The sequence below is a fragment of the Sporanaerobacter acetigenes DSM 13106 genome (genome assembly GCF_900130025.1).
Classification (GTDB): Bacteria; Bacillota; Clostridia; order Tissierellales; family Sporanaerobacteraceae; genus Sporanaerobacter; species Sporanaerobacter acetigenes.
The window spans coordinates 115343-173013 of sequence record NZ_FQXR01000006.1 but is presented as its reverse complement, the minus strand read 5'-3'; the positions used below and the strand labels follow the sequence as shown (position 1 = coordinate 173013).

The window sequence follows — 57671 nt, the reverse complement described above, 5'->3', positions numbered from 1 at the left end:
TCATGGTATATTTGATTTTATACTCATGGCCAATATTCCCCAATTGACCATAATATTTTTGCCTTATGTTGTATATTTATGGTGGCTAAATGAAAGAAGGCTTAGCAAGTATTTATATGATTCTAAATCTAGATTTAGAGGAGAAAAAAGAGAAAGAGAATAGATGTTGAAGAAAATGTATTTTAAGTGTAAAATATTAGTATGAAACATTTTAAGGAGAACTTTATGAAAAATAAAAAAATATATATTATATTTGCTTTATTGTTGATATTGCTTTTCTCTTCTCTTTACTATTCTTTTTATATGAACTCTGTTCCTAAAGATGAGACAAGCAATGATATGATTTCCCATGAAGAAGAAAAAAAAATTGAAAAAGAAAAGCCAATTGAAGATAGAAAGACCACTGCGACTATATTGGCAGCAGGGGATGTTATGTTTCATGCTCCTCAAATAAAGGGAGCTTATGATTCAAGTACACATGCTTATGATTTCAAAGATAATTTTAAATATGTAAAAAAATATGTAGAAGCTGCAGATTTAGCATTGGTAAATTTTGAAACAGTTACAGCTGGGGAAAATATAGGATTTAAGGGATATCCAAATTTCAATTCACCTATGGAATCTTTAGAAGCATTATCTTATGCAGGATTTGATATATTGTCTACGGCGAATAACCATGCATTAGATCAAGGAAAAAATGGCCTTTTATCAACCATAGATAATATTGAAACAATTGGACTTAAAAATATTGGAACTTATCGTGAAAAAAACGAACCATTACTCATTGAAAAAGTTAATGATATAAATATAGGTTTACTTTCTTATACTTATGGTTGCAATGGAATGGAATGTACATTGTCACAAGAAGAATTGAGTTATATGATAAATATCATAGATGAGGACAAGATAAAAAAGGATATATATAAATTGAAGGAAATGGGTTCAGATATAGTAGTTGTGTTTATTCATTGGGGAAACGAATATCAAATGGAGCCTTCAGAAGAGCAAATGAAATTGGGAAGAAAAATGGTAGAATGGGGTGCAAATATAGTATTTGGCAGTCATCCTCATGTTATTCAAAAGACGGAAATTGTAGAATATGGTGGAAAAGATAATTTTATCATATATTCCCTGGGAAATTTTTTGTCAAATCAGCGAAGAGAAACTATAAAAAACAAGTATACAGAAGATGGAATCATGATAAATATAGAAGTGGAAAAGGATTTTGCCAAAGGCGAGACTATTATTAAAAACGTTAAATATATACCTACATGGGTTAAAAAATATAATATTGATGGGAAAGCTAAATATGAAATAATACCTATTGATGAATTTATAGATAAAGAAACCAATCAGGAAATTTTGACGAAAATTAAGGAATCTTATGAAAATACAATGAAAAAAGTCAGTCAGCAATAATATCTGACTTTTTTAATTAATAAAAATTAATATATATATTATTAATTTTCATCTGTATTTATTTAATTTAACAATTATTTGTTATATAATAGAATTATATTGTGTTATGCTAAAATAGAATATAAGGATGTGTGGGGCCTTGCAATATTTAAAAGAATTGTTTCTAAATATTAGAATTAGAGACATAATAGATATTTTAATAGTTGCCTTTGCTTTTTATAAATTGTTTATGCTTATAAGAGAAACTAGAGCAGAACAATTGACTAAAGGAATCTTAGTTTTATTTGTTGCTACTAAAATAAGCGAATGGCTTGAACTCTATACAGTTTATTGGATATTAGAAAAAACTATGACTGTTGGGGTCCTTGCAATCCTTATTGTGTTTCAACCCGAACTTAGAAGAGCTTTGGAATATTTGGGGAGAAGTAGATTTTTTACTAAATCTTTTATGGAGATAAAAGATGAGAATGTAAATGAGGCTGTAGATGAAATAGTAGATGCTGTTGCTTCACTTTCTAGACAAAAAATTGGAGCACTTATAGTTATGGAAAGGGAAACTGGATTGAATGAAGTTGTAGAAACTGGAACTAGAATAGATGGGAAAATATCTAGTGGCTTACTTATAAATATATTTATACCCAATACACCGCTACATGATGGAGCAGTAGTAATAAAGGAAGATATAGTTAAAGCAGCTGGATGTTTCTTGCCCTTAACGGATAACATGTCTTTGAGTAAGGAGCTAGGTACTAGACATAGAGCGGCTTTGGGAGTTTCGGAAAAATCTGATTGTTTAGCTATTGTTGTTTCAGAAGAAACAGGGGCTATATCTGTAGCTGAAAATGGAAGTTTAGCAAGGTATTTGGATGTGAAGACATTGAAGCAAATACTTTTAGATTTATATAAACCTAAAGAGCAGAGACAAAGTTTTTTAATAAAGTGGAGGCGGAAAGATGAACAAGGAGAAGAAGAGTGATCTGACTGTCAAGATTTTTGCCTTAGTCATAGCTATTATTTTATGGAGCTATGTAATGAATGATGTCAATCCTAGAATAACAAAAGAATATAAAAATGTGGATGTTGCTTTTAGAAATTTAGAGACTTTAGATCGTTCAGGCATAGTTTTAATGGAACCACAAGAAGTAAAAGTGAATGTAAAAGTTTCAGGTAGAAGAAGTGATGTTCTAAAAATCAGAGATAAAGATATTGTGGCAAAAATTGATTTAAGTGGATATTCAGAGGGAACCAAGAAAGTTCCCATTTATTTAGAGGTTCCAAGTAAGGTAGAATTGGTAGATTATAGTCCAAAGGAAGTACCTTTTGTCTTTGAAAAAATTGTATCTGAGGGAAAGAAAGTTACAATAAAAACCAATGGCAAGCTTCCAAATGGCTATAGTATTGGAGAAGCTGAAGTAAAACCTCAATTAGTCTTTTTGAAAGGTCCTAAAAGTTGGGTCAATTCTGTCTCTGAAGTATTGGCAATTGTAGATGTCTCGGAAAGGACCAGCGATATAAATATTACAGTTCCTATTAAGCTAGTAGATGATGGAGGAAATGAAGTAAGAGGCGTGGAAAAAGATCCAAATAGAGTAGATATTTACATTCCTGTATATAGAACAAAATCCGTACCAATTGAAATTCAAACAGAAGGAGAATTTCCAAGTGATGTTGAAATAACTAATCTTGGTGTTTCACCAAGTCGTGTAGATATAAAAGGATATGGAGATTTAATTGGTAGTATTAATTCTATTAAAACGAGTCCCGTTGATGTAAATGAACTTATGGATAAGCGCTCTGTTGATGTAAATTTGATATTGCCTGAAGGAGTAGAACTATTAAATCCAGAGCAAAAAATAAGTGTTAAACTAAATTTAGAAAAAATTGAAACTAAGACTTTTGAATATAATTTTAATGAAATAAATATTAAAAATTTAAGTGTAGATTTAACTGCTGAAGATGCTGACTCCTATGGGAATATAGTTATTACCCTTAAAGGCCCTGAGGCAATCCTAAATGTAATAACTAAAGAATCTATTTCTCCAGAAATAGATTTAAATGGATTGGGTGAAGGGACTTATGATGTAAAAATAAATATAGGAGATTTGCAAGGATCTAAGCTAGAAAGTATTTCACCATCTAGTATAAGAGTTACCTTGAAAAAAGAATAGAAGGAGTGAAAGTATGAATAGAGAGTATGTGCTAGCTATAAATCCAGGTTCTACTTCTACAAAAGTTGCTATTTATAAAGGAAAAGAAATGATTAAGGTGAAAAAAATTGAACACAGTGCTAGGGAATTGGAAAAATACAAGAAAATTCCAGATCAATATGATTATAGATTAAATTTAATATATGAATGGTTACAATCTGAAGGCATAAGTACATCTTCTTTAATAGCAGTAGTAGGTAGAGGAGGATTACTTAGATCTATACCTGGTGGAACTTATGTTGTTACTGAAAAGATGATAGAGGATTTAAAAATAGGGATACAAGGTGAACATGCTTCAAATTTAGGTGGAATTTTAGCAAAAGGTATTGCAGATGGTGAGAAAATTAAATCCTTTATAGTAGATCCAGTGGCTGTCGATGAGTTTGAAGACATAGCTAGGATTTCTGGACTTAAGGAAATAGAAAGAAGATCTTTAGTACATGCTTTAAATATTAAGGCAGTATCTCATAGAAGAGCTGAAGAACTTGGAAAAGATTTAAGTGAATTAAATCTTGTTGTAGCTCATTTAGGTGGAGGAATATCAGTATCTCCAGTTAAACTTGGCAAAATAGTGGATGCAAACAATGCTAGTGAAATGGGACCATTTTCGCCTGAAAGAACAGGAAGTCTTCCGGTAGGAGACTTGGTGCGACTCTGTTATTCAGGAAAATATACTTTTGATGAAATGAAAATAAAAATAAAAGGAAAAGGTGGATTAGTATCTTATCTTGGAACTACAGATGGAAGAGAAATAGAAGAAAGAATAAAAAATGGTGATGAGTATGCACAATTGATTTATAGTGCAATGGCTTATCAAATAGGAAAAGAAATAGGAGCTATGGCAACAGCTCTAGAAGGTAAAGTAGATAATATCATACTTACAGGTGGACTAGCTTATTCAGAGTATTTAGTAGATATAATAAAGAATATGGTAGGATTTATTGCAGAAGTAGTGGTTTATCCAGGAGAAGATGAAATGAAAGCACTGAATGAGGGAGTTTTAAGAGTTCTTAAAGGAGAAGAAAATGAAAAAATTTATGAAAATGAGGTGTTATACTAATGGCAAAAGGCTTTGATGACTTATTGGAATTGGCAAAAAAGAAGGGGCCAAAGAAATTAGCAGTTGCAGTGGCTCAGGACAGAGAAGTACTTTTGGCTGTAAAAAAAGCAAAAGAACTAGGAATTGCAGATGCAATATTGGTAGGAGACAAGAAAGAAATTGAGAAAGTTGCAAAGGAGGTAGGATTAGATTTAGCACAATTTGAAGTTATAGATGAAGTGGATAATGTTTTAGCTTGTAGAAAAGCTGTAAGTCTTGTCAGCTCAGGAAGTGCTGATGTAGTCATGAAAGGCATTATAGATACAGCTATTATCATGAAGCAAGTTCTAGATAGTGAAATTGGGCTTAGAACTGGAAAAGTTATAAGTCATGTGGCTGTATTTAGTGTACCAACATATGAAAAAATACTTACTATAACTGATGCTGCTATGAATATACATCCTGATTTAAATCAAAAGAAAGAAATAGTAGAAAATGCTGTATCTTTTGCACATAGTTTAGATATAGATAATCCAAAAGTTGCTATAGTATGTGCAAGGGAAAAGGTTTCCCCTAAGATGGAAGCAACTGTCCATGCCAAAGAATTGGAAGATATGAATAAAAATGGAGAAATAACAGACTGTATAGTTGGTGGACCTTTGGCATTAGACAATGCAATATCAAAAGAGGCAGCAAAACACAAAGGAATAGACAGTCCTGTAGCTGGAGATGCAGATATATTGGTTGTACCTAATATAGAAGCTGGAAATGTATTGTACAAATCATTAACATTTTTTGCAGGAGCAAAAAATGCAGGACTTATAGTAGGAACAAGTGCTCCAATAGTTTTGACATCTCGTTCTGATACTGAAGAAGCAAAATTATATTCTATTGCATTAGGTGTTCTAATGGCATCAAAGAATTAGAAAGGAGATATTAAATGGAAATCTATAGACTTTTAGTTATAAATCCAGGTAGTACTTCTACTAAAATTGCTGTATTTGAAAATGAAAATACAATATTTGAAGAAACTCTTAGACATTCTACTGAAGAATTATCTAAATATGAAAAGATATATGATCAGTATGAATTTAGAAAAAATATAATAGTTGAGTCTTTAAAGAAGAATGGAATAGAAATTGAATCTTTAAGCGCAGTAGTAGGTAGAGGAGGAATGTTAAAACCTATAGAAGGTGGAACATATAGTGTTAATGAAAAAATGTTGGAGGATTTAAGGATTGGTGTACAAGGACAACATGCTTCAAATCTTGGAGGCATAATTGCACATGAAATTGCTGCAACAATAGGCAAACCTTCTTATATAGTAGATCCAACAGTTGTTGATGAAATGGAAGATATAGCAAGAATTTCAGGAATGGCTGATATAAAGAGAAAAAGTGTAGTACATGCTCTAAATCAAAAGGCCATAGCAAGAAAACATGCATCTAAACAAGAGAAAAAATATGAAGAAATGAATCTTATAGTAGCTCACTTGGGTGGAGGAATATCTGTAGGTGCTCATAGAAAAGGTAGAATAATAGATGTAAGCAATGCTCTTGATGGGGAAGGACCATTTTCACCAGAGCGTTCAGGCGGTCTTCCAGTTGGAGATTTAATTAGGCTTTGTTATTCAGGAAAATACACTCTTGATGAAATGATGAAAAAGGTAAAAGGAAATGGTGGATTGGTTTCTTATCTTGGAACAAATGATGCAAGAGAAGTAGATAAAATGATTGAAAATGGAAATGAAGAAGCAAAATTAGTTTATGAAGCAATGGCTTATCAAGTCGCTAAAGAAATTGGCAGTTGTGCAGCAGTGCTTAAAGGCGATGTAGATGGAATACTTATCACAGGTGGAATAGCTTATGACAAGATGTTTATTGATTGGATAAAAGATAGAGTAGAGTTTATCTCTAATGTATATATTTATCCTGGAGAAGATGAATTGACAGCTTTGGCAGAAGGAGGACTTAGAGTTCTAAGGGGAGAAGAAAGTCCAAAAGAATACTTATAGAATAAGGTGAAAATATGTCAAAGGAAAATAGAATCAGAATCATAATTGGTCACTATGGTAGTGGCAAAACTGAATTTAGTATAAACTATGCTGTGAAATTGGCCAAAGAAGGCAAAAAAGTTGCATTGGTTGATTTAGATGTGGTAAATTTGTATTTTAGAAGTAGAGAAAAAGAAGAGATATTGAATGAATTAGGTATCAAAGTTATTTCTAGTTCCATAAAAGCTTCTGCAGTAGACATTCCTGCTATTTCAGCAGAAGCTTATGGTCCATTGGAAGATAGTACATTTGATACAATATTAGATGTAGGAGGAGATCCAGCGGGTGCCAGAGTATTAGGACGTTATCATGAATTGCTTAAAGATGGAGAATATGAAATGTACTATGTATTAAATGCAAATAGACCTGAAACTAGTACTGTAGAAAAGGCAGTAGGATACCTAAATGGTATAGAAGGTATTGCAAGAGCTAAAGTTACAGGAATTATCAACAATACCCATATGCTAAAGAGTACAACAGTTGAAGATGTTATGAAGGGCCAGAAATTGGCATCAGAGCTTTCTCAAAAGCTAGATATACCAATTAAATATATAGTTGCATTAGAAGATGTTGCTAAAAAACTTCCAGAAGATTTAGAAGGTGAAATCTTTCCTATTAAATTATACATGAGGGAAGATTGGATGCTTTAAAATTTTATTTAAGGAGGGATATTAAAGTGCCTAAAGCAAGAGGAAAGGTTACATTTGATGAAAACATTTGCAAGGGTTGTGGACTATGTGTTTCAGTATGTCCGATGAAGATCATATCATTAGATCAAGAAAAGATAAATGCAAAAGGGTATCACCCTGCTACAGTGAAAGAAATGGACAAGTGTATAGGTTGTGCTAGTTGTGCTACTATGTGTCCAGATGTAGTCATTACAGTTGAAAGAATTACTGAATAATAAAAAAGAGGAGGGTTTAACTATGGCTAAAGTTCTCATGAAGGGAAATGAAGCTATTGGAGCCGCTGCTATTGAAGCAGGTTGTAAGTACTTTTTTGGTTATCCAATAACACCTCAAAGCGAATTGCCTGAGTATATGTCTAGGGAATTGCCAAAGATAGGTGGATGTTTTTTACAAGCAGAAAGTGAAATTGCTGCTATAAATATGGTTTATGGAGCTGCTGGGTCAGGTGCAAGAGTTATGACATCATCATCAAGCCCAGGAATTTCATTGAAACAAGAAGGGATTTCCTATATCGCAGGAGCAGAATTGCCTTGTCTTATAGTTAATATAATGAGAGGTGGACCAGGTTTAGGAAGTATTCAACCTTCACAAACTGATTATTTCCAAGCAACTAGAGGTGGAGGAAATGGTGATTATAAACTTGTAGTTCTTGCGCCTTCAAATGTACAAGAACTAGTAGATTTGATTATAGAAGGATTTGATATAGCTGATCAATATAGAAATCCAGTTATGATACTTGGAGATGGAATGATTGGTCAAATGATGGAGCCGGTTGAATTTAAAGAACCTAAGAAGAGAAATTTACCTCCAAAAGATTGGGCTACAACAGGTACAGGTGGAAAAAGAAAACCAAATATTATAAACTCACTATATTTAGCTGCAGAAGCTCTAGAAGAGCACAATAAAAAACTTCAAGCTAAATATAAGGAAATTAGAGAAAATGAAGTAAAAGTAGAATCATATAATGTAGAAGATGCAGACGTGGTTATAGCTGCTTATGGAACTACATCAAGAATTGCAAAGACAGCTATTGCACAGTTAGAAAAAGAAGGATATAAGGTAGGACTTATAAGACCTATTTCCTTATGGCCATATCCATATGATGAGTTTAACAAGATAAATGATAAATGTAAGGGAATATTGACTGTAGAAATGAACACAGGACAAATGGTAGACGATGTCAAAATTGCTGTAAATGGAAAATTCCCAGTATATTTCTATGGAAGAACTGGTGGAATGGTTCCTACTCCTAAAGAAATTATTGACAAAGTCAAGGAAATCTATGGAGGTGAAAGATAATGGCAGTAGTATTTGAAAAAACCAAAGGCCTAACAGATGTTCAAACTCACTATTGTCCAGGATGTACTCATGGTATAGTTCACAGACTAGTTGCCGAATCATTGGAAGAATTAGGAGTTCTTGACAATGCAATAGGAGTTGCACCAGTAGGCTGTTCAGTATTAGCATACAATTATTTTAATTGTGATATGCATGAAGCTGCACATGGCAGAGCACCTGCTGTAGCTACAGGTATTAAGAGAGTACAACCAGATAAGTTTGTATTTACTTATCAAGGTGATGGAGACTTGGCTTCTATAGGTACTGCTGAAATAGTTCATGCTGCACATCGTGGTGAAAAAATTTCAACTATATTTATAAACAATGCTATATATGGAATGACAGGTGGACAAATGGCGCCAACTACTCTTGTTGGACAAAAAGCTACTACAGCACCTTATGGTAGAGATGAAGCTCATTGTGGTAGACCTTTAAAAATGGCTGAAATGTTAGCAACTATTCACGGAGCTCAATTTGTTGAAAGGGTAGCAGTTAATAATCCTGCAAATGTTAGAAAAGCAAAACAAGCTATAAAGAAATGTTTCCAAACTCAATTAGAAGGAAAAGGTTTTGGTATAGTAGAAGTTCTTTCAGCTTGTCCAACTAACTGGGGATACACACCAGTAGAAGCATTAAAATGGTTGGAAGATAATATGATACCTTATTATCCTCTAGGAAATTTAAGAAGTCCAGAGGAGGTGGAATAAATGGAGAGCAGAATAGTTTTCGCAGGTTTTGGTGGACAAGGTGTTATGGCTATGGGGCAACTCATAACTTATGCTGGAATGATTGAAGACAAAAATGTGTCTTGGCTTCCATCATATGGGCCAGAAATGCGTGGAGGTACTGCAAACTGTGGTGTTGTAGTAGCTGATGAACCAGTAGGTTCTCCAGTAGTTGTAGATGCTACTTCAGCAGTAGTCATGAATAAGCCATCTTTGGATAAATTTGAAAAAGACATAGTACCAGGTGGAAAACTTTTTATCAACTCGTCACTTATAGATAAAAAAGCTACAAGAGAAGATATTGATGTATACTATATTCCAGTAAATGAAATAGCTATAGAACTAGGAAATGACAAAGTAGCTAATATGGTTATGTTAGGTGCTTATCTAGAAGCTACAAAATTAGTAAAAGTTGAATCCATATTAGAAGCTTTCACTAAAGTATTTGGAGAAAGCAAAGCACGCTTCTTGCCTTTAAATGAAAAAGCAATAAAAAGAGGAGCAGAAGCTATAAAAAGCCAATTATAATTATTAGTTTATAAACAAAAGTCAGCATATGCTGGCTTTTGTTTATAAAAGAAAGGAGGCATGATGATATCATGTGGGGTATTATAGCTACTTGGGCAATGGCCTATGATGGAGTTTTAAAGGGAAGTAAATTACTTATAGATAAACATTCTGCGGTAGATGCTATAGAAGAAACAATTAAATCAGTAGAGGATGAACCAAACTTTAGATCTGTTGGATATGGTGGACTTCCCAATGAAAAAGGAATTGTAGAATTAGATTCTGGATTTATGGATGGAGACAAACTATCAGTTGGTGCGGTTGGAGGAATTACTGGATTTAAAAATCCAATATCTATTGCTATAAAATTAAGTGAGGAATCATATAATAATTTTTTAGTAGGAAGTGGCGCAGAGGAATATGCAAGATTAAATGGATTTGAAGTAAAGAATATGAGTACTGAAAGGTCCTTAGAAATTTGGAGAGAAAAGAAAAAGCGTTTTTCAGAAGAGAACATCAGGGCCTATGATGGACATGATACAGTTGGAGTTATAACACTAGATACATATGGAAAAATGTGTGCGGGAACATCAACTAGTGGTTTATTTATGAAAAGAAAAGGTCGTGTTGGTGACTCGCCACTTTGTGGAGGAGGTTTTTATGTAGATAGCGAAGTAGGTGGTGCAGCAGCTACTGGAGTTGGGGAAGATATAATGAAAGGTTGCTTATCTTATGAAGTTGTTAGGCTTATGAGTGAAGGGCTTAATCCACAAGAAGCGGCTGAACGAGCAGTAGCAGAATTCAGTGAAAAGCTAAAGCGTAAAGCTAATCTTTCAAGAGACATTTCTGTAGTTTGTATGAATAATAAAGGAGAATGGGGAATAGGTACCAATATAGATGAATTTTCATTTGTAGTAGCTAAAGAAGATATGAAACCAGTTATATTTTTGACTAAGAAAATAGATGGGAAAATAAAATACATGGAAGCAAAAGATAAATGGATAGAAGAGTATATGAAAAAGGAAATAAAGTAACTGAAAATGGATAGTGTCGATGTGGTTAGGAGGTGTCAATATGAAATCGTTATTAATGAATAACAAAAAGGAATTGTTCCTTCACATTATAATATGTTTTATCGCGGCATCAATTCAGGTGGCTACTGCTCTCATATACAAGGTAATTATCGATACTGCATTATCAGGCAATTTAAAAAAGTTGGTTTGGGTGTCCATATTTTCTATTTTATATCTTATACTAGATATGTTATTTGACTACTTTCCTAGAGTTACAAAGGCAAAACTGGTGCATTGTGTAATGCACGATATAAGATCAAAACTCGTAGATAAAATAAGCGATATGGATAGTTTTTCTATAGAGAATGCGGATAAAAGTAAAATCATATCAAAGTTGGTGAATGATGCAAATATAGTGGAAAATGAATACTTAAAGCCTCTTGCAGGGCTTATACTTAGTTTATTTATATTTGTTCTATCCATTTTTCTATCCTTTCAACTGGAGGCAAAATTTGCGATTTTGATGATAATTTTATCGGCGGCTCCTCTGTTATCTCCTTATATATCCAAAAAAATTTTAAAAGATAAGAGGAATTTAGTATCTCAAGAACAGGATAATTATTTTTCACTATTTCAGGAATTTGTAAGTTTTATTAATACTTTAAAAATTGGAAACAGCATCCCAAATTATTCCAAAAATTTATCTGAAAAAAGCGAAGATTTAAAAAAGAAAAAAATAGATTTCGAGTCTTTTCAAGGTTTAACTTATGCAGTATCGTTTTTCCTTGGAGGAATTGCTTATTCTGGCACTTGGATAATAGGTGGTTTCTTTGTGGCTCTAAAAAAAATTACAGTAGGCGATTTAATTGCAATGACTACTTTGATGAGTACCATCTCTGGTCCCCTTCAGTATTTGAGTTCTACCTTTACTGAATTGGTATCTAGCAAAAAAATTACCGATGAGCTCTGTGATTATATAAATGAAACCCATAATATAGATACTAACTGCAATAAAATAGCATTAAAAGACCCCATTAAGTTTATCAGACTATCCAACATAAGCTTCTCTTACAATGACAAACCTATATTTTGTAATTTTAGTCATGTTTTTGAGAGGGGAAAGAAATATGCCATAGTAGGTGAAAGTGGTAGTGGTAAATCGACACTTCTCAATATTATTTTAGGACTTTGCGAAGTAGATGAAGGCAAAGTCAATGTAAATGAAATAAATTTAAAAGATATTGATTTTACATCTTATTACGATAAAATATCCCTTGTCAAACAAAAACCGGATATTTTCACGGCTACTATTTCTGAAAATGTAGCTCTTTTCCACTCTTATAATGACGAGGAAATAAAAAATTCACTGATAAAGAGTGGATTGAAAAAACTTATTACTACCCATTCTATAAATAAAGTAATAGGAAATAATTCCTGCATAACTCTCTCTGGAGGAGAGGAAAAACGATTAGAAGTTTCAAGAAGTATACTTAAAAATTCCCAAGCGGTTCTCTTTGATGAGCCGACTTCAGGGCTAGACGCAGAAAACGAAAATAATATAGGCAATTTGATTAAACAGTTGTCGGATAAAATTGTAATTGTAGTAACTCATACTACTAACAAAAGTTTTCTCGATAATTTTGATGAAATTATAAAAATAGAATCCAAAATCTAGGTATTTTTAAAATTTCACACATTAGTTTTATACTATGTTCATAATTATACTAACACCAGTAAATAAGATATTTCACTTAAGTGTAGCAAAGTATATTTTGCTGCACTTTTTGTTTAATGAGAAAAATTTAGGAAATGGATCCTATAAAAGCTTGATTTAAGCATAAATGTTTGGTATAATATATTTTAAGGATAAATTATCGGTTTTTTATGAGTTTTCATTTCGTGAAACTCTTTCTAAGTTAGTATTTCAGTTCATATTTTATCTAATATTTCTTTTCAATAATTCAAAAATATATATAAGAAATCTACTAAAAAACTAATAAAGATGATAAAAAGCTATATAATAGCTTGTTTATATATACAAAAAAACAGATGACAAAATATGTTAAATTTCAGCATATATTTATATCGCTTAATTTTTTCACAAATAATGTGAGAAGAGCGGGGGACCCAGTATTTGGGGTGAATCCTTTTTGTTCTATAAGGTAGGGTATGCCCTTAACCCGAACCCATCAGCTAACCTCGTAAGCGTGGAAGGGGGATTGGTATTCTATTGTCACATGACTATGGTTCCCCATAGTCTTTAATTTTACTGTAAATATTTTAGATATTCAAAGGAGGTAATTTTATGATTTACTCAGTATTAGGTGCAGGTAATGGTGGAATTGCTATGGCTGGCTATCTGGCCAAGAGTGGATTTACAGTGAATTTGTACAATAGAACTCTAGAAAAAATAATGCCACTAATTGAGAATCCGACTATTGTCCTTACTGGAGAAGAAGAAGGTACTGGAGTGTTAAATAAAGTTAGCAGCAATGTGGGAGAAGTGATAAAAGATTCTGATATTATAATGGTGACTATTCCTGCTATGGGTCACAATTATATTGCAAAAGAAATGGCTCCACATTTGAAGGATGGTCAGATAATTGTTTTAAATCCTGGAAGAACAGGGGGAGCTTTGGAGGTATATAGCACTATAAGAAGATGTGGCTGTGATAAAGATATTGTAGTGGCTGAAGCACAAACTTTTATATATGCTTGTCGTGCTACAAGTCCAAATAGTGCTCATATTTTCAAGATAAAAAATGAAGTTTCACTAGCTTGTATACCGGCAATTAGAACAAATGAAGTGATAAGTACGCTTTATAGTGCTTATCCACAATTTAAACCAGCAAGAGATGTTATTGAAACAAGCTTAAACAATTATGGAGCTATATTTCATCCGGCTCCAACACTATTGAATAGTGGGCATATAGAAAGAGGAGCACCATTTGAATATTATAAAGAAGGGATTACTCCATCTATAGGTAAATTTTTAGAAAAGATGGATGAAGAAAGAATGAAAATAGCTAATATCACAAATACAAATACTATATCAGCTAAGGAATGGCTATATGAGTCTTATGGTGCCAGTGGAGAATGCCTTTATGATTCAGTTCAAAACAATCCGGGATACACGGGACTAGTAGCTCCTAAAGGCTTAAATATTAGATATATATATGAAGATGTTCCATGTAGTTTGGTTCCTATGTCCTCAATTGCTAAAATGTTCGAATTGGAAACACCATATATTGATTCCATCATAAGATTAGCAATGCTTATTACAGGGCGAGATTTTTGGAATAATGGAAGGACAGTGGAAAGATTGGGATTAGATGGGCTAAGCATTGATGAAATTCATACATTTGCTCAAACAGGTACTATTTCTAAAAGTAGTGAGGTGGTGGCATAATGAAAAAAATAATTGCAGCGACTATAGGAAATTGCGTTCATGTAGCAGGTACAATGAACTTTCTCAATTTGGCGGAAAAGGAAGGATATGAGACAGATTTCATTGGGATTGCATTGCCAATAGATACTATTATAGAAAAGATAAAAGACCTAAAACCTGATGTAGTCGGCTTAAGTTATAGACTTACTCCAGAACCATTAGAAGAGATACTTGATGAACTAAAGGGAAAAATCGAAGAAGAAAATGTATCAAATATTACTTGGATATTTGGAGGTACAGAACCTACGGCAAAAGTTGCTGAAAAAACAGGAATATTTACTAAAATATTTTATGGAACAGAAGATATAGATGAAGTTATAGGATATCTGAAGGGAAAAGATTATATAGAAGAAGAATATTATCCTAGAGATTTAATTTCAAGAATAGATTCTAAATATCCCTATCCTATATTGAGACATCATTTAGGCCTTCCAACTATAGAAGATACAGTGGAGGCTATTGAAAAAGTTGCAGAAGCCAAGGTATTAGATGTTATATCAATAGCTCCTGATCAAAATGCACAAGAACATTTTTTTGAAATAGATAAAATGGATCATAGATTAGATGGAGCTGGAGGAGTTCCTATTAGATCTGAAGAAGATTTTAGAAAACTTTATAATGCTGCTCAAAGGGGAAATTATCCATTACTTAGATGCTATAGTGGTACAAAGAATTTAATACCATTTGCAAAAGTGCTTAAAAGTACTATTCATAATGCTTGGTGTGCAGTTCCACTATATTGGTATAGTGATTTAGACAAAAGAGGGCCAAGGCATGTATTGGATGCTATAATAGAGAATCAACAAGTCATGAAATGGCATGGAGATAGAAATATACCAGTAGAAGTAAATGAATCTCATCACTGGAGTTTAAGAGATGCTCATGATGCCATAGGAGTAGCTACTGCTTATTTAGCTGCCTACAATGCCAAAAAGATGGGAGTTAAAAATTATATAGCTCAATTCATGTTCAATGTTCCTGCATTTATGGCACCTCAAATGGACTTGGCTAAAATGCTTGCAAAGATAGAATTGATAGAGAGTTTAGAAGATAAAGACTTTAAGGTTTATAGACAGGCAAGAGCAGGACTCGCAAGTTTTCCTGCAGATTTAAATCAAGCAAAAGGTCAACTTGCAAGCTCAGCTTATTTATCTATGGCTATAAAACCACATATCTACCATGTAGTAGGATATTGTGAAGCTCATCATGCTGCAAATGCAGAAGATATAATAGAATCTTGCAAAATAGTAAGGGGTGTAGTAAGAAATGAGTTTCTAGGTACAGTTGATATGACAAAAGATTTAGTAGTGCAAAAGAGAAAAGAAGAACTTATAGAAGATGCTTATATTATATTAGATGCAATAAAATCACTAGATTATAATTCAAAAGATCCACTATCAGATCCAAAAGTATTGGCAAAAGCTGTTGAAGTAGGTATATTAGACACTCCACATTTCAGAGGAAATCCAGCAGCAAAAGGAGAATTGTCTACTCGATTAATTAATGGTGCATTATATCCTTATGATAATATTGAAAGAAGAGTTTTATCAGAAGAAGAAAGAATTGGAAGGATACTTTATAATAATAGAATATATGATAAAAAAACTGCAGTAATATAAAAAATGGCGAGGAAAATATTTTCCTTGCCATTTTTTATTACCGATAGGAAAGTTCCAGTTTTCCTCAATTGTTAAAATACATTTAAGAAAGTCCTTTTTATGCTATAATTGAAGTTGATTTATAAAATATAAGTAAAGGAGAATTTAGATGCTAGAAATTATTGCTACTTGTATAGATGATGCTATAAAGATTGAGAAAAATGGTGGAGACAGAATAGAGCTTGTATCTTCTTTAACAGAGGGAGGTCTTACTCCAAGTTATGGACTTATAGATGAAGTTATGAAAAGGGTGAGTATTCCTGTAAATGTAATGATAAGACCTCATGCTAAATCCTTTATATATTCAGATGAAGATATAAAGATAATGATTGAAGATATAAAAATTGCAAAAAAATTGGGAGCCAATGGAGTAGTTTTAGGGATTCTAGATAGTGAAGGAAATATTGATGAGGAAAATTTAAAGACACTTCTTAAGTATTCAGATTGTTTAGAGGTTACTTTTCATAGAGCTATAGATGAGAGCAAAAATTTGATAGAAAGTGTGAAAATCCTTAAAAAATATCCTGATGTAAAAAGGATTTTAACTTCAGGAGGAAAGGATAATATACAAAAAAATTTAGATATATTAGAAAAGACAATTGAGAACAGTGAAAATAATCCAATAATACTCGTAGGTGGAGGACTTACTTTGAACAATGTAGAGCATATAATTGAATATACAAAAGCAAAGGAAGTCCACTTTGGAACTGCTGTTAGAAAAAACAGTAGTCCTATGGGGGATATTGATGAAGAAAAGTTGAAATTGTTAGTCAAAAAAGTTGAGAAAGTTAGTATTGATTGAAATATTTTTTGCAATAGGTTAAAGATGGTTTGCTCATCTTTAACCTATTGCAAATAAAAATTCACCTTCACAAGCAATTTCATCATCTACATATGCAGCACCTTTTCCTATACCTATAGAACTTTTTATTTTAGTTATTTCAATTTCCATTTTCAAGACATCGCCAGGGACAACTTTCTTTTTAAATCTTATTTTATTTAATCCTGCAAAATATGGGGTTTTTCCCTTGAATCTTTCTTCACTTAATATGACAACGGCTCCTACTTGTGCTATAGCTTCTACTATTAAAACTCCAGGCATAATAGGTTCATCAGGAAAATGGCCTTGGAAAAATGGTTCGTTGATAGTTACATTTTTATATCCTATTCCCAATTTTCCAGGTGAAACTATTTCTACGCTATCTACCATGAGAAAAGGATATCTATGAGGAATTATTTTTTTTACTTCATTTATATTTAATACATTTGTCATAAGATCACCTCACAAAAATATTATTGGAATTAGATGGATAAAGGTTGAAATATTTTGGAGAATATTATATACTATTTTTTAAAGTTCAATAAAAAACTTCATAAAGTTTCCATAAAATTGGGATAAAAAATTTCAATAATAAAAATTTAGCATATTGTATAGACCATCTATGAAGAATGACAATATGACATGTCAATAAATAGATTATACCATATTATTCTTGGTTTATGTACAGGAGGTGCATATTTTTGAATAATTTATATTCTGTAGGCATTACAGGATTAGGTAGTTGTGTACCAGATAATGTAGTGACTAATGATGATTTAAGTAAAATAGTAGATACATCAGATGAATGGATAAAGACAAGAACTGGTATTAGACAAAGAAGAATTGCAGATAAAAATACAGCTACATCAGATTTATGTACAGAGGCTGCTAAAAGAGCTATAAAAGATGCAAAAATTGACTCTAAGGATATAGATTTAATACTTATAGCTACAGTTACACCTGATATGGCTTTTCCATCAACAGCTTGTATAGTACAAAAAAATATAGGTGCAGACAATGCTGCTGCTTTTGACATCTCTGTAGGTTGCTCAGGATTTTTATATGGACTAGCTATAGGATCAAATTTTATAGCTACAGGAGCTTATAAGACTGTGTTAGTTATTGGCTCTGAAGTCTTATCTAAAATACTTGATTGGGAGGATAGAAGTACATGCGTACTATTTGGAGATGGGGCAGGAGCTTGTATTTTGCAAAGATGTGAAAACGGAAGTGGTATTCTTTCGTATGATTTGGGTGCAGATGGAGCTAGTGGACATTTTCTTACTCAACCAGCGGGAGGTTCTAGGATGCCTGCATCCCATGAAACAATAGACGAAAGACTTCACTACGTACATATGGACGGAGGGGAAGTATTTAAATTTGCTGTAAGAGCAATGGAAAGGGCTTCTTTAGAAGCTTTAAAAAAAGCAAATATGAATTTAGAAGATATAGATTTTCTTGTTCCACATCAGGCCAATATAAGAATTATAAATTCTGCAGCTAAAAGGCTCAAAGTACCTAAAGAAAGAGTATATGTGAATTTGGATAAGTATGGCAATGTATCTTCAGCATCAATTCCTATGGCTTTAGATGAAGCTTATCACAAAGATCTTATAAAAAAAGATGATGTAGTTTTATTGGTGGCCTTTGGTGCAGGGCTCACATGGGCTTCAGTACTTTTGAAATGGATTAAATAAAGGATGGTGAAATATGTTTAATACAAGATTGTGTGAAACATTAAATACAAAGTATCCAATTATTCAGGGAGGAATGGCTTGGGTAGCAACTCATGAATTAGCTCAAGCTGTGTCAGAAGCAGGGGGATTAGGAATTATAGCAGCTGGAAATGCACCAAAAGAAGTGATTAAAGAGGAAATAAGAAAATTAAGATTAAATACCGATAAACCCTTTGGGGTAAATATAATGCTTATGTCACCTTTTGCTGAAGATATTATAGATTTAGTATGTGAAGAAAGAGTTCCGGTAGTGACTACAGGGGCTGGAAATCCAGGTAAATATATAGAAAAACTTAAAAATGCTGAAGTAAAAGTTTTGCCAGTAGTTCCTACTGTAGCATTAGCTAGAAGACTTGAAAGAGAAGGTGTTGATGCTTTAATAGTTGAAGGAACAGAAGCTGGTGGACATATTGGAGAATTGACTACTATGTCTTTAGTACCACAAATTGTTGATTCAGTAGATATTCCAGTAGTTGCAGCTGGTGGGATTGCAGATGGCAGAGGGTTTTTAGCAGCATTGTCTTTAGGAGCAGAAGGCGTGCAAATTGGTACTAGATTTGTATGTTCAACTGAGTGTATAGCTCATGAGAATTATAAAAAAATTATTGTGAAAGCTAAAGATAGAGATGCAATAGTTACAGGAAGAAGTACGGGTTATCCTGTGAGAGTTATAAAAAATAAATTTACAAAAGAATACTTAGAACTTGAAGAAAAAGGCACTTCATTTGAAGAGTTAGAAAAATTGGGTTCAGGTAGATTGAGACTTGCTGTTATAGATGGAGATGTAGATAATGGTTCTCTAATGGCGGGACAAATTGCAGGTCTTATAAAAGACATAAAACCATGTAGTAAAATCATAGAAGATATTATGAGGGAAGCAGAAATAGAATTTAATATATTAGATAAATTTAAAAGGAGTGAATAATATGGGGAAAATAGCTTTTATTTTTCCAGGTCAAGGAGCTCAATTTGTAGGCATGGGCAAAGACTTCTACGAGAATTTTTCTACTTCAAAAGAGGTATATGAAGAAGCAAATGATAGCTTGGGAATGGATATGAAAAAGATTTGTTTTGAAGGACCAGATGAAGAATTGATTAAAACAGAAAATACTCAACCTGCAATACTTACAACAAGTGTTGCCATGCTTAAAGCTCTTGAAGAAAGAGGAATACATTGTGACTATGCAGCAGGACTTAGTTTAGGCGAATATACTGCATTGGTAAGTGCTGAAGCAATGAGTTTTAGTGAAGCAGTTCCTCTAGTAAAGAAAAGAGGGAAATATATGCAAGAAGCTGTTCCATTAGGGAAAGGTGGAATGGCAGCTATATTGGGATTAGAAAAGGAAAAGGTGTTAGAGGCTATCCATAGTGTAAGCAAATATGGTATAGTAGAAATAGCTAATTATAATAGTCCGGGACAGATAGTTATTTCTGGAGAAATTGAAGCAGTGAATTTGGCGGCAGAAGAAGCAAAAAAACTAGGTGCAAAGAAAGTAGTATTGTTGCCGGTGAGTGCTCCTTTTCATTCTAGTTTGCTTAAACCTGCTGGTGAAAAATTGAAAGAAGAATTAGGCAAAGTTAAAATAAATGATTTAAAAGAAGTAGTTGTGACAAATGTAGATGCAAAACCACTTGTTGATAAAAGTGAAGTTGTTCCAAGCCTCGTACGTCAAGTTAGTAATTCAGTACTATGGTGTGATTCAGTAAATACTATGCTAGATAGTGGGGTAGATACTTTTATTGAAATTGGACCTGGAAAGAGTCTTACTGGATTTGTCAAAAGAATAGCAAAAACTGCCAACAAAGAGGTAAATACTTTTAGTGTCAGTAATATAGAGGGTTTTGAAAAAATATGTGATTTTTTTGACAAGGAGGCATGAAATTGAATTTAAAAGGCAAAACAGCATTGATAACTGGAGGTTCTAGAGGTATAGGTAGAGCCATTGCAATAGAACTTTCAAAACAAGGTGCCAACGTAGTTATAACATATATAAATAATGAAGTTAATGCAAAGGAGGTGATAGCTGAAGTAGAGAAAAGCAATGTGAGAGGCTTGGCAATTAAGGCTGATGTGTCAAATGAAAAAGACATAAATGATATGATTGAGATAGTAAACAATGAATTTGGATCTGTTGATATACTTGTCAACAATGCAGGAATTACAAAAGATAATCTCCTCTTGAGGATGAAATTAGAAGAATGGGATGATGTCATAAGTACCAATTTAAGAGGAGCATATCTGTGTACTAAGGCTGTTGCAAGAGGTATGCTCAAGAAGAAGTCTGGAAAAATTGTAAATATAGCTTCAGTAGTGGGCATATCTGGAAATGCGGGTCAAGGAAACTACAGTGCTTCTAAAGCTGGAATTATTGGTTTTACCAAATCTATAGCAAAGGAATTAGGTAGTCGTGGTATAAACGTAAATGCAGTAGCTCCAGGATTTGTGGAAACTGACATGACAAATATTTTAAATGATAAGATAAAGGATGAAATGATAAATGGTATACCACTAAAAAGGGCTGGGAAGCCTGAGGATATTGCAAATGTAGTGGCATTTTTATGTAGTGAAAAGTCAGATTATATTACTGGTCAAGTAATAAATGTTGATGGCGGAATGCTAATGTAAATTAAAATTGAGGGAGGAGTTTAAAATGGATATATTTGAAAAAGTCAGAGGGATTATAGCTGAACAATTAGAAATAGAAGAAGTAGAAAGTATAAAACCTGAAGCATCAATCATGAATGATTTAGAAGCAGATTCACTAGATGCAGTAGAAGTAATGATGGGTATAGAGGATGAATTTGATATAGAAATTCCTGAAGAGGATGCAGAAAAATTCAAAAATATAAAAGATATAGTAGAATATGTTGAGTCAAAAATAGCCTAAAAATATTTGGAGGTAATACAATTGAGAAGAGTAGTTATAACGGGATTAGGCCCTATAACGTCAATAGGAATTGGAAAAGAAGAGTATTGGAATTCCCTTATAGAAGGTAAATCTGGGATATCCTATATAACAAACTTTGACACAGAAGGCTATACAAGTAAAATTGGAGCTGAAGTAAAAGAATTTCATCCAGAAGAATATATGGACAAAAAAGAAGCAAAGCGTATGGATAAATTTGCTCAATTTGCGGTTGCAGCTACTAAATTGGCATTGGAAGATAGCAAATTGGATTTGGAAAGTATTGATAAAGAAAGAGTTGGAGTCATTTTAGGTTCTGGAGTAGGTGGCATAGAAACACTGGAAGCAGAACATACAAAGCTTATGGAAAAAGGACCTAGAAGAGTAAGCCCATTTTTTATTCCTATGATGATATCCAATATGGGACCAGGTCAAGTAACTATGATGTATGGTTTTAAAGGGCCAAGTTTTACCATTACTACAGCTTGTGCATCAGGAAATCATGCAATAGGAGAATCTTTCAGAATGATACAAAAAGGTGTTTCTGATGTGATAATCACAGGAGGTAGTGAAGCAGCAGCAAGTCCTATAGCTGTGGCAGGATTTTGTTCAATGAAGGCACTTTCTACAAGAAATGAGGAACCAGAAAAAGCAAGTAGACCTTTTGACAAAGATAGAGATGGATTTGTCATAGGAGAAGGAGCAGGAATAATAGTACTTGAAGAGCTAGAACATGCATTAAAGAGAAATGCTCACATATATGGAGAAGTGATTGGCTATGGAGCAACTTCTGATGCATATCATATTACTGCACCAGATCCTGAAGCAAAAGGAGCAGCAGAGGCAATGAGACTTGCACTAGAAGAAGCAAGTGTTGATTTTAATCAAGTTGATTATATAAATGCTCATGGAACCAGTACTTATTACAATGATAAATTGGAAACACTTGCAATCAAAAAAGTGTTTAAAGATCATGCATATAAACTTGCTATCAGTTCAACAAAATCTATGACAGGACATCTTTTAGGAGCAGCAGGTGGGATAGAAGCAATAGCTACAGTTCTTGCTATGGAAGAGGGAATTATACCTCCAACTATAAATTACGAGACACCTGACCCAGAATGTGATCTTGATTATACTCCAAACAAGGCTGTAAAAAGGGAGATAAATTATGCATTGTCAAATTCATTAGGATTTGGGGGACACAATGCTGCTATACTTTTAAAGAAATATGAAAGATAAATAATTTTATGAAAGGCTTTGAATTGACTCAAAGCCTTTTTGCATATAATATTTGTCTCTTCCTAATACTATGATATACTTAAAATATCATAATGTTTGGAGTGATAAGATGAAAATTGAGACACCTCTATATGTGAAATTTATAATGGATAGACTAGAAGAAAAAGGATATGAATCCTATATTGTAGGAGGATGTATAAGAGATATACTTCTTGGGAATATACCAAATGATTTTGATGTAGGGACCAATGCTCTTCCTGAAGAAATAGAAGAAGTATTTAAAGATAAAAAAACTATAGATGTAGGAAAACAATTTGGAACTATAATTATCCATCTTGATGAAGCTAGTGTTGAGATTACGACTTTTAGGACTGAAGGTGAATATGTAGATGGTAGAAGACCTGAATGGGTAAAGTTTGTTTCTACAATTGAAGAAGATTTATCTAGAAGAGATTTCACTATAAATGCTATGGCATATAATAAAGATAAAGGTCTAATAGATCCTTTTGGAGGAGTTGAAGCTATAGGTAAAAAAGTAGTAAAATGTGTGGGCAATCCTGAAAAAAGATTTATGGAAGATTATTTAAGAATTCTTAGGGTTGTGAGATTTTCTACGGTATTAGATTTTGAGATAGAAGAAGAAACTTTTCTTGCCTGTAAAAAGTATGGAGAAAAAATTTCACAAGTAAGTATGGAGAGAATAAATCAAGAATTTGTTAAAATACTTATGAGTGGTAAACCTTCAATTGGTTTGGAAGTTATGAGAAGCATTGGAATATTTCAAATTGTACTTCCTGAACTAGTTCCAACAATTGGATTTGATCAGAAAAACCCCCATCATGAAAGAGATGTTTATAATCATATATTATGTGTAGTAGACAATACTCCACCAATACTTAAGCTAAGACTGGCAGCTCTTTTTCACGATGTTGGCAAACCTCATACTTTGTCAGTAGATAAAGAAGGAGTAGGACATTTTTATGGTCATGACAAGGTAGGAGCAAAAATTGCAAAAACTGCATTAGAAAGACTTAAATTTTCAAAGAAAATGATAGAGGATGTATCTATACTTATTGAAAACCATATGACCCATCATGGCACATTCAAAGATAAGGGATTAAAAAGACTCATAAGAAGAGTAGGGGAAGAAAATATTGGGGACCTTTTTTTATTGCAAAAAGCAGATAGAGAATGTTCCAACAAAGATGCATCAATTGAAAGTATTGTAGATATGGAAAAGAGAATAAAAAAAATTTTGTCTAAAAATGAAGCTTATGAAATAAAACATCTTCATATAAATGGTGAAGATTTGATAGAAATGGGATATATAGAAGGACCAGAAATTGGTGAGATATTTGAATATCTATTAGGAAAAGTGATGGAAAATCCTGAATTCAATGAGATAGATAAATTGAAAGAATTAGCTTTAAAAAAATATCCTATTGATAAAAAAATATAAAAATAAAAAATTGTGTATAAAAAAGGTATATGATATTATATTAGTGTTACATTTTTTACAAGGAGGAATTTAGATGGGAAAATTATTTGGAACAGATGGAGTAAGGGGTATAGCAAATGATGAGCTGACTCCAGAACTAGCTTTTAAAATAGGAAGAGCAGGAGCTTTTGTTCTTTCCAATGGTGAAAGCGGTCAAATAGTAGTGGGAAGAGATACAAGAAAATCAGGAGATATGCTTGAAGCTGCATTGATTGCTGGAATTTGTTCTGTAGGATTAGATGTTATAAGTGTAGGAATAGTACCTACTCCTGCAGTAGCTTATTTAACAAGAAAGTACAATGCAATAAGTGGAATAGTTATATCTGCTTCTCACAATCCAGTAGAATACAATGGAATCAAATTTTTTAATGAAAGTGGTTACAAGTTAAATGATGATGTTGAGGAAAAAATAGAAGAATTTATTTTTGCTCCAGAAACTGTAGAGTATAGACCAATAGCTGGAGATATAGGAAAAAGGATTGTAGTAGATGATGGAGCAAGAGATTATATGGACCATTTAAAGAAAAGCATAAATACAGATTTTAGTGGACTGAAAATTGCTGTAGATTGTGGAAATGGTGCAGTATATGAAATAGCTCCAAAATTACTTAAAGAATTAAATGCTGAAATAGTAGTTATAAATTATGAGCCAAATGGAGTGAATATAAATGTAAACTGTGGTTCTACAAATCCAGATATGGTCAAGGATTTAGTGTTGAAAACAAATGCAGATATAGGACTATCTTTTGATGGAGATGCAGATAGACTTATAGCTGTTGATGAATGTGGCAATATTGTAGATGGAGATCATGTATTAGCTATTTGTGGATCACAGCTCAAGAGAAAAGGAAAATTATCAAAAGATACAGTAGTTGGGACAGTTATGACCAATATGGGTCTTGATGTATACCTAAAAGAAAACAATATGAATGTAGTTAAGACAAAAGTTGGAGATAGATATGTAATTGAAGAAATGCTAAAGAATGGATACGTTTTAGGGGGAGAACAATCAGGCCATATAATATTTTTAGAACACAATACTACTGGAGATGGTCTTTTAACAGCATTGCAACTAATTTCCGTAGTGAAAGACACTAGAAAGAAATTGTCACAATTGAGTAGTATGATGACTAGTTTTCCACAAGTTCTTGTAAATGCAAAAGTTAAGAGTGAATTAAAGTATTCTTATTTAGAAGATGAAACAATAAAAAATGAAATAGAAAAGATAGAAGAAAGATTTCATGGAGAAGGAAGAGTTGTCATAAGACCATCAGGAACTGAACCATTGGTACGTGTCATGATAGAAGCAAAAGATGAGAAGGAAATACTAAATGTGGCAACTGATCTTGCAAATTTAATAGAAGAAAGGCTAGGAGATAGTTCATTAGCCTTATAATGAAGTGAAAAAATATAATCTAAAGCGCCCGAACTTAAGAAAAACTTAAGTTGACGAGGACAGGGTCTATCGAAGTCTTCGGCGGATGCCCTGGGGTATGCCACTATCCATATGGTTTTACAAAACCTATGAGTGATTGTAGGGACAAAAAAGACCAAGTGGTAATCTTACTTTGATTTTGGAGGTAATCAAAATGTGTGGAATAGTGGGATATATAGGTGATAAAAAATCTATAGATGTATTAACCCGTGGATTAGAAAAATTAGAATATAGAGGATATGATTCGGCAGGAATAGCTGTTGTAAATAAAGATGAAATGAAAATAGTCAAATGTAAAGGAAGACTAAAAAACTTAGAAGAAAACTTAGAAGAAATTTCAATAGATAGTCATGTAGGAATAGGCCATACTAGGTGGGCTACTCATGGGGAACCTTCAGATGTAAATTCACATCCTCATGTAAATCATAAAGGAAATATTGCAGTAGTTCACAATGGAATCATTGAAAACTATCTGGAAATAAAAGAGGAACTTAAAAAAAGTGGATATAGCTTTGTATCAGAAACAGATACAGAAGTCATTCCTTATCTAATAGATATGTACTATGATGGAGACTTGAAGAAAGCAGTTATGAAGGCAATAAAAAAACTTAAAGGAGCTTTTGCACTTGGAGTTTTGTCCTTAGATGAAAAAGACAAGCTCATAGCTGTAAGAAAAGATAGTCCACTCATTATAGGTCTTGGAGAAGGAGAAAACTTTATTGCTTCAGATATACCTGCAGTTATAGATTGGACAAAGGATATATATATTTTAGAAAATGGTGAAATGGCTGAAATCACTAAAGACCATGTATCTATTATGGATTTTGAAGGAAATCCTATCCAAAAGAAAGTTTATAAAGTTACATGGGATATAGATGAAGCTAAAAAAGGTGGCTATGACCACTTTATGATAAAAGAAATATTTGAACAACCAAAGGCAATTAAAGATACATTAATGTCTAGGATAGACGATAGTGGAAAAATCAATTTGGATAATATAGACATAAAAAGTGAAGATATAAAAAATATTGAAAAAATATATATAGTTGCCTGTGGGACTGCATATCATGCAGGACTTGTAGGGAAAGCACTTATAGAAAAGTATGCAAGAATACCTGTGTTGACGGATATAGCATCAGAATTTAGATACAACAATCCATTTATAGATGAAAAAACACTTATGATAGTTGTAAGCCAATCTGGAGAAACAGCAGATACTTTGGCTGCATTGAGATTGGCAAAAGAAAAGAAAGCAAAGGTACTTGCAGTGTGCAATGTAGTTGGAAGTTCTATATCAAGAGAAGCTGACTATGTATTTTATACTTGGGCAGGGCCAGAAATAGCAGTAGCCTCAACCAAGGCCTATACAACTCAAGTTGTATCATTAGCTTTGATTGCTCTCTATATGGCAGATATGAAAGGAACCATAGATGAGTTTGAGTATAAAAAGGTATTGGAAGAAGTAAAAGTTCTTCCTGAAAAGATAGAAAAAATTCTTGAAAGCCAATCTAATATCAAGAGTGCCGCTTCTTATATATCAAAAAGTAGTGACATATTCTATATAGGTAGAGGGTTTGACTATTATTTAGCTATGGAAGGAAGCTTGAAGCTGAAAGAAGTGTCATATATTCATTCAGAAGCAATGGCAGCTGGGGAATTGAAACATGGTACATTAGCTTTAATAGAAGAAAATACTCCTGTTTTAGCTTTAGCTACTCAAGATTTTCTATATGATAAAATGATTAGCAATATAAAGGAAGTAAAAGCTAGAGGAGCTTATACTATAGCTCTAGCTAAAGAGGGAAATACTGAAATTAAAGGTGTGGCTGATTTTATCATATATATACCATCAGCAATAGATGAACTTACAGCTCCATTGGCTGTCATACCATTGCAACTTCTTGCATATTATGTAGCAACAGAAAGAGGTTGTGATGTAGATAAACCAAGAAATTTAGCAAAATCAGTTACAGTAGAATAAATAATTTCCCGGGAAATAAAGGTGGCACAAGGATATTTGCTTTGCCACCTTTTTCTTTTGTAGTTAAAATAAAAATAGTTGAGGAAGTGAAAGATGATGAAAGTTGATATACCAGGATATAAAAATATAGAAATAGAAAATGTGGTATTTGATTACAATGGCACAATAGCTGAAGATGGAATCTTGATTGAAGGGGTAGGAGAACTAATTTTAGAATTAGTAAGTAAGGGTATAAAAGTTTATGTATTAACTGCAGATACCAATGGAACTGTGAGAAATCAGTGCGAGCATCTTCCAGCAGAAATTGAAGTTTTTGATGGAGAAGAGGCAACTATACATAAGAGAAAATTTGTTGAGAAAATAGGAAAATATAAAACAGTTTCTATAGGCAATGGAAGAAATGATATAGAAATGTTTCAAATGAGTAGACTTTCTATAGCAGTTATAGGAAGCGAAGGCTGTTTTTCCAAAGCACTAATTTCTGCTGATATCGTGGTGAATAATATAATAGATGCAATTCAATTGATATTAAAACCTCACAGGCTAAAAGCAACAATGAGAAATTAATGGTTTTTGTAATAAATTAAAAATTCAAAAAAGGCTTCCTTGATTTTTAATATTTTCATTGGAAGCCTTTTTTATTATATATAAGGAAGAACAGTTTTCATGAGTTTTTTGAAAAGTTCTAGTTCTTCTGGAGAACATTTCTTTAATAAATTTTCCAATTCTGTATCTTTATTGCTAGATGAAATATAAATATCAGAGGATTCTTTTACAGAACCAACAGCACATAAATTATTTCCTAATACTAAATAATCCAAAGATACATGCAAACATTTGGATATTTTAACCAATGTTGGGAGACTCATCTGTCTTTCTCCTCGTTCTAATTGTCCAATATAATAATTTGAAAGACCTATTATTTCTGCAAGTTCTTCTTGTGAGAGACCTAATTTGCATCTTTCTTCTCTCATTCTTTGACCAATAGCCACATTATTTATTTGTATGTTGTCGTCCATTTTTTCCACTCCCTATTCATAATATACTTTAACGGATTTTAGTCAATATTTTAATTTGCTAATTGCATATATTAAATATTTGCAATTAGTAAATATTTAATATAAAATCATATAGGGAATTATTTATAAGGGAGTGGAGATAGTGAACAAAAAAGATAAAGTCGAAATGACAAGAAGCATTTTAAATAATGCGATGAATATGAATCTAAATAAGGAAATCATATTAAAAATAAGTCAAAAATTGGACCAATGCATATATGAGTATTATGAAGAAAATGATGAAAGGGAAAAAAAGTAAACATAAAAAATTCTAGCCTCTATAATTTTATATTATGAGGCTAGAATTTTTTATATCTATCATTCTAATAATTCATAGTTGCTATTCATAATTGGCATTTTTAAAATATCAAGAGTTTTTTCCAATAAAATTCCTTCTCTCCTTGGATAATTATATCCATAACTTTCTTTAATACTAGTAGAGATAAATTGCATGCTTCGTTCTAATGCTATAGGTAAACTATCACCATTAAGTAGGCTTCCTATTAGTACACTGGTGAATGCATCTCCAGTGCCAGGAAATTCTACGGGAATATATTTACATCCTACTTTCCAAAATTTGCTACTTTCCTTATCATATGCTAAAACATTTATATTGTCGGGTATAATGGTATCAGGAACACTTGTAATAATAACTATTTTAGGTCCCATATTTGATAAATCTAGTAGCATTTTTTTAATTTTATTTTCGTTAATGTCTTTAGTATATGATTTTTCCAATAGATATGTAGCTTCTGTAAGATTTGGAGTTATAATATCTGATTTTTTTACTAATATTTTCATTTTTTCAATTATATCTTCATTTATAGTAGGATATAGTTTTCCATTGTCCCCCATAACAGGATCTACAACAATCATGGAAGAATTATTGTTAAAAGTTTCAATAAAGTTTAAAATTATATCAACTTGTTTTGAAGACCCTAAAAAACCACTATAAATACAGTCAAATTTAATGTTTTCCTTTGTCCAATGATTCATATAATCTTCCATTGAATCTGTCAAATCTACAAATGAGAAGCTTTCAAATCCTCCAGTATTATTTGATAGAATTGCTGTAGGGAAAGGACATACTTGTATGTTCATGGATGAAAGTATTGGTATTATTGCTGTAAGTGAAGCTCTTCCATATCCAGATAAATCATGAATAGCTGCTACTTTTTTTATAGGATTTTTCATATGGATTCCCCTTTCATTTCAATCTATAAGTACAATAATTTTTATAATTTATCACTTCTATATTGTCATCATTATCTAGTCTTTGAAAAAATTCTCTTATATTAGGATTTCCTCTTTTTTCTATAAAAGATTTTATTTCAAATTGGTTCATTGGATGTCTTTTAATAATGCTCATAACGGCCTCATAATCATCTTTTATTTCACTATAGAAGCCTTCAGATACTAGTTCATCTATAGATATTCCTCCCAATATTGAAACAGCTTCCTTTATACTTTCTTTTGAAGGTTGTTCCACGAAACTTTCTGCTGGAGGTCTGACAGGAGAATTAATATACAATCTATGATAACTTATTGTATTTAACAATTTTTCAAGATTTAAGAAGAATTCTTTGTTATCATTAATATCTTTTACAATCATTGTTTCAATCCATAATTGTCCATTATATTCCTTAGAAAAAGCTCTTAACCCTTCAACTATTTCATCAAATTTTATATTTCCATATGGTCTATTTATTTTTTTAAACATTTCCTCATCACAAGCATCTAAAGAAGGAAGTACTATATCTGCATTTTTTAATTCTTCTCTTACTAAACTATTTGACATTAGTGCTCCATTTGTTATAACTGCTATAGGTTTATTTGTAATAAGTTTTAATTCTTTAATTAAATGGCCTAAATTAGAATATAGTGTAGGTTCACCTTCGCCTACTATTGTGACCACATCAAAAACAATCTCATCATTTAAATATGTTTTAAACTCTTCAACTATTTCATTGCAATTAAAAAACTCTTCTCTTTTATTTGTCATGCACCTCGTTCTTCCCAATTGACAATATATACAAGAAAAATTGCAGTGCCCTTTAGCTATAGGACTTATTCCGATGGAAAGTCCCATTCTTCTTGAAGGTACAGGTCCATAAACATATTTAAAATCCTTCATATATATCACCTCTAAAATAAATTAATATTAATATACCGATACACTAATTAAATGTATCCTTTCATTTATATTATATAAATACACTATATTATTGTCAATTCAAACACAATCGAAAAATTACAAAAAAAGTTATTGACATATGCCAATAATGATATATAATATAGATATAAAGAACATAAACCCAAAATAAAAAAGGAGGTTATAAAATGCCAGGTAGAAATGGAACTGGACCATTAGGAATGGGCCCATTAACTGGGAGAGGATTAGGACCATGTGGAAGAGGATATTTTTCTTATAGAAGACCAAGATTAGGATATGGGAGAGGATATTATTCAGTTAATGAAAACACAGATAGATCTTTTCTTGAAGATGAAAAAGCAATGCTCGAGGCAAGACTTAAAGAAATAAACGAAACATTAGATGAAGATAAATAAGATATTGGGGGAATAGGATTTTTTCCTATTTCCCCAATGATTTTTTTATTAGAGGGAGGGAATATTATAATATGGTTCACACATATACATTAAATGGGTATAATATTGCAATAGATGAAAATAGTGGAAGTATTCATTTGCTGGATGATATTAGTTTTCATATTTTGAAAGAAATGCAGGAGTTTAAGTCATTAGATTATATAATTAGTTGTTTAGATGGTATGTATGATACGGAAGATATAGTTGAAGCTTATAAGGAAATTGAAGAATTAAAAGAAAATGAACTTTTGTTTACATCAAATGAAAGTCTTGAAGAATTAGCTTGTAATATGAATTATTCTCATTCTTTAAAAGCCTTATGTCTTCATGTGGCACATGATTGCAATTTAAGATGTGAATATTGTTTTGCATCAAAAGGCAATTATAAAAGTGGTAGGAGTCTTATGAGTGAAGAAGTAGCATTGAAAGCGGTTGATTATTTAGTAAATAATTCTGGAGATAGATATAATATAGAAATTGATTTTTTTGGAGGAGAACCACTATTAAATTTCGATTTAGTTAAAAAAGTTGTTGAATATGGACGAAGTATTGAAAAAATAAAAAATAAAAAATTTTATTTTACGATTACAACAAATGGGGTTTTGTTAAATGATGAAAAAATTAATTATATAAATGAATATATGGATAATGTAGTTATTAGTATTGATGGAAGAAAAGAAATTCACGATTCAATTAGATATGATATAAATAAAAATGGAACATATGATAGGATTGTGCCTTTGGCACAAAAGCTTGTAAATGGTAGAGGTAATAAAAGATATTTTGTGAGAGGGACATTTACGAAAAGAAATAAGGATTTTTCTAAAGATGTAAGACGCCTAGCTGATCTTGGGTTTAAAGAAATTTCGGTTGAACCAGTAGTAGGAACTGGGCAAGATATGTTTTTTGATGAAGATGATATTCCTGAAATACTTAGTGAATATGAAAAATTAGCAGTGGAATATTTAAAATGGTTAGATGAAGGTTTAGATTTCCGTTTTTATCATTTTAATATTGACTTATATGATGGGCCATGTTTATTTAAAAGGATAATGGCTTGTGGAGCTGGTGTTGAATATTTTGCTGTGTCTCCTATTGGAGAATTGTACCCATGTCATCAATTTGTTGGAGAAAAAGATTTTATTGCTGGAGATATATATAATGGTATAAATAGTGTAGAAATGGGAGAGAAATTTAAAAATACTAATATATTGACTAAACAAAAATGTAAAAATTGTTGGGCTAAACTATTTTGTTCAGGAGGATGTCATGCAAATGCTTTCTATTCAAATGGTGATATTACAATGCCAAATGAATTAGCATGTATTTTGCAGAAGAAGAGAATAGAATGTGCCATTATGATTCAAATTGCAAAAGAAATGGTGAATAAAAACTAATAAAGGAAATAGAGTGAAATTTAAAAAAAGTAAAGGTAGGTGAAACCCTGATTTATAGCTAGATGTATAACTATCTAGCTATAAACTAGGAATTATGTATAAAAAAGATACAGTTTATTATCCACAAGATGAGATGACTACTATTTTATTACCAGTAACATCTGGATGTGCATATAACAAATGTGCATTTTGTTCTATGTATAAAGATGATAAATACTATGAGATTCCAATTTCAGATATAGAAATGCAATTGTTAAATGGATATATCTATACTGAAAAAGTATTTTTGACAGGTGCAGATCCTATGTCAATAGGATTTGATAAAATGAAACAATTGTTGGATTTGATACATCAATATTTACCATATTGTGCTTGTGTAGCTTCATATGCGTCCATAAAAATCATATCTAAATATTCAGTTGAAGAACTATCTACTCTTCATGATGCAGGACTTAGACTACTTTATATTGGTTTTGAAACAGGCAGGGATGATGTTTTAAAATTGATGAATAAAGGTCATACGGTAAAAGAAGCAATTAAACAGGCAAAGAAACTAAATGAAGCAAAATTATCATTCAACACTATAGTTATGTATGGGATAGCTGGGGAAGGGGAATCTATAGATAATGCGGTTGCAACTGCTAAAATGATTAATCAATTTATAACAAATAAGATTATTACTATGAATCTAACAGTTTTTCATGGGACAGAATTAAGTAATATGGTAAAAAGAGGCGATTTTATTCCTTCATATAGAAAAGAGCGACTAATAGAAATAAAAACCCTTTTAGAAAATCTTGAACCTAAGGTTCCAACCATATTTGATACAACACATCCAACAAATATAATAAAGATTAAAGGAACATTACCTAAAGACAAAAAAAAGATAATCAATGAAGTAATAAACTATTAGTTTATTTTTGAAATTACAAAAAAAGTTATTGACATATGTCGATAATGATATACAATATAATTATAAAGAACATAAACCCAAAACAAAAAGGAGGTTATAAAATGCCAAGTAGAAATGGAACTGGAACATTAGGAATGGGCCCATTAACTGGGAGAGGTTTGGGATATTATGATTACTATTAAATCATATCTAATTGATGAAAATATAGATAGAGCTTTTCTTGAAGATGAAAAATCAATAGATCATTAATAAATGAGGAGTGTGAAAAATGAATGAAAAGAAGCACAATATTGAAGATTTTAGATGCGAAACAAATAAAATGAACAATATAAAGAGAAAAGTGGCTGTTTTAAGTGGGAAAGGTGGAGTAGGGAAATCTCTTGTAACAGCTTTGTTGGCTGTCATGATGAATAAAAAAGATTATAATGTTGGAATATTAGATGCTGATATTACTGGTCCATCTATACCGAAAATGTTTGGAGGAGATAATTATAAGGCTAAAATTAGTGAAACAGGTATTTATCCAGTTGTAACTCATAGTGGAATTAAGCTTATGTCAATTAATTTAATTTTAGATCAACCAGATTCTCCGGTAATATGGAGAGGTCCACTAATAGGAAATACAGTTAAACAGTTTTGGACAGATACTATATGGAAAGATTTAGATTATTTATTTTTTGATATGCCGCCAGGAACGGGGGATGTACCACTTACGGTGTTTCAAACAGTAGATCTTGATGGTATAATAATTGTGACTTCTCCTCAAGATTTAGTTTCTCTTATTGTAAAAAAAGCATACAATATGGCGATGGAAATGAATATTCCTATCTTGGGAATAATTGAAAACATGAGTTATATAATATGTCCACATTGCAAGGAGAAAATAAATATTTTTGGAGAAAGTAAAGCAGAAAAGATAGCAGAAGATATGGGAATAAGATTTCTTGGTAGACTTCCTATAGACCCCATGATTGCACAATTGTGTGATAATGGGGAAATTGAAAAGTTTAGTCAAAATTATATAGATGATTGTGTCGATATAATTGAGAAAGTGCTGAACAAATAAAATCAGACATTATATTAAAATATTAAAGAAAGGTAAGGAAATTCATGAAGGTAGCGACAGAATGTATATATTGTATAATAAATAAAACATATGAATTGTTTTGTAAGTATGTAGATGATGAGGAAGAAAGATTTGTATTTACAAAAAAAGTATTAAAAGAAATGAGTTCTTATCCAGATGATGTAACTGCACCTTTTTTAAATTCAAGGTTAATGAGAATATTAAAAGAAAGTATAAACATTGATGATTTGTATTTCGAAGAAAAGGAAATATATAATAAGAAAATGCTATTAATTGAAGAAGATATCATGGATAGTATCAATAGTTCAGATGACAAGCTTCTTTCAGCATTGAAATATGCAATGGTTGGTAATTTTATTGATTTTGGAGCTATGAAGAATATAGATGATAAACTATTAGAAAAAATCATAGATACTGCATTGAAACAAGATGTAGATATTTCTACATATGAGATATTTAAAAAAGAGATTTTGAAAGTAAAAAAACTATGCTATATATTAGATAATGCTGGTGAGGTTGTATTTGATAAATTTTTTATAAAAATTATAAAAGAGTTAAATAAAGACATTGAAATAGATATTATTGTTAGAGGAGAACCAGTGCTCAATGATGTTATATATAAAGATGCTATTAGTGTTGGAATTGATAAATTTGGGAAGATAGTAGAGAATGGCACAGATATACCAGGTACAGATATAAAAGAAATCAATGAAGAAACTAGAAAATCTTTATTTAGTAGTGATTTAATAATAGCAAAAGGGCAGGGAAATTTTGAAACATTATATGGAACAGATGCAAATATATATTATATATTCTTATGTAAGTGTGATATGTTTGCAAAGATGTTTTCTATAAAAAAATATGATGGAGTATTTATTAGATAACTATTTTGTTATTTTATAAATTTAATTTTTAAAGGGTGTTGATGGAATGGAAAAGTTCAATGATTATAGTGAAGAAAATTTTTCATTAATCAAAGACTTAATAGAAGATGCCGGATACAAGATGACTTATCAGAGAAGAGAAATATTGATGGAGTTTATGAAAAATGAAGAGGAGCATTTGAGTGCAGAAGAAATATATAATATTTTGAAACATAAGGGTATTGGAATTTCAACAGTATATAGAAATATAAAATTGTTTGTAGATTTAGAAATACTTAAGGAATTTAAATTTGATGATACGAATTATTATGAATTAAAAATGTATGCAAGGAAACCATTGCATATACATTTCAAATGTGAAAAATGTGGAACTATTAAAGATATTGTTGGCAGAGAAATAATTTTAAAATATTTAAAAACAAATAATTTAATTGAAGAAAAATATGATGTAGAAATAAATGATGTTGATATTATGTTTCGTGGATTATGTGATAATTGCATTGATAGAAGGTGAGGTGCTTATGTATGCCAAGGCCTAGAAAACGAAGAAGAGTTTGTGGTATGCCTGATTATAAAACGTTCGGACCTTTGAATGGAACGGATGATGATAAGGAAACTATATTCTTGACTGTAGAGGAATATGAGGTTATTCGTCTCATAGATTTAGAGGGACTTGAACAGGAAGAATGTGCACAAAGAATGGATGTAGCACGTTCTACAGTTCAGAGAATGTATGTTGATGCAAAGAAAAAAGTTGCAGATAGTTTAGTCAATGGGAAAAAACTGAGAATTGAAGGCGGAGATTATATACTGTGCGATATGAATTATGGAAACTGTTCTCCATGTTTTAGAGGAAGACATAGACATGGAAGAAATAATGATTAAAATAATATTTGACAAAAGAAAATGCTAGAATTAAAATATAATTAGCATATGCCAATTTTGGTTGAGGACAATAATTTAGAAGTATAGATTTATATATTATGAGAAATGGTACAGAGGAGGAAAATATATGAATATAGCAGTACTTAGTGGGAAAGGAGGAACTGGGAAGACTACAGTTTCTACCAATCTTGCTCTTGCATCAAAGTCAAATTATATAGATTGCGATGTAGAAGAGCCAAATGGTTTTTTGTTTTTGAAGCCTAAAATAGATAGAATACAAAAGGTGATGACAGAGTACCCAATTGTGGATGATGACAAATGTACTGCTTGTGGGGCTTGTGCAGAAGCATGTCAATTTAATGCTCTTGCAAATGTAAAGAAAAATGTTGTACTTTTTGAAAAATTGTGTCATAGTTGTGGTGCCTGCCAAATTGCTTGTAAATATGATGCTATAAATTATGAAAAAAGGGAAATAGGTAAAATTGAAAGCGGAAAAGTTAGAGATATAGAGTGTAGCAGAGGAGTTTTAAATATAGGTGAACCTATGGCAGTGCCAATCATTAAGGAACTTTTAAAAGATTTATCAGGGGAAAATAATATCATAGATTGTCCTCCAGGTACATCTTGCAATGTAGTCAATACTTTGAGATATGCAGATTCTGCTATATTGGTTACAGAACCTACAAAATTTGGACTTCATGATTTAAAGATAGCAGTAGGAGTTGTAAGGATGTTTCATATTCCCTTCGGAATAATCATAAATAAAGATGATGAAAAGGAGAATATAACAAGAGGGTATTCAAGAGAAGAGAATATAGATATAATAGGGAGTATTCCATATAGAAGGGATATAGCTAGAGCTTATTCAAAGGGAGAAATTTTGTATGACAATACAAATTTTAAACCTATCTTTGAAGAGTTAGTAAATAGGTCAAAGGCGGTGTTGAAATGGAATTAGTAGTATTGAGTGGGAAAGGCGGAACTGGAAAGACTACTATTGCTACAGCACTATCTGAATTGGCTCAGGATGTTATGAGAGTAGATTGTGATGTAGAGGCATCGAATTTTTATATGTATTATGAAGGTAAGGATTTAGAAAAAAAAGATTTTTATGGTGGCAAGACTGCTAAGATTGATGATTCTAAGTGTATAAAATGTGGAAAGTGTCAGGAAGTTTGCAAGTTTAATGCTATTCAGGATTTTCAAATAGATCCTTTTGCCTGTGAAGGATGTGGTGCATGTACATTGGTATGTCCAACAGAAGCTATAGTATTAGAAGATGAGAAAGCAGCAGATACATTTATAACACAGACAGACAAAGGTATTATTGCAAGAGCGGAGATGGGTATAGGAAGCGATGCTTCTGGACTTCTCATATCATTTCTTCGTAGAAATGCCAAGAGATTTTCTGAAGATAAAAAGTTGACTATAATAGATGGTTCTCCTGGAATAGGATGTCCTGTTATAGCTTCTGTAACAGGAAGTGATATGGTGCTAGTTGTGACAGAACCAACTAAGTCAGGACTTGAAGATTTAAAAAGAGTTGTAACTTTGTGTGAACATTTTGGAGTTTATACTATGGTTTGCATAAATAAATATGATATAAATGAAGAAATGAGTAAAGAAATAGAAAGTTTTATAAATGATACTGACCTTAAATTAGTAGGTAAAATTCCTTATGATGATATGGTCATGAAATCTATAAATGAGTTAAAACCTATAATTTTTTACAATGAAAGTATAGCCAAAAAAGCTATTGAAGATATGTGGATGAGGATAAAAGAAAATATAAATTAAAAAGGCTTCCATTGGAAGCCTTTTCTATTCACTGTAAACTAATTTATATTCTTTGCCCTCTACAATAAATATTTTTTCGATTTCTTCATCTATTAAATCTATTATATCCTTGTCATATTTAAATTTTGCGCCTATTCCGCAGTTAGAACTAAGTTTACGTGGTACAGGCATCAATTCACATTCTATATTGTATGATTTCAATTTCCGATCAAATTTTATTGCACCAGAATGGGTAAAAAATATTGCTACATATTCACTCATATTATTTCCTCACTACAATTAAAGTATCTTCCTCTTCATTTTTAAATTCTAATTTATATCCTGAATTTTTTAAGAATCTAGTGATATTATTTTTTGCAGTATTGTTATCAACCAGAATATCTATTCCTTCAGGATGTTTTTCTATTGCATTTTTAGTCATTAGTACAGGTTGAGGACAAGACATTCCTCTGACATCTATTTTCTCCATTACATTCAACTCCTTTTATATTAGTTGTTATTTACTTTTTTTAGATTATTTTGTTTTACAAGCATTTCTGAGTTCACCAAAGATATAACGAGAACTAGTAAAAAGCAAATAATTACTGCTACTTGACCATTAGTTGTAGTTCCTTTTGGGCTAGATGCTAGGCCAAAGTTATGGCATATTGCTGCACCAACTAAACTTCCCATAACTGTTACTGCTGAATCTGTATTTCCTTCTCCAGCCAATATAAGTTGTCTCAATGGACAACCTCCAAGAAGTACAGAACCCCATCCTACCAAAACCATTCCCAAGAAGTTCCATAATCCATCAGTATGAGCTACAGGTTGATTTGCAAATCCAGGATTGAAATATCCCAATATTAAATTTCCTATAAAAGCAAAGACAAGAATTGATAGGAAACCTGACAAAAGATAATTGTCTTTAAACATGATCATATCTCTTGTTCCACCAACCATACAAAGTCTTGTTTTTTGTGATAGAGCACCTACTATTAGTCCAACAATTAGTGAAATCCATATAGGAGCATGCATTGAACCTGGACCTTCTTCACTAAATAGAAGCATACTAAATCCAGATAATAACAAAACAAACAAACCAACATTTACAATTGGGAAAAGATATCCTTCAAACTTGGGTAAATTGTAGCTTCTCTTTAGGTTGAATCCTTTGTTTAAGAAGAAAACACCTACGAATATACCAACTACAAATCCTGCTATTCCTAATATTGCATTTAGGTCTCCGCCAGCAAGTCTTAATACCATTCTCAATGGACAACCTAAAAACATTAAAGCGCCTATCATGACTGCAATTCCTAGAATGAATCTAGTGAATGGTGATGAACCTCCTCTTGATTGAAATTCCTTGTTTTTCATTGAAATGATGAATGCGCCTAGGACAAGCCCGATTACTTCTGGACGAATATATTGAACGATGGGTGCCCTATGTAAGCCTATGCCGCCAGCTATATCCCTGATAAAGCAAGCAATACAAAATCCCATGTTCGCTGGGTTTCCAAGTTTAACCAGTAATACGGATAATAACCCAATTATTCCTCCAGCGATAATAATGTCTTTTTTCCCTTTCATAAAAAAACCTCCTTAAATTAGTTATTATAATGTATTCAATTAAATCTTAACAATTAACTTTTAAAATGTATAATAGAAATTTCCTATACAATTGGTGTATACTATAAGTGTTTTAAATATTTATTGTTTATTCTTGAGGATAAATATATCCTTTTATTAGGGAATAATGTATCGTAGAACGATAAAAGGAGTTGTATATAATATGAAGAGTTTATATTTAGATAATGGTGCAACTGCATTTCCTAAAGCACCTGGAGTTGTAGAGAGCATGTCAAATTATTTATTGAATATTGGATGCAATGTCAATAGAGGAGCATATAAGAGTTCTTTTGAAGCAGAAAACATTGTTTTTGAGACTAGAGAATTAATATGTGAACTTTTTAATTTTAACAAACCTGAAAATGTGGTATTTACCAAAAATATAACAGAAAGTCTTAATGTATTGATAAAAGGATTAGTAAAATCAGGAGATCATGTAATAGTTTCATCAATGGAGCACAATGCAGTTATGAGACCACTAAATAATTTAGCTAAAATAGGAGTAGAATTTTCTAGGGTTGTTTGTAATAAATATGGAGAATTAAATCCAGAAGACATAATAGGGTATATAAAACCAAATACCAAGGCTATAGTCATGACTTATGCTTCAAATGTATGTGGTACCATATTGGATTTAAAAAAAGTTGGAACTATATGCAAGGAAAATGGACTTTACTTCATCATAGATACAGCACAAACAGCAGGGTTTTTGGATATCGACTATAATGAGCTAAATGCCGATGCTATAGCATTTACAGGTCATAAAGGACTTCTGGGGCCTCAAGGTATTGGAGGATTTATCATAAATGATGATATAGTTTCAGAATTTGATACTTTAATAGAAGGAGGCACAGGTAGTTTGTCAGAAAAGGAAGTACAACCAGAATACATGCCTGACAAATTTGAAGCTGGGACATTAAATATTCCAGGCATATATGGATTAAATGCCTCTTTAAAATATATATTAAAAGAGGGAATTGCTGCTATAAGAGAAAAAGAACTGTATTTATTAGAGCATTTCTTAAATGATATAGGAAGTATTTCTGAACTATATATAGTAGGTAAAAACGATATAAAAGATAGAACAGCTGTAGTTTCTGTAGATATCCCCAATAGAGACAATGGAGAGATATCTTATGGTTTATATAATAGTTTTGGTATTATGACTAGGTGCGGACTTCATTGTGCACCATCTGCACATAAAACTTTAAAAACATTTCCAAGGGGAACAGTTAGATTTAGCTTTAGTCATTTCAATACTATAGATGATGTAAATTATGCAGTAGATGCAATAAACAAGATATTGAAAGATTTCGATTAAAATAGCAAAAGTAAGTATTAATCTTGAATTATTTAAGCGCATGTGTAGCTATAAGTATAGTTAAAGGTATTGTCATAACTAATCCTATACTGCTGCACAATGCTCTTATTATTTCCATGGCTAATATTTCACTATTTATAGAATAGATATATTCAGTATCAGATATGATGTTAATTATGAGTAAAGGCATGGAACTTCCAGCATATGCAAGTATCAAAGTATTGACCATTGTAGACATGATATCTTTTCCTATGTGGAATCCTGATTGAAGGAGGTCTTTGGTTTTTATTCTGGGAGATTGTTTTTTTATTTCAAACATTGATGTAGTTATGGACATGCTCACATCCATGGTTGCCCCAATGGTACCAATGAGAATAGAGCACATATAAAGACTACTGAAATCTAATTTAATTCCCATATTTGTTATTAAAAACATTACATTTTCATCAGCCATTCCAGTGATGCTTGTTAATTTTGAATAAGTATAGGCAAGAAGTCCAGCAGTTATAGTTCCTCCCATAGTTCCTAACATTGAGACAAGACTTTTTTTAGTAAAACCAGCTATTAGAACAAAGCTGACCATTATTATTATTAGAGCAGAGAATATAGAAATAGTTATTATATTGTATCCCTTAAGGATTCCTGGAACCATAAATTTTACTATTACATAGGCAGAAAAAAGCAAGGAAGAAATAGACAATACTCCTTTCAAACCGCCAAATAGTATTATAGATATTATGAATATAAAGGATAGATTTTTGAGTTTATCAACCCTCCACACATTTACAAATCTACCATTTAAAGAGCCATTTTCGTCCTCATAAAGTTCCATCAATACTTGATCACCTATATTTAGATCAAAATCAAAAGAAGAATATTCCATTCTTTCACGAGTGACATTTATGACTTTTCCTTTATGTTTTCCTTCTAGTATTTCTATTTTCAATGTTTCTTGTTCAACAACATCTTGTATTTTTTCTATTTTCAATACTTTTCCAAGGACTCTTTGACTATTGGAAGCCCAAACTAAAGTGTGAATCAATACGATAATGATAATAATAAAAGTAATTTTTTTCATGATTTATCCCTCCTACTAAAAAGTATGAAACTTTTTGGACAAACAGAACTTATATAATTATGAAAAAGTGTTGTTTAGTAGTGGATTTTAAATAAAGGAAAAACATGTTATACTAATAGAAAAAGGTACATATATTGGAGGTTAAGAAATGAAAAAACTATTAATATTGATAAGTATGATAATATTGTTATTTTCTGCAAATGTTTATGGAGAAACTTCTGACGATTCGGACATGTATACGGAAACTGCTATTGTATTAGAGGCAAGTGAATTAAAAGAGACAGAAGAAGTTGAAGGATTTATAAATCAATATCAAGATGTTAAATTGAAAATAACTAGTGGAAAATATAAAAATCAAATATTTGATGTAAAAAATAATTTATCTGAAAATGATGTCTATAACATAGTTGTTGAAAAAGGAGAAAAAGTTGTAGTTTCTATTCAAGAAATTGAAGGGGAAGACATAAATATTTATATTTCAGATTATATGAGGCAAAATTATATTTTTTATTTAGTTATTATATTTATACTCCTAATTATTATTATAGGTAAGAAAAAGGGTTTAAAATCTGTAGTGACTCTAGCTATTACTATGTTTGCAATTTTAAAGGTATTGTTACCTATGATTTTAAAAGGGGCAAATCCAATACCTATTACTATATTGATATCTATAGTTGTTACAATTTTAACCATGTTTATTGTAGGCGGAATTAACAAAAAAAGTATTGCAGCAGTTGTTGGAACAAGTGGTGGGGTCCTTGTTGCAGGCATTATAGCATACTATATAGGAAGTCAAGTGAAATTGACAGGACTTAGCAGTGAAGAAGCTATGATGCTTATGTATATTCCTCAAGAAGTAAATTTTGATTTTAGAGGTCTGTTATTTTCTGGAATCATATTAGGTTCACTGGGAGCTGTCATGGACGTAGGTATGTCAATAGCATCTTCAATGGATGAAATCCATAAAGCAAATCCCAACTTGACAAGAAAAGAGCTATTTAAATCAGGGATGAATGTTGGAAAGGATGTCATGGGTACTATGACAAACACTCTCATTCTTGCATATACAGGTAGTTCCATTCCTGTACTTCTCTTATTTATGGCATATGAAACTTCTATTGCAAAAATATTGAATTTAGATGTCATTGCTACAGAGGCTATTCGTTCTTTAGCTGGAAGTATAGGATTGGTTTTAACTATTCCGTTGACAGCATTGGTTTCAAGTACTCTTATAAAAAATTCTTCCAGCAAATAATAAAAATACTATTTGACAAAAATAAAGTATAGGGCTAAAATATAATTAGCATATGCCAATTATATTTTGGCAATAATAGTATTTGGGAGAGTGATATAATATGAAGATAGGAATTTCATCTAATGGGAAAAATTTAGATAGTTCCCTTGATTTAAGATTTGGAAGGTGTAGTTATTTTGTGATTTATGATACTGAAAGTAATGAATTTAGAGCAGTAGAAAATGATGGACAAAGTTCTAAGGGAGGGGCAGGTATTGCTGCAGCTCAACAGTTAATTGATGAAAATGTTGATGTGATCATTACAGGAAATCTTGGTCCTAATGCTTTTGAACTAATAGAAAAGGCAAATATTAAAGCTTTTAAATGTGAAAGTATTTTACTTAAATCTGTTATAGAGAAGTATAGAAATGGGGAACTTGAAGAATTAAAAAATTCAGGGCCAGCTCATCATGGGATGTAGAAAAAATGAAAAATAATATTTGAGGAGGAATAAAAAATGAAAATAGCAATTGCAAGCGAAGGAAAACATGTAAGTGGACATTTTGGACATTGTGAAGGATTTACAATTTATGAAGTTGAAGACAAGAAGGTATTAAACAAAAATTTCACTCCAAATCCAGGTCATAGACCAGGGTTTCTTCCTGTATTTTTAAAAGATCAAGGTGCTAATGTGATAATAGCAGGTGGAATGGGAGAAACTGCCCAGGATTTATTCAATGAAAATGGGATAGAAGTTGTAGTAGGAGCTCAAGGAATATGTGATGATGTAATTGAAAAATATTTAATAGGGGAACTTAAATCAACAGGAAGTGTTTGTACAGAACATGAGCATGAAGGAAATTGCAATGAGTAAATAGAAGGGAAGAAAAATGCCAAGACCAACAAAGTTTAGAAGAGTAGAGTTTTTTCCAGAAAACACATATTTTATACCTTGGGGAAAAGCCAAATGCGAAATAGAAGAAATAGTTTTAAATGTAGAAGAACTTGAGGCTATGAGACTTAAAGATATAGAGAAATTGAATCAAGAAGAATGTGCTGAAAAAATGCATGTATCAAGGCAAACTTTCCAGAACATAATAGACAGTGCAAGGGAAAAAGTTGCTAAAGCTTTGACTGAAGGCAAAGCTTTAAGAATAGGTGGAGGATATTATATTACTAATCACTGTAAATTCAAATGTATGGATTGTGGTGGCGTCTATCAAGTGAATTTTGAACGAGATAAAAACAATTGTCCTATTTGTGGTTCTAGGAATGTTATGTGCAGCAAAAAAAATGGTTTTTGTAACAAATGGTGTAAAAGAGAGGATGACAATCAGAAATAGGATGTGAGGAAATGTATTCGGATAAAGTCATTGAACATTTTATGTCTCCAAGAAATGTGGGAACTATGGTTGATGCAGATGGTGAAGGGACTTATGGAGATCCTAATTGTGGTGATTTTTTGACTATTTATATAAAAGTCAAAGATAATATAATTGAAGATATAAGTTTTTTAGTATTTGGTTGTACTGCTTCAGTTGCTACAAGTAGTATGACTACAGTTCTTGCAAAAGGGAAAACTATAGAAGAGGCTTTAAAAATAGAAGACGAAGATATAGTTGAAGCATTGGATGGACTTCCTATAGAAAAACAACACTGTTCAAACTTAGGAGTTCAGGCACTTAGAAATGCAATAAGGGATTATCTTGAAAAAAACAAATAAAAAAGGTTTTGTATCAAAAAAGGATATTGGCAAAAGCAATGTCCTTTTTTGATACAAAAATATAAAATTGGGTATTGTAACATTAGTTACCGATATTTTTATGAATAAACTATATTATAGCATTAAGAATAATAATTATGGGAGGTATGCATATGGTAGAACATTTTATAAAAAACATGGATTTCTCAAAGGTGTTGGAAATGGAAACTCTTGTTGAATATCAAAAAGGGCAGGTTATAAGTAGAACATTAGCACAAGGAAAACCTTTAAGTATTACATTGTTTGCCTTCGATAAGGGTGAAGAAATTAGTTCTCATTCATCCAGTGGAGATGCACTAGTATTTATACTTGATGGAGAAGCTGAAATCACAGTAGGTGAAGAAAAGTTCGGTGTAAAAAAAGGAGAAACCATTGTGATGCCTGCTGGTATTCCTCATGCATTGTTTGCAAAAGAACAGTTTAAAATGCTTTTGATTGTAGTATTTGAATTATGAGAAGAAAGGAAGTGTTGTCATGAAAGGTTTTGTAGATAAAGATACTTGTATAGGTTGTGGGCTATGTCCTAGTCTTTGTCCAGAAATATTTGAAATGGATGATGATGGAAAGGCTGTAGCAAAGAACGTTGAAATACCAGAAGATATAGTAGATAGCGCTAAAGAAGCTGAAGAAAGCTGTCCAGTAGAAGCAATTACAGTAGAATAATTAATTTGTATACATATTTAATATCTCTATAGATAAAACTAATAATATATAGAGATTATATAAATAAAATCAATAGATAATACAGGAGGTATAAATATGGATGCTGGTGTTAGAAATAAAATTACTGGACAAATTGAAGACATTAAAGCCGATGGTGTAATGTCTTTGGTGAAGATGCGAGGTACTTGAGCTGATGGCTCTATGAGGTTTACGTCCGTGATGACGACAGATAGTTTAGAAGAAGCAGGTTTTCAAAAAGGAGATCAAGTTGATGCTCTTGTGAAGGCAATAAACGTTGTATTTGTAAAACATTAAAAAATAATATTTAAGAAGTCACGGCATAAAGTGCAAAATTACTTTATACTGTGACTTCTTTTGTTGTGAATGTCAAAATAGCAAAATAAGTCTTTTAGTCTATGGGAAAATGACATGAAAAAGGGTATAATCATATAAAGAATATTTATATAATGGAGAGTTGGATATGAATGAGATTACATTAGATAGTATAGTGAGACAAGTAAACGAAATGCCTGTTTTGCCAGAGCGAATGAACAAGATAATAAAAATTGTTGAAGATCCAGATTCTACAGTGGAAGATTTAGAAAGAGAAATACTCAAAGATCAAAGTTTGACTTCTAAAGTTCTTAAGTTAGCTAACTCTACTCATTATGGTTATGCTAGGAAAATAAATACAGTTTCAAAAGCTACGATATTGCTAGGATTTCAAACTATAAAGAGCATTGCATTAGCTTCTACTGTCAATAAATTTCTCATAGGTGAACTCAAGGGCTATGCCCTTGAAAAAAATGAATTATGGAATCAATCTCAGACTTGTGCTATTATATCTAGATATATTGCCAAAAATACTGGTAAGCAAGATCCAGAGCAAGCCTACATAGCTGGTTTACTTAGAGACATTGGGAAAACCATATTAAATCATTATGTAGAAAGTGAATATGAAAAAATAGTTGGAATGGTGGAAACAGAGGGCAAATCTTTTTTAGATGCAGAAAGAGAACTTTTTGGTTTTGACCATGCACAAGTAGGTGGTAAAGTTGCTGAGAAATGGAATTTTCCAAAGGATTTGGTGGAGACAATAGAATATCATCATACTCCAGAAACGGCAGAAGAAAATCCTGAATTGGTATCAATTGTACATATAGCAGATGCTATAACTATGATGATGGGAGTTGGACTTGGAGTGGATGGCATGGGCTATAATTTTTCCCAGTTTGCATTAGATACTTTAAACATGGATATCAATCAAGTAGAGAGTATCATTTCAGAAATATCTGATTTATTGATAGATGAAGATAATTTTAATATTCTTTAGCTAAAAAGGTTCCAAATTGGAACCTTTTTTATGTTTCAAGATTTTATAAGAAACTTTAGAATGGATATAATTATGATATAATATAGTTAGTATAATATAAGGTAGGTGGAATTTTTGAAGAAGAAAGTTGTCTTAGGAATGAGTGGTGGAGTAGACAGTTCAGTTGCTGCTTATCTGTTGAAGCAAGAAGGATATGATGTAATAGGAGTTACTATGAGTGTGATTCCTAGAGATAAGGAGTTTGATGAAAGAGAAGGTGGATGTTGTAGTCTATCTTCTGTAGAAGATGCGAGAAGAGTAGCTGAAAAATTGGACATTCCTTTTTATGTGATGAATTTTAAAGATGTTTTTGAAAGAAAAGTAATAAATTATTTTGTAGAAGAATATTTGCAAGGAAGGACTCCAAATCCATGTATTGCTTGCAACAAATTTATAAAATTTGATGAATTTTTAAGAAAGGCAAAAGGATTAGGAGCTGATTATATAGCAACAGGTCATTATGCAAAAATAGAATGGAATGAAGATTTCGGACGATATATTATGAAAAGATCAATGGATGCAAAAAAAGATCAGACTTATGTTCTTTATAATATGACACAGTATCAATTGGAACATACTCTTATGCCTTTGGGTAGCTATACAAAAGAAAAAATAAGAGAAATAGCAGAAGATATTGGATTAAATGTCCACGACAAACCAGATAGTGAAGAAATATGCTTTATACCGGACAATGATCATGGGAGATTTATCAGTGAAAGAAGGCCAGATAAAGTAAAACCTGGTTATTTTGTTGATAAAAATGGGAATATTTTAGGCAAACACAATGGAATAGTGAATTATACTATTGGACAGAGAAAGGGATTGGGTATAGCACTAGGGAAAAGAGTGTTTGTACAAAATATTATTCCCGAGAAGAATTTAGTTGTGTTGGGAGATGAGGAGGAAATATTTAAAAATAAACTATATGCGGAAGATATAAACATTATTCCTTATGCCAATATACCTTGTGAAATAAATGGAACTGCTAAAATAAGATATGGTATGAGGGAAGCTGAAATGGTTGCAAAGCCTTATAAAAATGGAGTTTTAGTAGAGTTCAAAGAGCCTCAAAGAGCTATAACTAAGGGTCAATCAATAGTTTTTTATGATGGAGATATAGTGGTTGGTGGTGGCATAATAAAAGAAATATAGGATATAATTTTTGTTAAAAAACATTTAACTAAGATTTACAAAAAATTAATAAGCTTAAGTTTGCCTCTATATTTATTCATAAATATGCAAACGTTTACAAATTGAAAGCTTGACTATTTAGTTTTAAATAAACATAATAATATAATTTATATTTTTGTAGAATCTTGAATTATTCATTATTTTTGCAATACTTTGAACAATTTATAAAATTGGATTATAATAAATAATTGAAAAAGTGATGCAAAATTATTGGAAAGGATGTACAATATAGTTTGAAGATTAATTTGAATAATCAAATTTTTATTTTTTTTATAAATTTATTAATAAGTAGATGGTATCACATCAATTTATAATAATATGTCAGATGAGCATAGTTAAATAATTCAAATAGAATTGGTTGAAGATTAATGCATAATCATGCGTCAAAATACATAATTAATTATTTTGTAAATTTGCTTATAATGTGTTATACCTTACTTATCCATTGACATCAATTGTTGTTGGATGGTATAATACATTAAATTAATAAATACCAAAAAGTATAAAAACAAAAAAGGGGGAGTATGTCAAATGAAAAGAAAGTTAGCACTTTTACTTTCTCTAGTACTAGTATTTTCATTAGTACTATCAGGATGTGGTGACAAAAATGAAGCACCTGCTGGCACAGAAGGAGAAGGGAAAGTAGAAGAAAAAGAGGCTTCAAACAATCCTGCAAGAAGCAGAGATGGAGCAGCAGACACATTAGTAGTTGGTACTCATGAAGCAAAAGGTGATTTTTTGCCAGGGTATTCATCTGAAGTTTATGATTCATATGTAGCAGATTTAGTTTTTGATGGTCTTTTTGGTAATGATAAAGAAGGAAACCCAACTCCATCTGTAGCAAAAGATTGGGAAATATCAGAGGATCACAAGACGTATACATTCCATTTGAGAGACGATGTTAAGTATACTGATGGAGAAACTCTTACAGCAGAAGACGTTAAATTTACTTATGAATTTTTAGCTGATCCAACTTATGATGGACCACGTAGTTCATATGCAATGAATCTAGTAGGATATAAAGAATACAATGAAGGCGATGCAAAAGAACTTGCAGGAGTTAAAGTTATTGATGATTATACAGTAGCTTTTGAATTCCAAGAAGCATTGGCAACAAATATTTGGGACTGTGGTATGGGAATTTTACCAAAACATATCTATGATTTTGAAAAAGGAGATACTGCTTCTCTTAAACAAAAAATGTCAGACCCGATTGGTTCAGGTCCATATATTTTGAAAAAATTTGAACCAAAACAATATGTAGAATTTGAAGCTAATCCAAATTACTTTTTAGGTGCTCCAAAGGTTTCACATTTAATAATGAAGTTTACTACTGTAGAAACTCAAATGTCAGAACTTGAAAAGGGAACAATAGATGTTCAACTTAGAGTTCCACCAAAAACAGAAAACAAAGAAATAATTGATGGAACAGGATTTATAAATATTAATGAATATCCTGACAATGGATACTCATATATGGGATGGAATTTAAGAGATCCAAGACTTGCTGACAAGAGAGTACGTCAAGCATTGACTTATGGATTTAATAGACAACAATTTGTTGATGTATACTATGGAGGAAATGCTCAAGTATGTAATGTGCCAGTATCTCAAGTATCATGGGCATATACAACTGATATAAACGAATATCCATATGATCCTGACAAAGCTATAGCTCTTTTAGAAGAAGCTGGATGGAAACCAGGAGCAGATGGAATTAGAGAAAAAGATGGTATGAAGCTATCCTTTGTATGGGATACTTATACAGATAGTAAATATGTTGAAAGTTTAATTCCAATGTTAAAAGCTGACTGGGAAAAGATTGGTGTTAAAGTAGAGCCAAACTTGATGGAATTTGGTGCATTATCTGAAAAAGTATATGATAAACAAGAATTTGATATGTACAATATGGCTTGGTCATTAAGTATAGATCCTGATGCTTTTGAATTGTTCCACAGTTCAATGGCTGTTCCAGGAGGATTTAATGCAGTAGGATTTATAAATGAAGAAAATGACAAGTTACTAGAAGCAGGAAGAAAAGAATTTGATCAAAATAAACGTGCTGAAATTTATCAAGAATGGTGTCAACTTATGAATGAGGAATTACCATATATGTTCTTAACTCAAAACTTATCATGGGATGCAATAAATGAACGTGTTCAAAACTTTGACACTTCACCATTCCAAGATTGGACAAGTAGAGATGTTCTATTAAATGTTGAATTAGCACAATAATTTTCAAGAGATCAATGAAAAAAATTATACAGTGTAAACCCGGTTGGTGTTGCCGGGTTTACATTGTATAAGGGTAAACTTTAGAGCATTAAAGGAGGGAAACTATGCTAAAGTATATATTAAGAAGATTATTGCACATGATACCAGTAATACTCATCATATCAATAGTTATATTTGGAATAGTAAAAATGGCTCCAGGAGATCCCGTTGGAACAAATCTAGATCCTAAAGCAACAGCAGAACAGAGAGCTGCAGAACGTGCTAGACTTGGATTGGACAAGCCACTGCCTGTTCAATATTGGAATTGGCTAACAAGATCAGTAAAAGGCGATTTTGGTGATTCTTATATATATAAGAAACCTGTCAGCGATGTTGTACCAAATTTTATTTGGAATAGTTTTCTTTTAAATATTGTAGATTTTATATTGGCATTTTTGATTTCAATTCCTATTGGGATAATTTGTGCTGTAAAACAGTATTCGAAAACAGATAATTTCTGGACAGTATTTTCAATCATAGGTATATCTATGCCATCATTTTTCTTTGGATTGTTGCTAATCTATATATTCTCAGTTAAATTGAATGCTTTTCCTATAAATGGTATGGTTACTCCTGGGAAAAATGCTGCTGGCTGGGCTCATATAAAAGATGTAATGCATCATATATTTTTACCGGCTCTTGTATTAGTTATAGGAAGTATGGCAAGTTTAGTTAGATATACAAGGACAAGTATGCTTGAAGTAATAAATCAAGATTATATTCGTACTGCAAGATCAAAAGGTCTTTCAGAAAAAGTTGTAATATACAAACATGCATTCAGAAATGCTCTTATACCAATAATGACCATTATAGGATTTTGGATTCCAGGACTTTTTTCTGGAGCGGTTATATTAGAGACTACATTCGTATGGCCTGGAATTGGGAATGTTATGATGGATGCTATTAGTGCAAGAGATTATAACTTGATTATGGCATTGAATATGTTCTTTGCTTTACTAACTTTACTTGGGAACTTGTTAGCTGATATTGGCTATGCCTTAGTAGATCCAAGAATTAAGGTTGAATAGGGAAAGGAGGGTATTAAGTGACTGAAAAAAGCATGAAAAATAAAACTGAAAACAAAGCTCCCAATAAGAACAACAATTTAGATAATAAAGATGCAAAAGAAGAAGAACAAGTAATACTTACTCCTTGGAAGCTGGTTAAAAGGAAGTTTAAAAAGAACAAGGTAGCAGTAACGGGTATGATAATCTTTATTATTATGGTGCTCCTTGCATTGCTTGCACCAGTACTAACACCTTATGATCCATATGCAATGGATTTTTCGCAGGTAAATCAAGCACCATCTAAAACACATTTATTGGGAACGGATGAGCTTGGCAGGGATTATTTGACTAGAATATTATATGGTGGAAGAGTTTCAATGAAGGTTGGACTTTTTGCCGTAATAATTGAGATACTAATAGGTGCACTTGTTGGTGGTCTTGCTGGATACTATGGCGGATGGGTAGATAACTTACTCATGAGAATAGTTGAAATATTCATGGCATTTCCATTTTTACCAATAGCTATTACTATTTCAGCAGTTATAGGGCCAGAAGTAGCACCCGAAAAGAGAATGTATATAATGATGTTTATAATAGGTTTGTTGAGTTGGGGTGGACTTGCCAGAATGATCAGAGGGCAAATACTATCCCTTAGAGAACAAGAATTTATACAAGCTGCAAAAGCTTTAGGTATCAGAGATAGTAGGATCATATGGAAACATTTAATTCCAAATACATTGGGATATATAATAGTTAGTGCTACACTAGGAATGGCTGGAGCCATAATGAGTGAAGCAGGACTATCTTTCCTTGGTCTTGGGGTGACACCACCTGTTCCTACTTGGGGCAACTTGGTTCAAAATGCTAGGGACATCTATGTGTTGAAGAATCGTGTTTGGTTATGGTTGCCACCAGGAGTTGCTATATTCTTTGCAGTAATGAGTATCAACTTGTTTGGTGATGGACTAAGAGATGCAATTGACCCTAAGTCTAAATGATAGGAGGATAGAAATATGGGAAATCTGTTAGAAGTACAAGATTTGAAAACCTACTTTTATACTGATGATGGAGTAGTTAAAGCTGTTGATGGTGTTAACTTTTCAGTAGAAGCTGGAAAAACTATAGGAATTGTAGGAGAATCTGGTTGTGGCAAGAGTATAACAGCTATGTCAATATTACGTCTAATACCTGATCCTCCAGGAAGAATAGTTAGTGGGAAAATAATGTTTAATGGTGAAGATTTGACTAAAGTTTCTGATGAACAAATAAGGCATATTCGTGGAAACGATATCTCAATGATATTTCAAGAACCTATGACCTCTTTAAATCCAGTATTTACTGTTGGATTTCAAATCATGGAAGCATTGATGCTTCATCAAAACTTAGATGAATCTGAAGCTAAAAACAAAGCTATTGAGATGTTAAAACTTGTAGGAATACCTAGAGCAGAAAAAATAGTTGATGAGTATCCACATCAACTTTCAGGAGGAATGAGACAGAGAGTCATGATAGCTATGGCAGTTTCATGTCAACCAAAACTCTTAATTGCCGATGAGCCTACAACTGCTTTAGACGTGACTATTCAAGCGCAAATACTTGAACTTATGAATGACTTAAAAAGTAAATTAAATACATCCATAATGCTTATTACCCACGATCTTGGTGTAGTAGCTGAGATGTCTGATCACGTAGTAGTTATGTATTCAGGAAAAATAGTGGAGGATGCCCCTGTTGATGAATTGTTTAAAAATCCTAGACATCCTTATACAATAGGTCTAATGAATTCAATACCTTCTCTTATTGAAGAAGGCAAGAGACTTGAAAGTATTAGTGGTTCAGTACCAAATCCATTGTATTTGCCAAAAGGCTGCTATTTTCATCCAAGATGCAAATTTGCAACAGATGAATGTAGAAAAGGTCAGCCAAGTTTAAGGGAAATAGCACCTGGGCACAAAGTCAGCTGCTTTAGAGCAGAGGAGGTGACTAAATAATGAGTGAAGTAATATTAGAAGCTCAAAATTTAAAAAAATATTTTCCAATATATAAAGGTGCTTTTAGAAGAAGAGTAGGAGATGTAAAAGCTGTTGATGGTGTTTCACTTTATATAAAAGAGGGAGAAACATTAGGACTTGTAGGAGAATCTGGATGTGGAAAATCTACTACTGGGAGAACAATATTGAGATTGTTAGATGCTACTGAAGGTACCGTTACCTATAAGGGACAAGATGTTTTAAATGCTTCAAAAGATGAAATGAAAAAACTTAGAAGAGAAATGCAGATAGTATTTCAGGACCCATACAGCTCATTAAATCCTAGAATGACAGTTTCTGAAATAGTAGGAGAATCATTAGTTGAACATGGAATATACAAAAAAGGAAAAGAACTTGATGATTATGTAGTAGAAGTAATAACTAAATGTGGTCTTGCAAAATATCATATAAATAGATATCCTCACGAATTTTCAGGAGGACAACGTCAACGTATAGGAATTGCAAGAGCATTGGCATTGAATCCATCATTTATAGTTGCTGATGAGCCAGTTTCTGCCCTTGACGTTTCTATTCAATCACAAGTTATAAACTTATTGAATGATTTACAACATGAACGTAAAATATCCTATTTATTTATATCTCATGATTTAGGTGTAGTTAAATATATAAGCCATAGGATAGGAGTAATGTATTTGGGAACACTAGTAGAATTAGCTGATAAAAAGTCACTATTTGACAATCCAAAACATCCTTATACTCAAGCATTACTATCAGCAATACCAGTGCCAGACCCAACAAAGAAAATAAATAGGATTATACTAAAAGGTGACATACCAAGTCCTGCAAATCCACCATCTGGATGTAAGTTCCACACACGTTGTATGTATGCAAAAGATATTTGCAAGGAACAAGCACCAGAATTTAGAAATTTAGGAGGAGAACATTTTGTGGCGTGCCACTTTGCCAAATAGGCAATCTATTAGAGAAAGAGAAGAAGAAATAAAAAGATCAGTAGATAAAAAAAATGAAGAAGAACCTTTTGAATTTACAAAGACAGATATTTTAGCAATGATAATTGCAGCATTTCAAATATTGTTACCGATAATGCTAATTGGAGTAGGAGTTTTTGCACTTTTTACGTACTTGTTTACTACGTATTTTATGAAGTAAATATCACTTTAGATATAGCAGAAATTTATGAAAAATAGAGTTGCAAAATATATTGCAGCTCTTTTTTCTAAAAAACAAAAAAAATTATTGACAACTAATATATAAATGTTATAATAATAAAGTAGTTTAAAGCTTTATATGCGGGAGTGGCGGAATTGGCAGACGCGCTAGACTTAGGATCTAGTGTCATTGACGTGGGGGTTCAAGTCCTCTTTCCCGCACCATAAAAACCAGTGGTTGTTCCATTGGTTTTTTTCATAATACATAATATAAGAATATTTAATTAAAGATGCATTTGATATACATATTTTATATGATATAATTTTATGGTATAATGAGTTAGCTATATGGGAAATAAATAAAAAGATAACGAGGAGGAAAAGATAGATGAACTCTGTTTTAGAAAAAAAAGAAAACAACAAAGCTACCTTTACAATTGAGATAGGTGAAGATAAATTTCAAGAAGCAGTTCAAAAAGCATATCTAAAAAACAGAAGTAGATTCAATATACCTGGATTTAGAAAAGGTAAAGCACCAAGAAAAATAATTGAAATGAATTATGGTGAAGGTGTATTTTATGAAGAAGCATTAAATATTATATTACCAGATGCATATGAAGAAGCGATAAAAGAATTGTCTCTTGAACCAGTAGATACTCCAGATGTAGATATTGAACAACTTGAAAGTGGCAAACCTGTTATATTTAAAGTTGAAGTAACTATAAAACCTGAAGTTAAATTGGGTGAGTACAAGAGTATAGAAGTAGAAAAAGTAGAGTATAATGTTACAGATGAAGATGTTGAAGAAGAGTTAAAAAATATTAGAGATATGAATTATAGACTTGTAGATGCCTCAGACAGAGAAGCAAAAGAAAAAGATGTTTTAAATATTAATTTTGAAGGATACTTAGGGGAAGAAAAGTTCGAAGGTGGTTCAGCAGAAAATCAAGAATTAGAAATAGGTGCAGGGAGATTTATTCCTGGATTTGAAGAACAACTTATTGGAAAGAAAAAGGGAGATTTAGTTGATGTAAAGGTAACATTCCCTGAAGATTATTTTGAGGAAAATCTAAAGGGAGAAGAAGCTCTTTTTAAAGTAACTATCAATGATATTAAAGAAAAAGAATTTCCAGTTCTTGACGATGAGTTTGCAAAAGATGTCAGCGAATATGACACATTAGAGGAATTTAAAAATAGTATAAGAGAAAGACTAGAAAAAGAAGCAAAAAATAAAGAAGAAATGGAAAGAGAAACTAGTGTTATAAAAGCACTTGTAGAATCATCTGAAGTTGATATTCCACAAGTTATGATAGATAATCAAATTCAAAATGAGATAGGAGAATTTGACTATAGATTGAGATTGCAAGGACTTTCAATTGATAGGTATTTTGAGCTTACAAATAGTAGTATAGAAGACTTAAAAGAGCAAATAAGACCAAATGCTGAAAATAGAGTTAAAAGTGACTTAGTACTTGAAGCAGTAGCAAAAGCTGAAAATATTCAAGCTTCAGATGAAGACCTTGACAAGGAATTAGAAAGAATGGCAGTAGAGTATAACCATGAAGATGTAGAAAAGTTCAAACAAGATATGAAATTGGGAGATTTAGAATACCTTAAAGAGGGTATAATGAGAGATAAGACAATTGAATTTTTAATGTCAAATGCTAAATTTATTTAATAAGCATTGAGTAGGAGGGGTATGATATGGCTTTAGTTCCAATTGTAGTCGAGCAAAACAATAGAGGAGAAAGATCTTACGATATTTACTCTAGGCTACTAAAAGAAAGAATAATATTTCTTGGCGAAGAAGTAAATGATATAACTGCCAATTTGGTAGTTGCACAGTTGCTATTTTTAGAAGCAGAAGATCCTGATAAAGACATTCAGCTTTATATAAATAGCCCAGGTGGTTCTATAACTTCTGGATTTGCCATTTATGATACAATTCAATATATAAAACCAGATGTTTCAACTATATGCATAGGAATGGCAGCAAGTATGGGTGCATTTTTGCTTGCTGCAGGGGAAAAAGGTAAGAGATTTGCACTGCCAAATGCAGAAATAATGATACATCAACCACTAGGTGGTATGCAAGGTCAAGCAGAAGATATCAGGATTCATGCTGAAAGAATTGTAAAAACTAGAGAACAAATAAATAGGATATTAAGTGAGAGAACTGGTCAACCTTACGATAAAATCGCTCATGATACAGACAGAGATTTTTTTATGTCTGCTGAAGAAGCTAAAAAGTATGGTATAATAGATGAAGTAATAGAATTCAGAAAATAACATTAAGTGAGGTGTCATAATGGCAAGATTTGATGATAAGCAGCTTAGATGTTCTTTTTGCGGGAAACCTCAAGATCAAGTTAGAAGGCTTATTGCTGGACCCAATGTTTACATTTGTGATGAATGTATAGAATTGTGTCAAGAAATAATAGATGAAGAATTTGAAGACAGTTTTGAATATGAAATAGATGAGTTACCAAAGCCTATAAAGATAAAAAATACTCTTGATGATTATGTGATTAAACAGGAGAGAGCAAAAAGAGCATTAGCTGTGGCAGTATATAATCACTACAAAAGAATAAATAGTACAAATTCTAGAAATAGTGATATAGAATTGCAAAAGAGCAATATAATAATGATTGGACCA

At 31.8% G+C, this 57671-nt stretch carries 65 protein-coding genes, 1 tRNA gene and 1 riboswitch (2 of these 67 running past the window's edge); of the genes, 58 read left to right on the top strand and 8 right to left on the bottom strand.

Translation table 11 applies throughout. From position 1 onward, the window contains the following. From BUA21_RS07920 to BUA21_RS07840, 17 genes are all read left to right on the top strand, one after another. Positions 1–163, top strand: the 3' end of a protein-coding gene (locus BUA21_RS07920) for a PrsW family intramembrane metalloprotease (protein ID WP_233242565.1). Its footprint begins 554 nt before the window's first position; only the last 163 of its 717 coding nucleotides appear in the window; the start codon falls outside the window, past its left edge; its stop codon occupies positions 161–163. 62 nt (positions 164–225) lie between these two features. Further along, positions 226–1419 (top strand): CapA family protein, encoded by a 1194-nt coding sequence (locus BUA21_RS07915; RefSeq protein ID WP_072744272.1) that lies wholly within the window; start codon positions 226–228, stop codon positions 1417–1419. A 139-nt stretch (positions 1420–1558) separates the two neighbouring features. Next, a complete protein-coding gene (cdaA, locus tag BUA21_RS07910; RefSeq protein WP_234973695.1) occupies positions 1559–2395 on the top strand; it encodes a diadenylate cyclase CdaA in 837 nt (278 codons plus the stop codon). Continuing rightward, on the top strand, positions 2373–3587 hold the full coding sequence (locus BUA21_RS07905; protein WP_072744270.1) for a CdaR family protein: 1215 nt from the start codon (positions 2373–2375) through the stop codon (positions 3585–3587). The genes cdaA and BUA21_RS07905 overlap by 23 nt, the downstream gene beginning before the upstream one ends. A 13-nt stretch (positions 3588–3600) precedes the next feature. Then, positions 3601–4686: a butyrate kinase gene (gene buk / locus BUA21_RS07900; protein WP_072744269.1), complete on the top strand. Its 1086-nt coding sequence runs from the start codon at positions 3601–3603 to the stop codon at positions 4684–4686. Next, complete coding sequence (gene ptb, locus BUA21_RS07895) at positions 4686–5591, top strand: phosphate butyryltransferase (protein ID WP_072744268.1); 906 nt, start codon at positions 4686–4688, stop codon at positions 5589–5591. Before buk (BUA21_RS07900) ends, ptb begins: the two co-directional genes overlap by 1 nt. A gap of 14 nt (positions 5592–5605) precedes the next feature. Continuing rightward, positions 5606–6679, top strand: a complete 1074-nt coding sequence (buk, locus tag BUA21_RS07890; protein WP_072744267.1) for a butyrate kinase — start codon at positions 5606–5608, stop codon at positions 6677–6679. A 14-nt stretch (positions 6680–6693) separates the two neighbouring features. Then, positions 6694–7368, top strand: coding sequence for a nucleotide-binding protein (locus BUA21_RS07885; protein WP_072744266.1), 675 nt, complete (start codon positions 6694–6696; stop codon positions 7366–7368). Positions 7369–7394: 26 nt separating this feature from the next. Beyond that, on the top strand, positions 7395–7622 hold the full coding sequence (locus BUA21_RS07880; RefSeq protein ID WP_072744265.1) for a 4Fe-4S binding protein: 228 nt from the start codon (positions 7395–7397) through the stop codon (positions 7620–7622). A 22-nt stretch (positions 7623–7644) separates the two neighbouring features. After that, on the top strand, positions 7645–8706 hold the full coding sequence (locus BUA21_RS07875) for a 3-methyl-2-oxobutanoate dehydrogenase subunit VorB (protein WP_072744264.1): 1062 nt from the start codon (positions 7645–7647) through the stop codon (positions 8704–8706). Beyond that, a complete protein-coding gene (locus tag BUA21_RS07870; RefSeq protein ID WP_072744263.1) occupies positions 8706–9452 on the top strand; it encodes a thiamine pyrophosphate-dependent enzyme in 747 nt (248 codons plus the stop codon). Before BUA21_RS07875 ends, BUA21_RS07870 begins: the two co-directional genes overlap by 1 nt. Continuing rightward, the gene (locus BUA21_RS07865) at positions 9453–9998 is read left to right on the top strand and encodes a 2-oxoacid:acceptor oxidoreductase family protein (RefSeq protein WP_072744262.1); all 546 of its coding nucleotides are present in this window, start codon (positions 9453–9455) and stop codon (positions 9996–9998) included. A 71-nt stretch (positions 9999–10069) separates the two neighbouring features. Further along, complete coding sequence (locus BUA21_RS07860) at positions 10070–11011, top strand: N(4)-(beta-N-acetylglucosaminyl)-L-asparaginase (RefSeq protein WP_072744261.1); 942 nt, start codon at positions 10070–10072, stop codon at positions 11009–11011. A 40-nt stretch (positions 11012–11051) separates the two neighbouring features. After that, entirely contained in the window at positions 11052–12665 is a 1614-nt protein-coding gene (locus tag BUA21_RS07855; RefSeq protein ID WP_072744260.1) for an ABC transporter ATP-binding protein, read from the top strand. Positions 12666–13066: 401 nt separating this feature from the next. Then, positions 13067–13213: riboswitch (cyclic di-AMP (ydaO/yuaA leader) on the top strand. Between the two features lie 82 nt (positions 13214–13295). Continuing rightward, entirely contained in the window at positions 13296–14399 is a 1104-nt protein-coding gene (locus BUA21_RS07850; RefSeq protein WP_072744259.1) for an NAD/NADP-dependent octopine/nopaline dehydrogenase family protein, read from the top strand. After that, complete coding sequence (locus BUA21_RS07845; RefSeq protein WP_072744258.1) at positions 14399–16057, top strand: cobalamin B12-binding domain-containing protein; 1659 nt, start codon at positions 14399–14401, stop codon at positions 16055–16057. Before BUA21_RS07850 ends, BUA21_RS07845 begins: the two co-directional genes overlap by 1 nt. Positions 16058–16205: 148 nt before the next feature. Next, on the top strand, positions 16206–16898 hold the full coding sequence (locus BUA21_RS07840; protein ID WP_072744257.1) for a copper homeostasis protein CutC: 693 nt from the start codon (positions 16206–16208) through the stop codon (positions 16896–16898). 39 nt (positions 16899–16937) lie between these two features. On the opposite strand, the gene fabZ is transcribed toward BUA21_RS07840, so the two are convergent. Then, positions 16938–17369 (bottom strand): 3-hydroxyacyl-ACP dehydratase FabZ, encoded by a 432-nt coding sequence (fabZ, locus tag BUA21_RS07835; protein WP_072744256.1) that lies wholly within the window; start codon positions 17367–17369, stop codon positions 16938–16940. A gap of 248 nt (positions 17370–17617) precedes the next feature. Here fabZ and BUA21_RS07830 point away from each other — a divergent pair, with 248 nt between their 5' ends. The 10 genes from BUA21_RS07830 (at position 17618) to BUA21_RS07785 (ending at position 28281) form a co-directional block, all read left to right on the top strand. After that, on the top strand, positions 17618–18613 hold the full coding sequence (locus BUA21_RS07830) for a beta-ketoacyl-ACP synthase III (protein ID WP_234973694.1): 996 nt from the start codon (positions 17618–17620) through the stop codon (positions 18611–18613). Between the two features lie 13 nt (positions 18614–18626). Further along, the gene (gene fabK / locus BUA21_RS07825) at positions 18627–19577 is read left to right on the top strand and encodes an enoyl-[acyl-carrier-protein] reductase FabK (protein WP_072744254.1); all 951 of its coding nucleotides are present in this window, start codon (positions 18627–18629) and stop codon (positions 19575–19577) included. 1 nt (position 19578) lies between these two features. Beyond that, positions 19579–20532: an ACP S-malonyltransferase gene (gene fabD, locus BUA21_RS07820; protein ID WP_072744253.1), complete on the top strand. Its 954-nt coding sequence runs from the start codon at positions 19579–19581 to the stop codon at positions 20530–20532. A gap of 2 nt (positions 20533–20534) precedes the next feature. Further along, positions 20535–21278 carry a 3-oxoacyl-[acyl-carrier-protein] reductase gene (gene fabG, locus BUA21_RS07815; protein WP_234973693.1) on the top strand — a complete coding sequence of 248 codons (744 nt, stop codon included), beginning with the start codon at positions 20535–20537 and terminating at the stop codon, positions 21276–21278. A gap of 25 nt (positions 21279–21303) precedes the next feature. Next, positions 21304–21540, top strand: a complete 237-nt coding sequence (gene acpP / locus BUA21_RS07810; protein ID WP_084604201.1) for an acyl carrier protein — start codon at positions 21304–21306, stop codon at positions 21538–21540. A gap of 21 nt (positions 21541–21561) precedes the next feature. Further along, a complete protein-coding gene (gene fabF, locus BUA21_RS07805) occupies positions 21562–22800 on the top strand; it encodes a beta-ketoacyl-ACP synthase II (RefSeq protein ID WP_072744251.1) in 1239 nt (412 codons plus the stop codon). Positions 22801–22909: 109 nt separating this feature from the next. Next, positions 22910–24259, top strand: a complete 1350-nt coding sequence (locus tag BUA21_RS07800; protein ID WP_072744250.1) for a CCA tRNA nucleotidyltransferase — start codon at positions 22910–22912, stop codon at positions 24257–24259. 73 nt (positions 24260–24332) lie between these two features. After that, entirely contained in the window at positions 24333–25694 is a 1362-nt protein-coding gene (gene glmM, locus BUA21_RS07795) for a phosphoglucosamine mutase (protein WP_072744249.1), read from the top strand. 193 nt (positions 25695–25887) lie between these two features. After that, positions 25888–27714 carry a glutamine--fructose-6-phosphate transaminase (isomerizing) gene (gene glmS, locus BUA21_RS07790; protein WP_072744248.1) on the top strand — a complete coding sequence of 609 codons (1827 nt, stop codon included), beginning with the start codon at positions 25888–25890 and terminating at the stop codon, positions 27712–27714. 93 nt (positions 27715–27807) lie between these two features. Continuing rightward, positions 27808–28281 carry an HAD family hydrolase gene (locus BUA21_RS07785; RefSeq protein WP_072744247.1) on the top strand — a complete coding sequence of 158 codons (474 nt, stop codon included), beginning with the start codon at positions 27808–27810 and terminating at the stop codon, positions 28279–28281. A gap of 74 nt (positions 28282–28355) precedes the next feature. Here the strand turns inward: BUA21_RS07785 and BUA21_RS07780 are convergent, their stop codons facing one another. After that, entirely contained in the window at positions 28356–28733 is a 378-nt protein-coding gene (locus BUA21_RS07780; protein WP_072744246.1) for a helix-turn-helix domain-containing protein, read from the bottom strand. Between the two features lie 142 nt (positions 28734–28875). Between BUA21_RS07780 and BUA21_RS07775 the strand changes: the two genes are divergently transcribed. After that, the gene (locus BUA21_RS07775) at positions 28876–29031 is read left to right on the top strand and encodes a Spo0E family sporulation regulatory protein-aspartic acid phosphatase (RefSeq protein WP_199228922.1); all 156 of its coding nucleotides are present in this window, start codon (positions 28876–28878) and stop codon (positions 29029–29031) included. Between the two features lie 59 nt (positions 29032–29090). Here the strand turns inward: BUA21_RS07775 and BUA21_RS07770 are convergent, their stop codons facing one another. Further along, positions 29091–29966: a pyridoxamine kinase gene (locus tag BUA21_RS07770; RefSeq protein ID WP_072744245.1), complete on the bottom strand. Its 876-nt coding sequence runs from the start codon at positions 29964–29966 to the stop codon at positions 29091–29093. Between the two features lie 13 nt (positions 29967–29979). Beyond that, positions 29980–30906 (bottom strand): radical SAM protein, encoded by a 927-nt coding sequence (locus tag BUA21_RS07765; RefSeq protein ID WP_072744244.1) that lies wholly within the window; start codon positions 30904–30906, stop codon positions 29980–29982. 206 nt (positions 30907–31112) lie between these two features. Between BUA21_RS07765 and BUA21_RS07760 the strand changes: the two genes are divergently transcribed. From BUA21_RS07760 to BUA21_RS07720, 10 genes are all read left to right on the top strand, one after another. Further along, the gene (locus BUA21_RS07760) at positions 31113–31340 is read left to right on the top strand and encodes a DUF5320 domain-containing protein (protein ID WP_072744243.1); all 228 of its coding nucleotides are present in this window, start codon (positions 31113–31115) and stop codon (positions 31338–31340) included. 71 nt (positions 31341–31411) lie between these two features. Further along, positions 31412–32776 (top strand): thioether cross-link-forming SCIFF peptide maturase, encoded by a 1365-nt coding sequence (gene scfB, locus BUA21_RS07755; protein ID WP_072744242.1) that lies wholly within the window; start codon positions 31412–31414, stop codon positions 32774–32776. Between the two features lie 94 nt (positions 32777–32870). Further along, positions 32871–33689 (top strand): radical SAM protein, encoded by an 819-nt coding sequence (locus BUA21_RS07750; protein ID WP_072744241.1) that lies wholly within the window; start codon positions 32871–32873, stop codon positions 33687–33689. A 35-nt stretch (positions 33690–33724) separates the two neighbouring features. Then, positions 33725–33871: a DUF5320 domain-containing protein gene (locus BUA21_RS14715; protein WP_159429095.1), complete on the top strand. Its 147-nt coding sequence runs from the start codon at positions 33725–33727 to the stop codon at positions 33869–33871. Between the two features lie 86 nt (positions 33872–33957). Continuing rightward, positions 33958–34755, top strand: coding sequence for an Mrp/NBP35 family ATP-binding protein (locus BUA21_RS07745; protein WP_072744240.1), 798 nt, complete (start codon positions 33958–33960; stop codon positions 34753–34755). A 44-nt stretch (positions 34756–34799) separates the two neighbouring features. Next, a complete protein-coding gene (locus BUA21_RS07740) occupies positions 34800–35660 on the top strand; it encodes a damage-control phosphatase ARMT1 family protein (protein ID WP_072744239.1) in 861 nt (286 codons plus the stop codon). Positions 35661–35706: 46 nt separating this feature from the next. After that, a complete protein-coding gene (locus BUA21_RS07735) occupies positions 35707–36174 on the top strand; it encodes a Fur family transcriptional regulator (RefSeq protein WP_072744238.1) in 468 nt (155 codons plus the stop codon). An 11-nt stretch (positions 36175–36185) separates the two neighbouring features. Continuing rightward, positions 36186–36545 (top strand): DUF134 domain-containing protein, encoded by a 360-nt coding sequence (locus BUA21_RS07730; RefSeq protein ID WP_072744237.1) that lies wholly within the window; start codon positions 36186–36188, stop codon positions 36543–36545. A 127-nt stretch (positions 36546–36672) separates the two neighbouring features. Beyond that, positions 36673–37503 (top strand): nucleotide-binding protein, encoded by an 831-nt coding sequence (locus BUA21_RS07725; RefSeq protein WP_072744236.1) that lies wholly within the window; start codon positions 36673–36675, stop codon positions 37501–37503. After that, entirely contained in the window at positions 37494–38342 is an 849-nt protein-coding gene (locus BUA21_RS07720) for an ATP-binding protein (RefSeq protein WP_072744235.1), read from the top strand. Before BUA21_RS07725 ends, BUA21_RS07720 begins: the two co-directional genes overlap by 10 nt. A 24-nt stretch (positions 38343–38366) precedes the next feature. Here BUA21_RS07720 and BUA21_RS07715 read toward each other — a convergent pair whose 3' ends face one another. The 3 genes from BUA21_RS07715 to yedE are packed head-to-tail and all read right to left on the bottom strand — an operon-like array spanning position 38367 to position 39914. After that, positions 38367–38603 (bottom strand): DUF3343 domain-containing protein, encoded by a 237-nt coding sequence (locus BUA21_RS07715; protein WP_072744234.1) that lies wholly within the window; start codon positions 38601–38603, stop codon positions 38367–38369. Position 38604: 1 nt separating this feature from the next. Next, complete coding sequence (locus tag BUA21_RS07710) at positions 38605–38811, bottom strand: sulfurtransferase TusA family protein (protein WP_072744233.1); 207 nt, start codon at positions 38809–38811, stop codon at positions 38605–38607. Positions 38812–38831: 20 nt separating this feature from the next. Beyond that, the gene (gene yedE, locus BUA21_RS07705; protein ID WP_072744232.1) at positions 38832–39914 is read right to left on the bottom strand and encodes a YedE family putative selenium transporter; all 1083 of its coding nucleotides are present in this window, start codon (positions 39912–39914) and stop codon (positions 38832–38834) included. A gap of 202 nt (positions 39915–40116) precedes the next feature. Here yedE and BUA21_RS07700 point away from each other — a divergent pair, with 202 nt between their 5' ends. Continuing rightward, positions 40117–41274: an aminotransferase class V-fold PLP-dependent enzyme gene (locus tag BUA21_RS07700; RefSeq protein WP_072744231.1), complete on the top strand. Its 1158-nt coding sequence runs from the start codon at positions 40117–40119 to the stop codon at positions 41272–41274. 28 nt (positions 41275–41302) lie between these two features. On the opposite strand, the gene BUA21_RS07695 is transcribed toward BUA21_RS07700, so the two are convergent. Continuing rightward, positions 41303–42352, bottom strand: a complete 1050-nt coding sequence (locus tag BUA21_RS07695; RefSeq protein ID WP_072744230.1) for a YibE/F family protein — start codon at positions 42350–42352, stop codon at positions 41303–41305. A gap of 148 nt (positions 42353–42500) precedes the next feature. Between BUA21_RS07695 and BUA21_RS07690 the strand changes: the two genes are divergently transcribed. The 19 genes from BUA21_RS07690 to clpX all read left to right on the top strand — a co-directional run. Further along, on the top strand, positions 42501–43607 hold the full coding sequence (locus tag BUA21_RS07690) for a YibE/F family protein (protein ID WP_072744229.1): 1107 nt from the start codon (positions 42501–42503) through the stop codon (positions 43605–43607). Positions 43608–43707: 100 nt separating this feature from the next. Next, a complete protein-coding gene (locus BUA21_RS07685) occupies positions 43708–44067 on the top strand; it encodes a NifB/NifX family molybdenum-iron cluster-binding protein (protein ID WP_072744228.1) in 360 nt (119 codons plus the stop codon). Between the two features lie 36 nt (positions 44068–44103). Beyond that, entirely contained in the window at positions 44104–44460 is a 357-nt protein-coding gene (locus BUA21_RS07680; RefSeq protein ID WP_072744227.1) for a NifB/NifX family molybdenum-iron cluster-binding protein, read from the top strand. A gap of 16 nt (positions 44461–44476) precedes the next feature. Further along, positions 44477–44929 (top strand): DUF134 domain-containing protein, encoded by a 453-nt coding sequence (locus tag BUA21_RS07675; RefSeq protein ID WP_072744226.1) that lies wholly within the window; start codon positions 44477–44479, stop codon positions 44927–44929. 11 nt (positions 44930–44940) lie between these two features. Beyond that, on the top strand, positions 44941–45309 hold the full coding sequence (locus BUA21_RS07670; RefSeq protein ID WP_072744225.1) for an iron-sulfur cluster assembly scaffold protein: 369 nt from the start codon (positions 44941–44943) through the stop codon (positions 45307–45309). Between the two features lie 152 nt (positions 45310–45461). Continuing rightward, the gene (locus BUA21_RS07665) at positions 45462–45803 is read left to right on the top strand and encodes a cupin domain-containing protein (protein WP_072744224.1); all 342 of its coding nucleotides are present in this window, start codon (positions 45462–45464) and stop codon (positions 45801–45803) included. A gap of 19 nt (positions 45804–45822) precedes the next feature. Then, on the top strand, positions 45823–46011 hold the full coding sequence (locus BUA21_RS07660) for a ferredoxin (RefSeq protein ID WP_072744223.1): 189 nt from the start codon (positions 45823–45825) through the stop codon (positions 46009–46011). A 481-nt stretch (positions 46012–46492) separates the two neighbouring features. After that, positions 46493–47344 carry an HDOD domain-containing protein gene (locus BUA21_RS07650; protein WP_072744222.1) on the top strand — a complete coding sequence of 284 codons (852 nt, stop codon included), beginning with the start codon at positions 46493–46495 and terminating at the stop codon, positions 47342–47344. A 105-nt stretch (positions 47345–47449) separates the two neighbouring features. Continuing rightward, complete coding sequence (gene mnmA, locus BUA21_RS07645) at positions 47450–48535, top strand: tRNA 2-thiouridine(34) synthase MnmA (protein WP_234973692.1); 1086 nt, start codon at positions 47450–47452, stop codon at positions 48533–48535. Positions 48536–49105: 570 nt separating this feature from the next. Further along, positions 49106–50809: a peptide-binding protein gene (locus BUA21_RS07640; RefSeq protein ID WP_072744220.1), complete on the top strand. Its 1704-nt coding sequence runs from the start codon at positions 49106–49108 to the stop codon at positions 50807–50809. Positions 50810–50913: 104 nt separating this feature from the next. Continuing rightward, the gene (locus BUA21_RS07635) at positions 50914–51876 is read left to right on the top strand and encodes an ABC transporter permease (protein WP_072744219.1); all 963 of its coding nucleotides are present in this window, start codon (positions 50914–50916) and stop codon (positions 51874–51876) included. Between the two features lie 17 nt (positions 51877–51893). Further along, the gene (opp4C, locus tag BUA21_RS07630) at positions 51894–52853 is read left to right on the top strand and encodes an oligopeptide ABC transporter permease (protein ID WP_234973691.1); all 960 of its coding nucleotides are present in this window, start codon (positions 51894–51896) and stop codon (positions 52851–52853) included. A 15-nt stretch (positions 52854–52868) separates the two neighbouring features. Beyond that, on the top strand, positions 52869–53846 hold the full coding sequence (locus tag BUA21_RS07625) for an ABC transporter ATP-binding protein (RefSeq protein ID WP_072744218.1): 978 nt from the start codon (positions 52869–52871) through the stop codon (positions 53844–53846). Continuing rightward, complete coding sequence (locus BUA21_RS07620) at positions 53846–54817, top strand: ABC transporter ATP-binding protein (protein WP_072744217.1); 972 nt, start codon at positions 53846–53848, stop codon at positions 54815–54817. The genes BUA21_RS07625 and BUA21_RS07620 overlap by 1 nt, the downstream gene beginning before the upstream one ends. Next, positions 54807–55016 carry a hypothetical protein gene (locus BUA21_RS07615; protein WP_072744216.1) on the top strand — a complete coding sequence of 70 codons (210 nt, stop codon included), beginning with the start codon at positions 54807–54809 and terminating at the stop codon, positions 55014–55016. Before BUA21_RS07620 ends, BUA21_RS07615 begins: the two co-directional genes overlap by 11 nt. A gap of 140 nt (positions 55017–55156) precedes the next feature. Continuing rightward, a tRNA-Leu gene (locus tag BUA21_RS07610) sits at positions 55157–55240 on the top strand. A 163-nt stretch (positions 55241–55403) separates the two neighbouring features. Further along, positions 55404–56693 (top strand): trigger factor, encoded by a 1290-nt coding sequence (gene tig, locus BUA21_RS07605; RefSeq protein ID WP_072744215.1) that lies wholly within the window; start codon positions 55404–55406, stop codon positions 56691–56693. Positions 56694–56719: 26 nt separating this feature from the next. Then, positions 56720–57304 (top strand): ATP-dependent Clp endopeptidase proteolytic subunit ClpP, encoded by a 585-nt coding sequence (gene clpP / locus BUA21_RS07600; RefSeq protein ID WP_072744214.1) that lies wholly within the window; start codon positions 56720–56722, stop codon positions 57302–57304. Between the two features lie 19 nt (positions 57305–57323). Then, positions 57324–57671: the 5' portion of an ATP-dependent Clp protease ATP-binding subunit ClpX gene (gene clpX / locus BUA21_RS07595; protein WP_072744213.1), read on the top strand. It continues 933 nt past the right edge of the window; 348 of the gene's 1281 nt are visible here — the first part of the coding sequence; it begins with the start codon at positions 57324–57326; the stop codon falls past the right edge of the window.

What these genes read in the sequence shown, in the direction of transcription:
- BUA21_RS07915 (WP_072744272.1), top strand. Translation starts at nt 226, where the DNA reads ATGAAAAATAAAAAAATATATATTATATTTGCTTTATTGTTGATATTG.
- BUA21_RS07905 (WP_072744270.1), top strand. Translation starts at nt 2,373, where the DNA reads ATGAACAAGGAGAAGAAGAGTGATCTGACTGTCAAGATTTTTGCCTTA.
- buk (WP_072744269.1), top strand. Translation starts at nt 3,601, where the DNA reads ATGAATAGAGAGTATGTGCTAGCTATAAATCCAGGTTCTACTTCTACA.
- ptb (WP_072744268.1), top strand. Translation starts at nt 4,686, where the DNA reads ATGGCAAAAGGCTTTGATGACTTATTGGAATTGGCAAAAAAGAAGGGG.
- buk (WP_072744267.1), top strand. Translation starts at nt 5,606, where the DNA reads ATGGAAATCTATAGACTTTTAGTTATAAATCCAGGTAGTACTTCTACT.
- BUA21_RS07885 (WP_072744266.1), top strand. Translation starts at nt 6,694, where the DNA reads ATGTCAAAGGAAAATAGAATCAGAATCATAATTGGTCACTATGGTAGT.
- BUA21_RS07875 (WP_072744264.1), top strand. Translation starts at nt 7,645, where the DNA reads ATGGCTAAAGTTCTCATGAAGGGAAATGAAGCTATTGGAGCCGCTGCT.
- BUA21_RS07870 (WP_072744263.1), top strand. Translation starts at nt 8,706, where the DNA reads ATGGCAGTAGTATTTGAAAAAACCAAAGGCCTAACAGATGTTCAAACT.
- BUA21_RS07865 (WP_072744262.1), top strand. Translation starts at nt 9,453, where the DNA reads ATGGAGAGCAGAATAGTTTTCGCAGGTTTTGGTGGACAAGGTGTTATG.
- BUA21_RS07860 (WP_072744261.1), top strand. Translation starts at nt 10,070, where the DNA reads ATGTGGGGTATTATAGCTACTTGGGCAATGGCCTATGATGGAGTTTTA.
- BUA21_RS07855 (WP_072744260.1), top strand. Translation starts at nt 11,052, where the DNA reads ATGAAATCGTTATTAATGAATAACAAAAAGGAATTGTTCCTTCACATT.
- BUA21_RS07850 (WP_072744259.1), top strand. Translation starts at nt 13,296, where the DNA reads ATGATTTACTCAGTATTAGGTGCAGGTAATGGTGGAATTGCTATGGCT.
- BUA21_RS07845 (WP_072744258.1), top strand. Translation starts at nt 14,399, where the DNA reads ATGAAAAAAATAATTGCAGCGACTATAGGAAATTGCGTTCATGTAGCA.
- BUA21_RS07840 (WP_072744257.1), top strand. Translation starts at nt 16,206, where the DNA reads ATGCTAGAAATTATTGCTACTTGTATAGATGATGCTATAAAGATTGAG.
- fabZ (WP_072744256.1), bottom strand. Translation starts at nt 17,369, where the DNA reads ATGACAAATGTATTAAATATAAATGAAGTAAAAAAAATAATTCCTCAT.
- fabK (WP_072744254.1), top strand. Translation starts at nt 18,627, where the DNA reads ATGTTTAATACAAGATTGTGTGAAACATTAAATACAAAGTATCCAATT.
- fabD (WP_072744253.1), top strand. Translation starts at nt 19,579, where the DNA reads ATGGGGAAAATAGCTTTTATTTTTCCAGGTCAAGGAGCTCAATTTGTA.
- acpP (WP_084604201.1), top strand. Translation starts at nt 21,304, where the DNA reads ATGGATATATTTGAAAAAGTCAGAGGGATTATAGCTGAACAATTAGAA.
- BUA21_RS07800 (WP_072744250.1), top strand. Translation starts at nt 22,910, where the DNA reads ATGAAAATTGAGACACCTCTATATGTGAAATTTATAATGGATAGACTA.
- glmM (WP_072744249.1), top strand. Translation starts at nt 24,333, where the DNA reads ATGGGAAAATTATTTGGAACAGATGGAGTAAGGGGTATAGCAAATGAT.
- glmS (WP_072744248.1), top strand. Translation starts at nt 25,888, where the DNA reads ATGTGTGGAATAGTGGGATATATAGGTGATAAAAAATCTATAGATGTA.
- BUA21_RS07785 (WP_072744247.1), top strand. Translation starts at nt 27,808, where the DNA reads ATGATGAAAGTTGATATACCAGGATATAAAAATATAGAAATAGAAAAT.
- BUA21_RS07780 (WP_072744246.1), bottom strand. Translation starts at nt 28,733, where the DNA reads ATGGACGACAACATACAAATAAATAATGTGGCTATTGGTCAAAGAATG.
- BUA21_RS07770 (WP_072744245.1), bottom strand. Translation starts at nt 29,966, where the DNA reads ATGAAAAATCCTATAAAAAAAGTAGCAGCTATTCATGATTTATCTGGA.
- BUA21_RS07765 (WP_072744244.1), bottom strand. Translation starts at nt 30,906, where the DNA reads ATGAAGGATTTTAAATATGTTTATGGACCTGTACCTTCAAGAAGAATG.
- BUA21_RS07760 (WP_072744243.1), top strand. Translation starts at nt 31,113, where the DNA reads ATGCCAGGTAGAAATGGAACTGGACCATTAGGAATGGGCCCATTAACT.
- scfB (WP_072744242.1), top strand. Translation starts at nt 31,412, where the DNA reads ATGGTTCACACATATACATTAAATGGGTATAATATTGCAATAGATGAA.
- BUA21_RS07750 (WP_072744241.1), top strand. Translation starts at nt 32,871, where the DNA reads ATGTATAAAAAAGATACAGTTTATTATCCACAAGATGAGATGACTACT.
- BUA21_RS14715 (WP_159429095.1), top strand. Translation starts at nt 33,725, where the DNA reads ATGTCGATAATGATATACAATATAATTATAAAGAACATAAACCCAAAA.
- BUA21_RS07745 (WP_072744240.1), top strand. Translation starts at nt 33,958, where the DNA reads ATGAATGAAAAGAAGCACAATATTGAAGATTTTAGATGCGAAACAAAT.
- BUA21_RS07740 (WP_072744239.1), top strand. Translation starts at nt 34,800, where the DNA reads ATGAAGGTAGCGACAGAATGTATATATTGTATAATAAATAAAACATAT.
- BUA21_RS07735 (WP_072744238.1), top strand. Translation starts at nt 35,707, where the DNA reads ATGGAAAAGTTCAATGATTATAGTGAAGAAAATTTTTCATTAATCAAA.
- BUA21_RS07730 (WP_072744237.1), top strand. Translation starts at nt 36,186, where the DNA reads ATGCCAAGGCCTAGAAAACGAAGAAGAGTTTGTGGTATGCCTGATTAT.
- BUA21_RS07725 (WP_072744236.1), top strand. Translation starts at nt 36,673, where the DNA reads ATGAATATAGCAGTACTTAGTGGGAAAGGAGGAACTGGGAAGACTACA.
- BUA21_RS07720 (WP_072744235.1), top strand. Translation starts at nt 37,494, where the DNA reads ATGGAATTAGTAGTATTGAGTGGGAAAGGCGGAACTGGAAAGACTACT.
- BUA21_RS07715 (WP_072744234.1), bottom strand. Translation starts at nt 38,603, where the DNA reads ATGAGTGAATATGTAGCAATATTTTTTACCCATTCTGGTGCAATAAAA.
- BUA21_RS07710 (WP_072744233.1), bottom strand. Translation starts at nt 38,811, where the DNA reads ATGGAGAAAATAGATGTCAGAGGAATGTCTTGTCCTCAACCTGTACTA.
- yedE (WP_072744232.1), bottom strand. Translation starts at nt 39,914, where the DNA reads ATGAAAGGGAAAAAAGACATTATTATCGCTGGAGGAATAATTGGGTTA.
- BUA21_RS07700 (WP_072744231.1), top strand. Translation starts at nt 40,117, where the DNA reads ATGAAGAGTTTATATTTAGATAATGGTGCAACTGCATTTCCTAAAGCA.
- BUA21_RS07695 (WP_072744230.1), bottom strand. Translation starts at nt 42,352, where the DNA reads ATGAAAAAAATTACTTTTATTATTATCATTATCGTATTGATTCACACT.
- BUA21_RS07690 (WP_072744229.1), top strand. Translation starts at nt 42,501, where the DNA reads ATGAAAAAACTATTAATATTGATAAGTATGATAATATTGTTATTTTCT.
- BUA21_RS07685 (WP_072744228.1), top strand. Translation starts at nt 43,708, where the DNA reads ATGAAGATAGGAATTTCATCTAATGGGAAAAATTTAGATAGTTCCCTT.
- BUA21_RS07680 (WP_072744227.1), top strand. Translation starts at nt 44,104, where the DNA reads ATGAAAATAGCAATTGCAAGCGAAGGAAAACATGTAAGTGGACATTTT.
- BUA21_RS07675 (WP_072744226.1), top strand. Translation starts at nt 44,477, where the DNA reads ATGCCAAGACCAACAAAGTTTAGAAGAGTAGAGTTTTTTCCAGAAAAC.
- BUA21_RS07670 (WP_072744225.1), top strand. Translation starts at nt 44,941, where the DNA reads ATGTATTCGGATAAAGTCATTGAACATTTTATGTCTCCAAGAAATGTG.
- BUA21_RS07665 (WP_072744224.1), top strand. Translation starts at nt 45,462, where the DNA reads ATGGTAGAACATTTTATAAAAAACATGGATTTCTCAAAGGTGTTGGAA.
- BUA21_RS07660 (WP_072744223.1), top strand. Translation starts at nt 45,823, where the DNA reads ATGAAAGGTTTTGTAGATAAAGATACTTGTATAGGTTGTGGGCTATGT.
- BUA21_RS07650 (WP_072744222.1), top strand. Translation starts at nt 46,493, where the DNA reads ATGAATGAGATTACATTAGATAGTATAGTGAGACAAGTAAACGAAATG.
- BUA21_RS07640 (WP_072744220.1), top strand. Translation starts at nt 49,106, where the DNA reads ATGAAAAGAAAGTTAGCACTTTTACTTTCTCTAGTACTAGTATTTTCA.
- BUA21_RS07635 (WP_072744219.1), top strand. Translation starts at nt 50,914, where the DNA reads ATGCTAAAGTATATATTAAGAAGATTATTGCACATGATACCAGTAATA.
- BUA21_RS07625 (WP_072744218.1), top strand. Translation starts at nt 52,869, where the DNA reads ATGGGAAATCTGTTAGAAGTACAAGATTTGAAAACCTACTTTTATACT.
- BUA21_RS07620 (WP_072744217.1), top strand. Translation starts at nt 53,846, where the DNA reads ATGAGTGAAGTAATATTAGAAGCTCAAAATTTAAAAAAATATTTTCCA.
- tig (WP_072744215.1), top strand. Translation starts at nt 55,404, where the DNA reads ATGAACTCTGTTTTAGAAAAAAAAGAAAACAACAAAGCTACCTTTACA.
- clpP (WP_072744214.1), top strand. Translation starts at nt 56,720, where the DNA reads ATGGCTTTAGTTCCAATTGTAGTCGAGCAAAACAATAGAGGAGAAAGA.